39 protein-coding genes (2 of these 39 cut by a window edge) are annotated in these 57,671 nt (G+C 61.3%); 19 read left to right on the top strand and 20 right to left on the bottom strand.

The genetic code is table 11. The features are described from left to right. Positions 1-3,181, bottom strand: partial view of a SpvB/TcaC N-terminal domain-containing protein gene (locus ASC85_RS30560; protein WP_057452568.1) — the 5' portion only. It extends 1,247 nt beyond the left edge of the window; the window shows 3,181 of its 4,428 coding nt (coding positions 1-3,181); its start codon is at positions 3,179-3,181; its stop codon lies beyond the left edge, outside the window. 211 nt (positions 3,182-3,392) lie between these two features. Continuing rightward, entirely contained in the window at positions 3,393-4,916 is a 1,524-nt protein-coding gene (locus ASC85_RS30555; protein WP_039591419.1) for a fumarate hydratase, read from the bottom strand. A gap of 538 nt (positions 4,917-5,454) precedes the next feature. On the opposite strand from ASC85_RS30555, the gene ASC85_RS30550 reads away from it, so the two are divergent. The 3 genes from ASC85_RS30550 to ASC85_RS30540 are packed head-to-tail and all read left to right on the top strand — an operon-like array spanning position 5,455 to position 8,267. Beyond that, the gene (locus ASC85_RS30550) at positions 5,455-6,561 is read left to right on the top strand and encodes a GGDEF domain-containing protein (protein ID WP_057452587.1); all 1,107 of its coding nucleotides are present in this window, start codon (positions 5,455-5,457) and stop codon (positions 6,559-6,561) included. Further along, positions 6,554-7,489 carry an iron-sulfur-binding ferredoxin reductase gene (locus tag ASC85_RS30545; RefSeq protein ID WP_057452567.1) on the top strand — a complete coding sequence of 312 codons (936 nt, stop codon included), beginning with the start codon at positions 6,554-6,556 and terminating at the stop codon, positions 7,487-7,489. Before ASC85_RS30550 ends, ASC85_RS30545 begins: the two co-directional genes overlap by 8 nt. Positions 7,490-7,517: 28 nt before the next feature. Next, positions 7,518-8,267 (top strand): enoyl-CoA hydratase, encoded by a 750-nt coding sequence (locus ASC85_RS30540; RefSeq protein WP_057452566.1) that lies wholly within the window; start codon positions 7,518-7,520, stop codon positions 8,265-8,267. Between the two features lie 204 nt (positions 8,268-8,471). Here the strand turns inward: ASC85_RS30540 and pyk are convergent, their stop codons facing one another. Next, positions 8,472-9,923 carry a pyruvate kinase gene (gene pyk, locus ASC85_RS30535; protein ID WP_003205118.1) on the bottom strand — a complete coding sequence of 484 codons (1,452 nt, stop codon included), beginning with the start codon at positions 9,921-9,923 and terminating at the stop codon, positions 8,472-8,474. 324 nt (positions 9,924-10,247) lie between these two features. On the opposite strand from pyk, the gene ASC85_RS30530 reads away from it, so the two are divergent. Beyond that, positions 10,248-10,622: a tetratricopeptide repeat protein gene (locus tag ASC85_RS30530; protein WP_057452565.1), complete on the top strand. Its 375-nt coding sequence runs from the start codon at positions 10,248-10,250 to the stop codon at positions 10,620-10,622. Between the two features lie 289 nt (positions 10,623-10,911). After that, positions 10,912-11,271: a PilZ domain-containing protein gene (locus ASC85_RS30525; RefSeq protein WP_057452564.1), complete on the top strand. Its 360-nt coding sequence runs from the start codon at positions 10,912-10,914 to the stop codon at positions 11,269-11,271. A gap of 145 nt (positions 11,272-11,416) precedes the next feature. On the opposite strand, the gene ASC85_RS30520 is transcribed toward ASC85_RS30525, so the two are convergent. After that, positions 11,417-12,607, bottom strand: a complete 1,191-nt coding sequence (locus ASC85_RS30520) for a Fic family protein (protein ID WP_236712426.1) — start codon at positions 12,605-12,607, stop codon at positions 11,417-11,419. Positions 12,608-13,026: 419 nt separating this feature from the next. Further along, on the bottom strand, positions 13,027-13,383 hold the full coding sequence (locus ASC85_RS30515) for a DUF6124 family protein (protein WP_057452563.1): 357 nt from the start codon (positions 13,381-13,383) through the stop codon (positions 13,027-13,029). A 477-nt stretch (positions 13,384-13,860) separates the two neighbouring features. Here ASC85_RS30515 and ASC85_RS33420 point away from each other — a divergent pair, with 477 nt between their 5' ends. The 4 genes from ASC85_RS33420 to ASC85_RS30495 all read left to right on the top strand — a co-directional run bounded on the left by ASC85_RS33420 (position 13,861) and on the right by ASC85_RS30495 (position 29,364). Then, positions 13,861-17,076: a hypothetical protein gene (locus tag ASC85_RS33420; RefSeq protein WP_236712425.1), complete on the top strand. Its 3,216-nt coding sequence runs from the start codon at positions 13,861-13,863 to the stop codon at positions 17,074-17,076. A gap of 132 nt (positions 17,077-17,208) precedes the next feature. Then, positions 17,209-20,820: a Tc toxin subunit A gene (locus ASC85_RS30505; protein ID WP_057452561.1), complete on the top strand. Its 3,612-nt coding sequence runs from the start codon at positions 17,209-17,211 to the stop codon at positions 20,818-20,820. Further along, positions 20,817-24,905: a neuraminidase-like domain-containing protein gene (locus ASC85_RS30500; protein ID WP_057452560.1), complete on the top strand. Its 4,089-nt coding sequence runs from the start codon at positions 20,817-20,819 to the stop codon at positions 24,903-24,905. The genes ASC85_RS30505 and ASC85_RS30500 overlap by 4 nt, the downstream gene beginning before the upstream one ends. Next, positions 24,898-29,364, top strand: coding sequence for a hypothetical protein (locus tag ASC85_RS30495; RefSeq protein ID WP_057452559.1), 4,467 nt, complete (start codon positions 24,898-24,900; stop codon positions 29,362-29,364). The genes ASC85_RS30500 and ASC85_RS30495 overlap by 8 nt, the downstream gene beginning before the upstream one ends. Positions 29,365-29,373: 9 nt before the next feature. On the opposite strand, the gene ASC85_RS30490 is transcribed toward ASC85_RS30495, so the two are convergent. From ASC85_RS30490 to ASC85_RS30465, 6 genes are all read right to left on the bottom strand, one after another. Beyond that, on the bottom strand, positions 29,374-30,705 hold the full coding sequence (locus ASC85_RS30490; RefSeq protein ID WP_057452558.1) for a DUF58 domain-containing protein: 1,332 nt from the start codon (positions 30,703-30,705) through the stop codon (positions 29,374-29,376). A gap of 205 nt (positions 30,706-30,910) precedes the next feature. After that, the gene (locus ASC85_RS30485; protein ID WP_057452557.1) at positions 30,911-31,915 is read right to left on the bottom strand and encodes an AAA family ATPase; all 1,005 of its coding nucleotides are present in this window, start codon (positions 31,913-31,915) and stop codon (positions 30,911-30,913) included. Next, the gene (locus tag ASC85_RS30480) at positions 31,912-33,075 is read right to left on the bottom strand and encodes a DUF4350 domain-containing protein (protein ID WP_057452556.1); all 1,164 of its coding nucleotides are present in this window, start codon (positions 33,073-33,075) and stop codon (positions 31,912-31,914) included. Before ASC85_RS30480 ends, ASC85_RS30485 begins: the two co-directional genes overlap by 4 nt. Beyond that, positions 33,072-34,616, bottom strand: a complete 1,545-nt coding sequence (locus tag ASC85_RS30475; protein WP_057452555.1) for a DUF4129 domain-containing protein — start codon at positions 34,614-34,616, stop codon at positions 33,072-33,074. The genes ASC85_RS30480 and ASC85_RS30475 overlap by 4 nt, the downstream gene beginning before the upstream one ends. Beyond that, the gene (locus tag ASC85_RS30470) at positions 34,603-35,577 is read right to left on the bottom strand and encodes a stage II sporulation protein M (RefSeq protein ID WP_057452554.1); all 975 of its coding nucleotides are present in this window, start codon (positions 35,575-35,577) and stop codon (positions 34,603-34,605) included. The genes ASC85_RS30475 and ASC85_RS30470 overlap by 14 nt, the downstream gene beginning before the upstream one ends. Then, positions 35,574-36,299 carry an RDD family protein gene (locus ASC85_RS30465; protein WP_057452553.1) on the bottom strand — a complete coding sequence of 242 codons (726 nt, stop codon included), beginning with the start codon at positions 36,297-36,299 and terminating at the stop codon, positions 35,574-35,576. Before ASC85_RS30465 ends, ASC85_RS30470 begins: the two co-directional genes overlap by 4 nt. A 327-nt stretch (positions 36,300-36,626) precedes the next feature. Here ASC85_RS30465 and sbcB point away from each other — a divergent pair, with 327 nt between their 5' ends. Further along, positions 36,627-38,063, top strand: coding sequence for an exodeoxyribonuclease I (gene sbcB / locus ASC85_RS30460; RefSeq protein ID WP_057452552.1), 1,437 nt, complete (start codon positions 36,627-36,629; stop codon positions 38,061-38,063). 82 nt (positions 38,064-38,145) lie between these two features. Here the strand turns inward: sbcB and mvaT are convergent, their stop codons facing one another. Then, positions 38,146-38,523: a histone-like nucleoid-structuring protein MvaT gene (gene mvaT / locus ASC85_RS30455; RefSeq protein ID WP_003205091.1), complete on the bottom strand. Its 378-nt coding sequence runs from the start codon at positions 38,521-38,523 to the stop codon at positions 38,146-38,148. A gap of 305 nt (positions 38,524-38,828) precedes the next feature. Here mvaT and purU point away from each other — a divergent pair, with 305 nt between their 5' ends. Beyond that, complete coding sequence (gene purU / locus ASC85_RS30450; protein ID WP_003205089.1) at positions 38,829-39,677, top strand: formyltetrahydrofolate deformylase; 849 nt, start codon at positions 38,829-38,831, stop codon at positions 39,675-39,677. Between the two features lie 214 nt (positions 39,678-39,891). Then, positions 39,892-40,065 (top strand): hypothetical protein, encoded by a 174-nt coding sequence (locus tag ASC85_RS32700; RefSeq protein ID WP_164488503.1) that lies wholly within the window; start codon positions 39,892-39,894, stop codon positions 40,063-40,065. A 4-nt stretch (positions 40,066-40,069) separates the two neighbouring features. Here the strand turns inward: ASC85_RS32700 and ASC85_RS30445 are convergent, their stop codons facing one another. Genes ASC85_RS30445 through ASC85_RS30435 form a run of 3 tightly spaced genes read right to left on the bottom strand, consistent with a single transcriptional unit; the run spans position 40,070 to position 42,937 of the window. Next, a complete protein-coding gene (locus ASC85_RS30445; protein WP_057452551.1) occupies positions 40,070-41,065 on the bottom strand; it encodes a lysylphosphatidylglycerol synthase transmembrane domain-containing protein in 996 nt (331 codons plus the stop codon). Then, entirely contained in the window at positions 41,062-41,829 is a 768-nt protein-coding gene (locus ASC85_RS30440) for a DUF2334 domain-containing protein (RefSeq protein WP_057452550.1), read from the bottom strand. The genes ASC85_RS30445 and ASC85_RS30440 overlap by 4 nt, the downstream gene beginning before the upstream one ends. A 16-nt stretch (positions 41,830-41,845) precedes the next feature. After that, positions 41,846-42,937: a glycosyltransferase family 4 protein gene (locus tag ASC85_RS30435; protein WP_057452549.1), complete on the bottom strand. Its 1,092-nt coding sequence runs from the start codon at positions 42,935-42,937 to the stop codon at positions 41,846-41,848. A gap of 319 nt (positions 42,938-43,256) precedes the next feature. Here ASC85_RS30435 and ASC85_RS30430 point away from each other — a divergent pair, with 319 nt between their 5' ends. Continuing rightward, positions 43,257-44,744: a helicase HerA-like domain-containing protein gene (locus ASC85_RS30430; RefSeq protein ID WP_057452548.1), complete on the top strand. Its 1,488-nt coding sequence runs from the start codon at positions 43,257-43,259 to the stop codon at positions 44,742-44,744. A gap of 271 nt (positions 44,745-45,015) precedes the next feature. Here the strand turns inward: ASC85_RS30430 and ASC85_RS30425 are convergent, their stop codons facing one another. Then, positions 45,016-45,471, bottom strand: coding sequence for a DUF721 domain-containing protein (locus ASC85_RS30425; protein ID WP_057452547.1), 456 nt, complete (start codon positions 45,469-45,471; stop codon positions 45,016-45,018). Between the two features lie 307 nt (positions 45,472-45,778). On the opposite strand from ASC85_RS30425, the gene secA reads away from it, so the two are divergent. The 4 genes from secA to ASC85_RS30405 all read left to right on the top strand — a co-directional run bounded on the left by secA (position 45,779) and on the right by ASC85_RS30405 (position 51,592). Then, a complete protein-coding gene (gene secA, locus ASC85_RS30420) occupies positions 45,779-48,514 on the top strand; it encodes a preprotein translocase subunit SecA (RefSeq protein WP_057452546.1) in 2,736 nt (911 codons plus the stop codon). A 125-nt stretch (positions 48,515-48,639) separates the two neighbouring features. Further along, the gene (gene argJ, locus ASC85_RS30415; RefSeq protein WP_057452545.1) at positions 48,640-49,857 is read left to right on the top strand and encodes a bifunctional glutamate N-acetyltransferase/amino-acid acetyltransferase ArgJ; all 1,218 of its coding nucleotides are present in this window, start codon (positions 48,640-48,642) and stop codon (positions 49,855-49,857) included. A 161-nt stretch (positions 49,858-50,018) separates the two neighbouring features. Continuing rightward, positions 50,019-50,651, top strand: a complete 633-nt coding sequence (locus ASC85_RS30410; protein WP_057452544.1) for a glutathione S-transferase family protein — start codon at positions 50,019-50,021, stop codon at positions 50,649-50,651. Continuing rightward, positions 50,648-51,592, top strand: coding sequence for a Nudix family hydrolase (locus tag ASC85_RS30405; protein WP_057452543.1), 945 nt, complete (start codon positions 50,648-50,650; stop codon positions 51,590-51,592). Before ASC85_RS30410 ends, ASC85_RS30405 begins: the two co-directional genes overlap by 4 nt. Positions 51,593-51,727: 135 nt before the next feature. On the opposite strand, the gene ASC85_RS30400 is transcribed toward ASC85_RS30405, so the two are convergent. From ASC85_RS30400 to ASC85_RS30390, 3 genes are read right to left on the bottom strand one after another with little or no spacing between them, the layout of a single operon-like run. Continuing rightward, a complete protein-coding gene (locus ASC85_RS30400) occupies positions 51,728-52,309 on the bottom strand; it encodes a cob(I)yrinic acid a,c-diamide adenosyltransferase (RefSeq protein WP_039013808.1) in 582 nt (193 codons plus the stop codon). A gap of 2 nt (positions 52,310-52,311) precedes the next feature. Next, a complete protein-coding gene (locus ASC85_RS30395) occupies positions 52,312-54,348 on the bottom strand; it encodes a sensor histidine kinase (RefSeq protein WP_057452542.1) in 2,037 nt (678 codons plus the stop codon). Positions 54,349-54,394: 46 nt separating this feature from the next. After that, the gene (locus ASC85_RS30390; protein WP_057452541.1) at positions 54,395-55,312 is read right to left on the bottom strand and encodes a putative 2-dehydropantoate 2-reductase; all 918 of its coding nucleotides are present in this window, start codon (positions 55,310-55,312) and stop codon (positions 54,395-54,397) included. 142 nt (positions 55,313-55,454) lie between these two features. Here ASC85_RS30390 and ASC85_RS30385 point away from each other — a divergent pair, with 142 nt between their 5' ends. Both ASC85_RS30385 and ASC85_RS30380 read left to right on the top strand, forming a co-directional pair. Beyond that, positions 55,455-55,940, top strand: coding sequence for a YajQ family cyclic di-GMP-binding protein (locus ASC85_RS30385; protein ID WP_003205057.1), 486 nt, complete (start codon positions 55,455-55,457; stop codon positions 55,938-55,940). Between the two features lie 227 nt (positions 55,941-56,167). Then, entirely contained in the window at positions 56,168-57,010 is an 843-nt protein-coding gene (locus ASC85_RS30380; RefSeq protein ID WP_057452540.1) for a mechanosensitive ion channel family protein, read from the top strand. 163 nt (positions 57,011-57,173) lie between these two features. On the opposite strand, the gene ASC85_RS30375 is transcribed toward ASC85_RS30380, so the two are convergent. After that, on the bottom strand, positions 57,174-57,671 hold the 3' portion of the coding sequence (locus ASC85_RS30375) for an OprD family porin (protein ID WP_057452539.1). 756 nt of this gene lie beyond the right edge of the window; the window shows 498 of its 1,254 coding nt (coding positions 757-1,254); its start codon lies beyond the right edge, outside the window; the stop codon is at positions 57,174-57,176.

Raw genomic sequence — 57,671 nt, 5'->3', positions numbered from 1 at the left:
GGATAGTGTTCGATTCATCGCGCAGGTAGGTTTGTTCTTCAAGGGCGATCAACACCCGGGCAGTTGTCCACTCATCCGAATCCTGATGCTCCAGGAAGCATTCATAGCTGACCTGTTGCGGGTTCAATCCTTCGGGGAGGTTTCCCTTGGGGCGCTGCAACCCGTTGGTGCGAGCGCGCCAAGGGAGGCCGAGTTTTATGCGCAGTCCGGTCTCGTCGGACAGGTCCAGTGATTCGGCCCGGCTCTCGATGATATGGAAGACCTGTTGCTGATCGTCATGGGCATCGCGCCACCAGGTGTTCTCGTCTTCATCTTCGAAGGGGGGATTATCATTTGCGATCAGGCGTCGGGCGTAATGAACGACGAAACTGTGCACCGGCTGGCCGTAGCGATTCCAATTCAGGGTGATGCCGTGCTGGGCTTGTGGGTCGTTGATAAAGCCATCGTATTGAAGACTGACCGTTTCCAGAGCCCGTACCAATAAGCTTTTATGACCCGCATGAGGTTGACGCAGCAGGTAGCGTTGTTGCGTCACGGTGTAGGGTTGGCGCATGGCGATGGGGTCGGCGTGGTGGGTCTCGCTGCGCAATACATGGCCAGCCAAGGCGTAGGCCATTTCCCGGGCGGTCTCGGGGTCGGGCGTGATGATCTGGTTGGCTCCGTCTTGTTCGTGGAAACGAGTCAGCAATGTAGGGCCCAGCACTGGCGCGTCGTCGTCGGCTTCGAAACAATCCTTGAGGGGCTGGTCGACGGTACGACCGGTGTGGAACCAGGTCTTGACCAGTGCCGGCGCGGTAAAACCGCTGTCCAAGTCTGCGCCGGGGGTTTCGCTGTCGAGCTGATACAGCCGGGCGAAACCTCGGAATTCTCGCTGAAAGCTGTCGTAGTCGCCCTCGAAATACGTGAAGCGCTGGGTCAGGCAATTTCCAGTGATTTCGTCCAATTGTTGCTGGCTGGCCACCAGCGGCAAAGCCATGGGTAGATAGCAGATCGGTGGCTGGGAGCGTTTCAGGATCTGCTGTTTTTCGTCCAGCCAGAACTGCGCGCTGCTGCGGTAGGCCAGGCTACTGCTGCAGCCCATGTTGTTCGTGGCGCTGAGCAGGTAGGGCCGCGTCGCAACGAAATCGTAGCGCCAATGGCGCGGTTTCAGGTCCGGCGTGTGATGGGGAACACTCATGATCAAGCTGGCACAACCCAAGCCTTGCAGATCGGCCAGGGTGACTTGGCAGAGGCGGTCATAGCGCAGGCCGTCGGGCCACTGGACCCGCAGGGGTGTCTGCTCCAAGCCATTGCCGCCGCGGTTGAAGTAGATCTCGAAACAATCGCTTTGCAGATAAATCAACGCAGGTGCCCCGGAGCCATCCAGATCGGCGAGCCGCACCCGCTCGGCATCGAACTCGCTATAGGTGAAGGGTAGGGCACTCATGACGAAGCCCGCCCCGAAACGTCCATGGCCCAGGTTCGGCCAACACTTGATTTCATTGCAGCGAATACGGCACAGCTCGGTGCTGTCGCTGCCGAGCAGATTGCCAAACAGCACCAACTCGCTGCGCACGTCGCTGAACAGGGGCAGGTCGCTGTCCGGTTCATGGGGAACTTCCATGCCGGGGGCGAAACCCTTTTCCCGCAGATTGGCGTAGAGCCGCACGCTTTTCGGGCCGATCAGGGCCAATGAGCGCAAGCCGTCGCCGGACAAGTCGCCCAGTTGGGCGGCGGGATGCAGGAATTCGGTGGGGAAGCGCTTGAAGTCGGTAAAGGTCGACCAACTGCGGTCGGGGTTGAGGGTATAAAAGCCACTCATGCCGGGTTGGGCGATGACCCAATTGAGACGACCGCTGCCGGTGAGGTCCGTCAGTACTTGCATCACCGCCGAGTTATCGGCGGCGATCGGGATGCTGGGCAGCATTGACCAGGGACCATAGCTGATTTTGTCATGATCTTCGCTCACGCCGCGCTCAGGCTCGCGGTAGTACCAACTATCGGCATGGCGGCACAAGAAACCCGGAATGCCTTCACCGTAGAGGTCGACACACTGGTAGCGACGACCGTCTTCCAGGGCGGGCATGGTTTCCAAGGCAAAAAATGCCGCCGGCTCAAGGTTCGGCTCGAAGTCGGTGTATCGGAGTTCCACCGGAGGGCTGTATTCGACCCGGCCCTCGGCATCCCAGTCTTGATAATGGGCGGCGGTCAACAGGCTGTAGCCCAACTCGGTCGGGGTGTATTCCAACAGCAACCGACGCAGCAGCGCGGGTTCGTTGCCGGCGCCGGCAGGGAACTGGTGAAACATCAGCACCTGATGGCACAGGCGCCGGGTGCCCACCTCGAAGCCGTACCGGTAAGCGTGGATCGGATCGCTGCGCAGTTGCCAGGCGTTTTCGTCGAGGGCGGTCCAGGCGGGTTTTTCCTCGAGTTCGAGAGTGCGTTGGCCGTAATCGAATATCAGGTGAAAGTGCCAGGCCAGTTCGCTCGGGTCTTCAACTTCAAAGCAATACAAGGTTTCGCTGGCCGTGGCGTTGCCATAACACAACCGTTGCAGGTAACGCTGGGCGCTATAGTCGTGGGGACCGTCAGGGGAACAGGGGTCGGCCTTGTACTCGTAATAGATGTGCTCGCCCAGCGGGCTGACTTCTTCCAGCAACAGCCATTGGGCAATGCGCGACGGGACCTGCGGGTCGGCAATACGTGACGTCGTGCTTTTCCCATAGCAATACACGTGGCCGTTGCTGCCCTGTACTCGCCAGAACGGATGGCCATCGATGGAAGTCCAGAGTTCATAAATGTCGAAGGTGCTCTCGACCCTCGGGTAATAGCGCACCACCGCGAAAATACGCTCGCCCATCTTGCGGCTGGTCCGCCCCTCAAGATCTGGCCAGCGATCCACCCCATCGGGGCCGACCATGACGTCGTCTTCCCCGTAGTGCGGGACGCCTTTACTGGTCTTGCGGCTGATGCTGGGGACCGACAACTGCATGCCGATGCCGAACAGGCCATTGCCGTTTTGGCTGTTGTATTGCAGAGCCAGGCCCGGCGTCAGATGCCGGGCGCTCGACACGGGCAGCGGCAACTCGAACGAGGCGGCGCCCCTTGTGCCTACCGAGCCGAGGCTGTTGCCGAGGGTCACGATTGACGCGCCGCCGGCAATGGTGGGCGTGATGATCTGGAGGGGGGCTTGCTCTGCCATTGAAGGTTCATCCCTGTGATCCGCGCCAGGGTCGATTCCCGGCCAGGGTGAGGATGCCAAGAGAGCGTCGGGGTGTAACCTGTCAGATCTGACAGGTGGGCGGGTGCAGCCGATGAATGGCTGGGCTCGCTCCCTCAGGTTTTTGTTGAGACATGAAAAAGGCCGGTGGGCTTGTCGCTCACCGGCCTTCGTCACAACGCTTGCGTGCGGGTTACTGCACTTCCACCGCCAGGCTTTCGCTGATCTTCTGCTGCCAGATCGCTGGGCCTGTGATGTGCACCGACTCGCCCTTGCTGTCGACGGCGACGGTCACCGGCATGTCCTTGACCTCGAACTCGTAGATCGCTTCCATGCCCAGTTCGGCGAACGCCAGGACCTTGGATTTCTTGATCGCTTGGGCCACCAGGTAAGCGGCGCCGCCGACGGCCATGAGGTAGACAGCCTTGTTGTCCTTGATCGCTTCGATAGCGGTCGGGCCGCGCTCGGATTTGCCGATCATGCCCAACAGGCCGGTCTGCTCGAGGATCTGGCGGGTGAACTTGTCCATCCGCGTGGCCGTGGTCGGGCCGGCCGGGCCGACGACTTCGTCGCCTACCGGGTCGACCGGGCCAACGTAGTAGATGAAGCGGCCCTTGAGGTCCACCGGCAAGGTTTCACCCTTGTTCAGCATTTCGACCATGCGCTTGTGCGCCGCATCGCGACCGGTGAGCATCTTGCCGTTGAGCAGCACGGTCTCGCCCGGTTTCCAGCTCTGCACGTCTTCCGGGGTCAGGGTGTCGAGGTTGACGCGACGGGCCGACGGGCCGGCTTCCCAGACGATTTCCGGGTAGGCGTCCAACGGTGGCGCTTCCAGCGATGCCGGGCCAGTGCCGTCGAGCACGAAGTGGGCGTGACGGGTGGCGGCGCAGTTGGGGATCATGCACACCGGCAGGGAGGCGGCGTGGGTCGGGTAGTCCATGATCTTCACGTCGAGCACGGTGGTCAGGCCACCCAGGCCCTGGGCGCCGATGCCCAGTTGATTGACCTTCTCGAACAGCTCCAGGCGCATCTCTTCGATACGGTTCTGCGGGCCGCGAGCCTTGAGCTCGTGGATGTCGATGGATTCCATCAACACTTCCTTGGCCATGACCGCGGCTTTCTCGGCGGTGCCGCCGATGCCGATACCCAGCATGCCCGGTGGGCACCAGCCGGCACCCATGGTCGGCACGGTTTTCAGCACCCAGTCGACGATGGAGTCGGATGGGTTGAGCATGGCCATCTTCGACTTGTTCTCGGAGCCGCCGCCCTTGGCCGCCACGTCCACTTCCACGGTGTTGCCCGGGACGATGGAGTAGTGGATGACCGCCGGGGTGTTGTCCTTGGTGTTTTTACGTGCGCCTGCCGGGTCGGCGAGGATGGAGGCACGCAGGACGTTTTCCGGCAGGTTGTAGGCGCGACGCACGCCCTCGTTGATCATGTCGTCCAGGCTCATGGTCGCGCCATCCCAGCGCACGTCCATGCCCACGCGCACGAACACGGTCACGATGCCGGTGTCCTGGCAGATCGGCCGATGGCCGGTGGCGCACATGCGCGAGTTGATCAGGATCTGCGCCATGGAGTCACGGGCTGCCGGCGATTCTTCGCGCAGGTAGGCCTCGTGCATCGCCTGGATGAAATCCACGGGGTGGTAGTAGGAAATGAACTGCAGGGCGTCGGCAACGCTCTGTATCAGGTCATCTTGCTTGATCACGGTCATGAGTCGCGCTCCTCTCTAAAGACGGGAACATTTTATGAGGCAGCTTCAAGTGGCAAGCTTCAAGCGGCAAGCTGAAGCAGTACGCGCACTGCTCTGAACTTGCCGCTTGGAGCTTGGAGCTTGGAGCTGACCCCAGGTCAAGGCACGCCGGGCATGCTGGCGCGACGCTAAAAAGGCGCGGCAGTATATCGCAGGCCGGCCCCCTGTGGGAGCGACCTGTGAGAGCAAGGCTGTGGGAGCAAGACTGTGGGAGCAAAGCTTCTGTGGGAGCAAGGCTTGCCCGCGATGAAGACAACGCGGTCTCCCGGGGAATCGAGGCGCCTGCATCGCGAGCAAGCCTTGCTCCCACAGCCCAACAGGGCGATGTGCAGGCTATGTGTCAGGCCTCAAACCACTGCGTCAATCTAGGCCATTGCTTTGACGCCATTTTTCTGCTCCAGAATTGAATGGTCATTTGTCCTACACGCCACTAAAGTGGCGTCTGGCCTGTAGCGTAGGACGCCTCCTGTCAGTTTCCTTTCCCATGGTGAGTCAACGATTGACCCATAACGCCATTCAACGTCTTTTGCTGAAACGCTTCGCTTTGGCGGCCGCGACGTACGCGCTGGCACTGGTTTTGTTGTGGCTGGCATTTTTCAGTGGTCATTACCTCGATTCGTTGCGCGGTGTCATCATCGGCAGCGTGTTGGTCGTGCTGTGCCAGGCCGGGCTGTTCGCGCTGTTTATCACCGACCGTAACCTGCGCTTCGCCGACCCCAGCCTCACCGAAGCGCAGGTGTTGATCGGCCTGGGCTGGCAGACCTGGATGATGGCGCACCTGGACCAGGCCCGGGGCGTGTTTCTGGTGTTTTATGTATTGATCCTGCTGTTCGGGCTGTTCCACCTGTCGCGCCGGGCCTTTGTGCGCTGCGCGTCGCTGGTGTTCATCAGCTTCACCGCGATTACCCTATGGGACGGTTACTTCTTCAGGCTGCCCGATCCCACCCTGGCCGGGTTGCAGGTGGCCGTGCTGTTTCTCGTGCTGGTGTGGCTGGTGTTTTACGCCCGCTACGTCCAGATCTCACGCCAGCGCATGCGCCAGCGGCGGTTTGCCTTGCAGGCGCACCAGGACACCTTGCGCGGCATGATGCGCCAGCTCGAAGACCTGGTGGCCACCGATGAGCTGACCGGGCTGTTCAATCGCCGGCACTTCCTGCGCCTCGCTTCGCGCGAACTCAACACCCTCAGGCCCGGCATCGCCCATGGCCTGGCCCTGATCGATCTCGACCATTTCAAGCGCATCAACGACCTGCACGGCCACGCTGCTGGCGACCAGGTGCTGCAGGCCTTTGCCGCGGTCGCTACCGCGTGCCTGCGCGAGGGTGATGTATTGGCCCGTTATGGCGGCGAGGAATTTGTCATGCTGTTGCCCGCCTGCGACCCCCAGCGCCTGACGGCCTGCTGCGAGCGGCTGCGGCTGGCGTTCACTGAAGTCGAACTGATCGGTCTGCAGGTCGGCGCCCTCAGCTTGTCGGCGGGCATGACGATGCTGGACATGGGCGATGACCTGGACAATGCGTTGCAGCGTGCCGACCAGGCCCTGTACCGTGCCAAGCGAGACGGCCGCAATCGGTGCGCCGCCGCTTGGGAGAACGTCGATGCCTGAACTGACAGTCGCCGGTCGGCAATGGACGGTGGCGGCGGGCAGTAACCTGCTGGACGCGTTGAACGGCGCCGGCGTGGCGGTGCCCTACAGTTGTCGTGCCGGCAGTTGCCACGCCTGCCTGGTGCAGTGCGTGGGCGGCGATGTGCGCGACAGTCGTCCCGACGCCTTGAACCCGGTGCAACGCGACCAGGGCTGGCGGCTGGCCTGCCAATGCCAGGTGGTCGAGGATGTGCAGATCCACACCTTCGACCCGCAACGCGACGGTCAGGCCGCTCATGTAGCAGCGGTGGATTGGCTCGGTGGCGAGGTGCTGCGCCTGCGCGTCACCCCCGAGCGGTCGCTGCGTTATCAGGCCGGGCAGCACCTGGTGCTGTGGGCCGGTGACGTGGCCCGGCCGTATTCCCTGGCGAGTTTGCCCGAGGAAGACCGTTTCCTGGAGTTCCACCTCGATTGCCGCGAGCCCGGCCAATTCATCGAGGCGGCCCGGCAGATGAAGGCCGGCGACCCGATCCGCCTGGGCGAACTGCGCGGCGGTGCCTTGCATTACGACCCCGACTGGCACGACCGGCCGCTGTGGCTGCTCGCCGCTGGTACCGGTCTGGCGCCGTTGTTTGGCTTGCTGCGCGAAGCGTTGCGCCAGCATCACCAAGGCGCGATTCGCCTTATTCACGTGGCCCATGATGCGGCGGGGCATTACCTGGCCAAACCCCTGGCGGCGCTGGCGGCCAAGCATCAAAACCTCAGCGTGGAGCTGCTGACCGCGGCCGAGGCGCCGTCCGCCTTGGCGCAACTGCGGCTTGTTTCGCGGCAAACCCAGGCCTTACTCTGCGGCCATCCCGACCGGGTCGAGGCCTTTGCCAAGCGCTTGTACCTGGCCGGCTTGCCGCGCAATCAACTGCTGGCCGACGTCTTCCTGCCCCGTGGTTGAGCGCTGATCTTCAGACGCGAGACCGACCATGACCCCAACCCTGTTGCTCGACCGAGAACGCGGCCTGCTGACGGTGCGCTTGAACCGGGCGGAAAAGAAAAACGCCCTGACCCGGGCCATGTACAGTCAATTGGCCCAAGCCCTGGCGATGGCCGATACCGACCCGCAGATTCGCGCAGTGCTGCTCACCGGCTCCAGTGACTGCTTCACCGCCGGCAACGACATCATCGACTTCCTCGAACAACCACCGAACGACCTCGATAACCCGGTGTTCCAGTTCATGCTCAGCCTGCTCGATTGCCGCAAACCGGTGATCGCCGCCGTGGCCGGGCCGGCGGTGGGCATCGGCACCACGTTGCTGCTGCATTGCGATCTGGTCTACGTCAGCCGGGACGCGCGTCTGCGCATGCCGTTCGTCAACCTGGGGCTGTGCCCGGAATTCGGCTCCAGCCTGATCCTGCCGCGGCTGCTGGGCCAGGCCCGGGCCGCGCAATTGTTGCTGTTGGGCGAGGGTTTCAGTGGTGAACAGGCGGTCGCCTGGGGCATCGCCACCGAGGCGCTGGACAGTGGCGAGGCGGCCTTGGCCAAGGCTCGGGAAGTGGCGTTGCGCTTCGAATCGCTGCCGGCTGAAGCGGTGAGCATCAGCAAGCAACTGATGAAAGCGCCCGACCGGGAGCAGTTGCTCAGGGTGATCGAAGAAGAGGGCAAGCTGTTCACCCAACGCCTGCGCTCGCCCGAGGCGGTAGCGGCGTTGTCGGGGTTTATCAACAGGCATTGAGTCTTGCAGCGCCTGGCCTGGCCCCAATCGCGAGCAAGCTTTGCTCCCACAGGCATGGGGGGCACTCCATGCCTGTGGGAGCGTCCTGTGGGAGCAAAGCTTGCTCGCGATGGGGCCAGTCCCAGCGCCACATTTCTTGCAGGCAAAAACAAAAAAGCCCCGCCATTCACATGGCAGGGCTTTTGTTTTTCAGCGCTCGGGCACTCAGACCATCGGGTCGCCAACGTGCAGGATTTTCATCCCGTTGGTGCCGCCAATGGTGTGGTAGCTGTCGCCCTTGGTCAGGATGACCCAGTCACCAGTCTGCACCACGCCACGCTTGACCAGTTCATCCACCGCCGCCTGGCTGACTTCGCCTGGTTGCAGGGCGGCCGGGTCGAACGGCACGGTGTAGACGCCACGGAACATGGACGCGCGCGCCTGGGTTTCGCGGTGCGGGGAGAACGCGTAGATCGGCACCGAGGAGCGAATGCGCGACATGATCAGCGGTGTGTAGCCACTTTCGGTCAGGGCGATGATCGCTTTCACGCCCGGGAAGTGGTTGGCGGTGTACATCGTCGCCAGGGCGATGCTTTCGTCGCAGCGCTCGAAGGTTTTGCCGATGCGGTGGCTGGAAGTCTTGCTGGTCGGATGCTTTTCAGCGCCGATGCAGATACGCGCCATGGCCTGCACCGCTTCGAGCGGGTAGAGGCCGGCGGCGCTTTCGGCCGAGAGCATCACAGCGTCGGTGTAGTCGAGCACGGCGTTGGCTACGTCGGACACTTCGGCGCGGGTCGGCATCGGGTTCTGGATCATCGACTCCATCATCTGGGTCGCGACGATCACCGCTTTGTTATGGCGGCGTGCGTGCAGAATGATCTTCTTCTGGATGCCCACCAGCTCGGCGTCGCCGATTTCCACGCCCAGGTCGCCACGGGCCACCATCACGGCGTCGGACGCCTTGATCAGGCCATCGAGGGTTTCGTCGTCGGCCACGGCTTCGGCGCGTTCGATCTTGGCCACCAGCCAGGCAGTGCCGCCGGCTTCGTCGCGCAGTTGACGGGCGTATTCCATATCGGCGGCGTCACGCGGGAAGGACACGGCCAGGTAGTCGACTTCCATTTCCGCGGCCAGCTTGATGTCGGCCTTGTCTTTTTCGGTCAGGGCCGGTGCGGTCAGGCCACCACCGCGACGGTTGATGCCTTTGTGGTCCGACAGCGGGCCGCCGATGGTCACGATGCAGTTCAGTTCGGTGGCGGTGGCGGTTTCGACGCGCATCACCACGCGACCGTCGTCGAGCAGCAGCTCGTCGCCCACGCCGCAGTCCTTGACCAGGTCCGGGTAGTCGATGCCGACCACTTGCTGGTTGCCTTCGGTCAGCGGATGGCTGGTGGAGAAGGTGAAGGCGTCACCGATCTTCAGCTCGATGCGCTTGTTGGCGAATTTGGCGATACGGATCTTCGGGCCTTGCAGGTCACCCAGCAGGGCAACGAAGCGGCCGTGCTTGGCGGCGAGGTCGCGCACCAGCTTGGCACGAGCCTTGTGCTCGTCGGGGGTACCGTGGGAGAAATTCAGGCGGGCAACGTCCAGGCCAGCCAGAATCAGCTGTTCGAGAACTTCCGGCGAATTACTGGCCGGGCCAAGGGTAGCGACGATTTTGGTGCGACGGACGGACATGCAAGACTCCTCAAGTTCAAGCGCCAGCGAAGGCTACTATGCTCTTTGGGTGTAGTCATTGTTCATATGCACTACTTTTTCGTTTGTTTTTCGAAATGAACATTCCTGAAAATTTTTGCGCCTTAATAAAAAGATGAACCCCTTTGCAATGGGAACTCATCCTGTAGGAGCTGCCGAGTGCAACGAGGCTGCGATCTTTCCCCAGACAATTGAATCTCAAGCAAAAGATCAAAAGATCAAAAGATCAAAAGATCGCAGCCTTCGGCAGCTCCTACAGATTTTCCCACCCAGGTCGATACAGAGCTCAAGACAGGAGAACCTCCCATGCGATTCGTGCTTTTCGTTGCCCTGGCCCTGAGCGTCACGGGCTGCACCCGTTGGTCGATGAACCACCACATGAACCTGGCCTACAAGGCCTATGACCGCGGCAATTGCGAGCAGGTCATGCTTGAGCTGTCCCAGGTCGACCGCGCCAGCCGTGCCCGCCGCTACATGCAGCCGGAAGTCTCGATGCTGCGCGGCCAGTGCCTGGAACGGCAGAAGCTGTTTATCGATGCGGCGCAGACCTACCAGTTCATCATCACCCAATACCCTAACAGCGAATACGCTTTCCGCGCCCGCGCCCGGCTCGAGACCCTGCAGAGCCTAGGCCATTATCCGACCCGCAGCGCGTCGGCGATGCGCCCGACGGCGTCCTGACAGGCACATCAAGCCATGGCCGGGGCGATCCCTGGCCACAAGCGCCTGGCGTGTTTTTGTTTATGAAAGGTGTACGGACGACTGGCTGCCACACGACCATGAGCTATATTTGTACAAATCGTCATTAGAGCTAAATCTCTAACTTCAAGCGGCACCTGTGACCGGCAGCAGTAGGGCCTGGACGCTTGCGAGCGTCTGGCACCGGGATCGGGGAGAGCGAGCTGGCGTGTGCTCGTTCCGAAGTATTAGGTTGCCCCGATTCGGGGTCGTTCAAAAAGCGATACAGGATATGTACAAAAAACGGCGAATCGAACGGCAGCAGTTGCCGTGTTTCCTGAGAGTGTTTAATGGCGTAAACGGCAAGCCCATCGGTTTCTTGGGCAACGTTTCGGCAGATGGCCTGATGCTGATCAGCCATTTGCCGTTGATGGTCGGTGCGGACTTTGACCTGCACCTGAAAATCCCTTCCGATGAGGGACCGCAGCAGAACATTGTGCTCAGAGCCAATTGCCTGTGGTGCCGAGAAGACGTGACGCCGCAGCATTTCGACGCCGGTTTCAGCCTGAAATGGGCGCCGCCGGAGTACGGGCAACTGATCACCGCGTTGCAGCAATATTTCAGTTTTTATCCGTTGCCGGAGTCGGCCTGAAATCAGGCCATGGAATAACCAGCCTGGTTGATACCTCTGTGGGAGCAAGCTGTGCTCCCACAGGTTACTCAGAAACAGTCCAAAGCTTCAGCGCTGAACCTTCGCCTCGTTATCCAGCAACAACACACTGAGTCACCGTCACAACTTAACCCATTTGGAAATGCAGGTTCGCAAAGATCAATCCGGCGAAGCGTGCGGGCAAACCCGCTTCCACCGTGCGGGATCTGGGGGTATTACTGACCACTATCCCCGCTTCGATCAAGCGGCCCAGTTCTTCCGTTGCAAGCCGATCCTTCAAACCTGTGAACACCTTAAACTCCGCACGCGGCATCGCACCTTGGGTGAGAAGAGCCAACACAGCAGCTGCGCTGGTGGGTCTGATACCGGCACGGCGAAGGTCAGGATCCGTAGAGAACACCTGAACAACCTGTTCGCGCAACCTGGCTGGGTTTAGCGAGGTCGTCATGTAATCAATCTGGTCGTGGCAGACATCGAGCATGAACTCAATGAAGTTGAAGTAGTGACGCTGTGAGAGTTGGCCGCGCCCGTCATAGTCACCCTCACGAGGGCGATCAGCCAAAGCGAGCAAGCGATAGTACTCATCCTGCCTGCGAGCCAGACCACGAGACAGTGACCAGAGGGTAGGTTTCAGCCCGAGATGAACAAGTTGCAGGTGGGTGAGCATCCGAATCACTCGGCCATTACCATCAAGGAAGGGGTGGACAAGCGCCACTCGGTGATGACCCGCCAGGGCGGCGATCAATTGGCGCCGCGGATCCTTTATTCGTCCGTAATGCAACTGCAGATGCTCAAGCATGGGCAATACAGCTGCGGCAGCTGGAGCGACATGTGCGCCAACCTGGACCTGCTCATTCTCTTCGGCCCGCAGTCTGCCGGGTTCCATCATGCGACCATCGCCTAGGGTCAGGTCCTGCGTAGAAGCACCCATGAAAAGCCGACGATGGAGGGTAGCGATCAACTTGGGATCGAACATAGCGGAGAAGTTATCTATTGGGCGCATGCGAAGCACCCGCTCCATCACCTCCTGCTGCGTCATGTGTTGCACGGCAAGCTCTTTGAGCTCCTTTCTTTCCCGTTTCGGTATCGTGCGTGCAGCCTGGAGGTCAGCGATCTCAGTTCGATGCCCTTCGATCAGATTCGAGTAGTAGGTATTGGTGATGCGCAGGAGGCCCGCCAGTTGCTTCGATGTCTCATCGGCGAGCCGTCCGGCAAGAAATTCTGCCTTACGCGGCAACTGATCCGCGGCCTGAATGATCGAGTCGGGCAGATTTTCTGGCAGTACCGGGTCAAGGTACGTTTTCGAGGTAATCATCATTTTTGCTTCCAGAGAACAAAACGGCAATTTCTGCGGAAATTTATGCGGAAAATAAAACGGCCGATAACGCCCGTGGTTGCTTGGTTTAGTGATGCCGTACGATAGATTGTTTTCAGCGTTTTTGCGGATTTTTATGCGGAAAATTTAAAATTGATTAATCAGCACCTGCCCATGTGCGCAAGCCGGCGAAACGGCGGAGAACCTATAGGCCGGAACTGGCAGGCGAGATCACGATTCTGGCCTGGCATCGGCTTGATGCCCTATACGTTCCCCAAACGTGACACCTGTAGGAGCTGCCGAGTGCAACGAGGCTGCGATCTTTTTCCAGACAATTGAGTCCTGAGCGAAAGATCGTCGGATCAAGATCAAAAGACCATCCGAACGCGGCCCGAGCCTTCGGCAGCGCCTACAGGGCGCTTTCAGCGCTGAACCTTCGCCTCGTTATCCAGCATCTTCTCCAGCAACAACACCCCCATCTCGCCCATCTGGTGTATCGCCAGGGCCAGGTTGCGCGGGGCGCCTTCCAGGTCTTCCGATAAATCCAGGATCAGCGTGCTCACCGAGCAGAAGGTTTCATAGGTGTGGGCGAGCATGCCTTCGGGGTCGGCGTCGGGGGCGACGATGAAGTAATCGAGTTGTCGTTCGGGTTTGCCTGGGTCGGGCTTGAGGTAATGGTCCAGGGCTTTTTGCGCGGCTTTGTCGAGCTTTTTGGTGTTGAGGGTTTTGTGAGCGGATTGTGAATCGGTTCTCGGGGGATTGGGTGTTGGTTTGATCATGATCGGTCTCCGTAATGGGGCTACCACCCGGCTCGCGACTAAACGAATGAAGGGTGGCGGCTGGACGCAGGTTAGTCGACCGGCGGAGACACGAAATCCGGCGCGCCCGAGGGCGCCCTGCGCACAGCCACCATCAAGTATGGGATAGGGAAAACCCCACGGGATGACGCTTGTGCATATCGTGTCGAACCGCCGGGCGACTAAACCCGATCGCTGGTTATCAGCGACACGAATCAAGTTACGGGGCAAGGCCAAGGCGCACAAGCCGGCGGATTCTGGCGGATCTGTAGTCCGTTGCGCAAGACGCTGTAGTCATTCGGATGTTGCCTTGCGCTGGGTCCCGCCACTCGTCGGCACTGTCAGAACTAACAGGTGTTTGAGTAGACCGAGTGCCATTTACTGGTACCAGGAAACCTCCTGACGATACGGCTGACCGTAATGCCTTTTTGATTCCGATTAATAGTTAAGGAGTTAGTCATGGGCGCTGGTGACGATTCTGAAAAAAACGAACTCGAAGACGCATCAGGGGGCAATACGGAGGACGTCAATAAAACTGACGGTGCTCTTGAGTCGGAAGAGGATGTTGCTTTTCCTAATGCTTTAACCGGGGAAGTTTTTTTAGAAGCGGCGAATTCCAGTCATCCCCTTCTTTGGGCGAACTTTGCCGCCTGGTATACATGGTCCCCCAATGGCAGATCCTTGGAGCTGAGCAACTTTAAATACAGTGCGAGAGATAATGGTCGAAAGAAGGGTAATGTCAATATAAGACTTCAGTCGGCAGCTGATACCGGGTGGCGCGAGTTGACTACAAATGGAGATCAAAACGCGGAGTGGCATGGAATTTCTGGAACACTGACGGTGGCGGGGGATGTGAACTCTGTAGTGGTTCATTATGATTATACGTATGACTTGAGTAATGTAGGCGACCCACACCTGGGAGCTAATAGAACCTATAGGTTTATTCCCGCTGCTCCAGTCATTACAGGGCCACAAGGTTATATTAGTGACTTGCCAGTCACGGTTTCAGGTATTGGTGCTGCATTCGCCGATGGCACGGTTACCGTTCATAACGCTAATGGCGACGATGTGTTGGGGCCAGTGGCGAATCTTTCTGAAGACGGCATATGGGCAACAACGATCAACATGCCGAGCGGGTTGGAGACCCTAACGTTCTACGCCATACAAAAAATAGGAAATGCGATATCTGGAAAATCAAATCAGAAGACCATTGACTGGGCCCCGACGACACTGACAGAGCCCGCAGCGAACGCCATCGTGCGCGCCGACCAGCTTGTCTTCAAGGGTAGAGGATTTCCAGGCAACCGAATTTGGGCGGTTTTCCCCAATGTCGGTACCGAGCTGTCTGAAAGAGCTTCCGTAAACACCAATAAAACGTGGCAGGCCGAGGGTAAACTCCTGGCCAGTGGACGCTGGTCGGCACAGGCTGCGTATCAGTCGGGGAGCGAACCCATTAGATATACCGAGGAGCACCGTTCCTTCACTGTTTTAGGTAAACCGAGCATCACCCGGTCCACAGCCACTAAGGATATGAGTTTCACGGTATACGGAACAAATGGGATGGATGGCGCCAGCGTCGAAGTTAGGCTTGATGTGATTGGTACCCCGGTAGGCAAAGGCACAGCAGCGACGAACGGCTCCTGGAATGCCAGGGTACAAGTACCGCCAGGGATGATTTCTTTGGTGGCTGAACAAACCTATCAAATCGCGTCGGGACTGAGCACTGCCCAGGCGTTTAAAGTGCGCCCCCCCAAACTGACCGCCGTCACCGTCACCACCCCGACAGAAACCTCTGTGAAATTCGAAGGCGACGGCTATACCGGCGCAACCGTCCAGATCACCATCGTCAGCGGGCCCGGTGGAACGGCGCCGCGTGATGCTCCGGTGAGAGATGGCAAGTGGGAAACAACCGCGACAAACTGGCCATTTGGCTCGTACAGCCTGCGGGCGATCCAGCGGTTTCCCGACGGTGCCAGTGGCTGGATTGACTCGCAGCCGTACACCTTCTCCGTCAACCTGATACTTCCCGACCCGACCGATATCACCTACACACCGGTCTACCAGCCGGTATTCTCGGGTAAAGGTTTCAACGGTGCGACGGTGATGTTGTTCAATCCTGGTGGTGAGTCGAAGGCGGCGCCGGATGCTGGCGTGTCGTCCGGTCAGTGGCAGAGCAGGGCATCAGAGGTATGGGGGCCGACGTTCAAACGGAAAGTCCATATCAGGCAATACCTGAATGGAGCACCGTCGCCGACCTGGCAGGAAATCGAGGTCACCATCCCACCGCTGGCCCCGGTCATGAACGTGCCCGTGGAAAATGGCCTCTCGCCCGACCTCAGCGGCACCTGCTGGCCGGGCGCGGTGCTGACACTCACATTCAGTGACAGCGCCACCGAACACCCCGTCGTGAATAACAACGGCACCTGGAATTTCCGCCGCACCGAGCCGTTTGCCCCCGAGGTCATCCACACCGCGACGCTGATCCAGACCGCCGCCCAGCAACCCTCACCTGCAGCATCCAGAACCTTCACGGTCGTTCTGCCCATGCGCCAGCCCGTGATCACTGACCCCAGCCCCAATGCCGAGGTCGGTCGCGAGCTGATCGTCCGCGGGCGTGAGGGCATGGCCGAGGCGTCGATGCAAGTGCGCGACGCCCAATTTCAAACGGATCTGGGCGAGCCCAAAGTGCTGACCGCCGATGGCGAATGGTTCATCGCACTTCCCGTGCTGGCCTTTCGTCGCTACACCATCGACGCGCAACAGACCCTGCGCGGGGTGCCTTCCGAGCGCAGTGAGACGGTGACAGTCGAGGTGGTGGTGTTGCCTCCGGAGTTTGACGTGCCGCAGCCAGGCGGCGACCTGCCGCGCACCATGGTGTTGTCTGGCACAGGCATGCCGGGCGGGCGGGTCGATGTCTGGCTGCAGGGCGCCAGTGAGCCGTTGATCGAGGATATTTTTGTGGGCGCCGAGGGCTGGAAAGCTGAAGTGACCTTGCCGGTGGGCGAGACCACGATTCTGGCCCGGCAACGCTTCGAAGGACGGACCTCCAGGGATACTGCGCCGTTGACCTTCAACGTTGTCCCGGCTGCCCCGTTCATTGAAACCCCAGCCACCGACGAGCACATCGGCCGGCGGGCGGTGGTGTCGGGTTTCGGCGTACCGGGGGATACGGTAACGGTGAAGCTGGGCGATGCCACGCTGACGGTGTTGGGCAGTAGCCCGGTGCTGGAGGATCGTACCTGGTCGGTGACGGTGGCGTTCGATCAACCCGGCGGCCTCTACGACTTGATGGCCGTGGCGTCGAGCGAGGGTTTTGATTCTGCCGATTCACCGCCGCGGCCGGTGGTGCTGGGCACCTATCAACCTTCCATCGACGTGCCCATGGCCGGAGGCTGGGTCGACAACCCGGTCAACTTCGAAGGTCAGGGCCGGTCGGGCATCGGCCAGGTGGTGAGCTGGTTCAACCCTGATCAGGTGTGGGCGGCGGGTCTCCCTGTCGCCGCCAGTGGTTGGGAAGGCGGGGCGTCGCAGGCGCTCTCGGCTGGCGGTAACTGGTGCCGGTTCAGGCAGACCATCACCGACACGGTGGACGGCGCGACGGCTTCCGATTGGGTTGAGAGCGGGCGCTTCGAAGTCCTGCTACCTAGCCCGATCCAGGCATCGAACTCCCGATAGACGGTCATAAAACCTGTCGGTTCTGACAGTAGACGGCTTGGGGCCTTAAGCGCCAAATCACGTTTACCAGACGCTCGGCCTGACGGCTTCGTCGGACCGCTGCGGGCCGTTATCGAACTCGAGGTCTCGTCCATGGCTGACTCCCGCCCTGCTTTACAGCTGCTGACTCAGGTGTTCAGTGACCAACAACTCACAGCCTACGCGACGCTGCAAACGTACCTCGAAGAGGGCGGTTCGATCTTTGCGCTGGTGGAAAAGGGCGTGCAGGGATTGGTGAGAGACTTTGGCGTGAGCCCCGATGACGCCCGTCAGCTGTTACGGCGCTTCAACAGCATGGCCATTTACCTGCGGCGTCAGTTCATCGAACACAGCCTGTACGATTCTGCAAAAGTGCGGCGGCGAGCAAGAAGTGGCTTGCTGTCGATGGTTCAAGGCCCCAGTTTTGAGCTGCTGTTTAACCCCCGGTTCGACAGTTTGTGCCCACCCCAGGCCCTGGAGTCTGTCACGTCACCCGTGGCGTATTTGATTGAGTTGATGAGGTGGATCGAGCAACGCATCGAAGCGGCTTCCAGCGATATGCTCAAGCTGCCATTGCATGATCGGCGCAAAGACCTGAAGCCGCTGAGCGTTGATTTCAACGCGGTGCATCGATCCGTGTCATCGGTGGACATCATCGTCCCGGTGCTGGAAAGGTTTATCGATCTGGCCCCAGAGGCCCTTGAGCAAGCCATGATCGAGGCGCGCTATCCCAATGGGCTTCCTTACTTCCAGCATTGGGTCACGGTGGATTCGGTCGCCCGTCACCATGGCCTGTCGGTGGGCAGTTTTGCCCAAAGCGTGAGCCCGTCCTTTCCGTATTTTTTCCAGGCTCAGGCCTGGTACAACGATGCGGGACCGGCCCTGGCCCATGCGTCGAGATTGGGACCTTATCAGCGGCGGTTGCTCACGGAGGAGGCAGCCAAGCTCGCCGACCGCGACGTATTTTATGAGCACAACTTTGGCACCGATGACTTGACATGGCAGGACCTCAACGAGGTGCCATTCTTCGGCGAACGGACCAAACTCGACACCCAGGGGCTCGAGGCCTTGCTGTCGGTACGCGGCTTCGCGCCAGTGCGTTCGGCCAATGTGACCTACTCGTCGCAAACGGAGTCCGACGTGCCGGAAAGCGGGCGCTCGGGGTCGGTCTATCTCAACGCCAACAACCACCCGGGTGTCAGTATTGTGGGTGGCGCAGATGGCCCTGCGTTCCTCCACAGGCTGTCAGTAAGCCCTGGCGACGCCGCAGGACTTGCGCGTTACGACCGAATGAATCGCAAGGTGCGCCTGGATCAATGGCTGGCACTGCCGAGTGAACAGGTGGATGCGCTGCTGGTGGCGACCATCAAGGCTGAAGTGCGCGGTGGTGCGCCGGCCGATGACTGGTGGATCACCGAACAGGTCGTGCATGCGCTGGGGCTGTTTCAGTCGTTGCGCGAGCGCTATGAATGTCCGGTGAACGACTTTGCCGTGTTTATCGACGAGTTGTCGATTTACGGTCGCGGTGAAGCACTCTCCCAATTCGATCAGGTCTTCAATAACCAGAGCGATTATCGTGAGCCCTTGAAGCTCGACAACGGACCGTTTCCGATCGTGCCGGCACCGGAGGTGCCCGACCTGACCGTCAGCCAACTGTGCAGCGCGTTGGGCATCGACCTGCAGACCTATAACTACCTGGCCCTGGCGATTGCCAATGCCCATGAAATAACCGGCGACAGCCTGCCGCGTAACCTGGCGATCATGTCCAGTTTCTACCGCATGGTGAAGCTGCCCCGGCTGTTGGGCATCACCCCGGTCGAAGGCGTGTTGATGCTGACGGTGCTGGGTGGGGCGCTTTGGCTCGACGGCCTGGCGGGTGTGCCCCTGATCAATTGCGCTGCAAGCGATAGCCCGGATGTGCTGAACCTCATCCAGGCCATGCAATTGTGTGTGGACTGGTGTGCCGATCACGACATGCCGGTGCTCTGGATGGTGCAGCAGGTCTCGCAGCCCTCGGTGCTGGACGCCTCCCTGGACGCCGAGGGGCGGTTTTTTGAACAGGTGCTCAACCTGTTGCCCGGCGCACTGCTCACCCACTCGGCGATCCTGATGGCGGGTGTGCCGGCGATGGCGGGTGCCAGCTGGCTGGAGTTGCTGGGGATGCAAACGACATTGGTCGAGTTCGATGGGCTGGTGATGTCGCGCACGGGAACCGAAGCTGAATACTTGGCCTTTGCGCGAGAAGAGCTTGAGCACGCCGTGGAAGTCGGCCTCGGGGAGCAATATGAGCTGGAGCGTCCCGCCATTGTCGAGAGAATGCTCGCCGTGGTGTTGGAAGCCAGGGACGCCCAGGTGTCGGTAGTCAAGGAATGCCTGGCGGTTTACACGGGTATCGGTGCCGAGCAAGGGCTCGAGGTGCTGGCGTGGGCCAATTCAACGGTGAGCCAGCTGCTGCGCCAGGTGCTCGAACGCGACCTTTCGAGTCTTGAAGGCCTGGTGAAGGGCCGCAACGCATTGACTGACCCATTGCTTGCGCTGTTGGCCGATGTGCGTCGTCGCAGTGCGGTGGTGGCGAAACTGGAGCTGGGCGCCGATGTGTTACGCGACTATCTGGATTACGGCCATAAAGCCTGGCTGGACCAGGACGACAAGCACGCATTCACGGTGCGCACGCTTTACTACCTGAGCACCCTCAACCGTGCGTTCGAGCTGAGCGACCAGCCGGCGCAGACGTTGCTCGACTACCTGCGCGAGGTCAATGCGCTGCCTTCTCCGATAGGGCAGCACGCACTGCATTTGGCCGAACAAGCGGCGTCCATCCGGCTGGCCAACTTTTTTGACTGGAGCGTGCAAGAGGTGCGCGAGTGCGTCAGCCGCATCGAATCCGAGCACAAGATCCTGAAAAACCTGCCCCAACTGGATCTGTTGATGCGGGTTCGGGTGCTGGCGGCGCGCACCGGCATGGATGCCTTGACGATTTTCCTGCTGGGCGGGCTGCCGGAAGAGGTCGATAAGCCTGCCTACAAGGAAGCCGCCGAGCATGCCTTGCTGAGCCTGTCCGAATCCGATAGGCCGCCGGCGACCTTCACCGGGGATCTGAAACAGCTCGTTACCGTGACATGCGTCCCGGACAACACCGTGGTAGTGGCTGCGCCTGGGGAAAAAATCACCTTCACCGTCACCCTCATGAACAGCAATGGGGAACCGTTGAGCGGAGTCAACGTTTACTGGAGCGCCGAGCTGGGAACCATTGAAACCCAGGCGACGGATATCGACGGGGTGGTTGAGGCCGAGTACATACCGGGCAAGGTGTTGGGGCGGGACACGCCGCAATTCTGGCTCGATCTGTTTGAGCGCGAGTATGCCCCTACCGTCGAGGTCATTTTCGATAAGCTCAAGTTACACATCCCAATAGCGTACATGTCACCGGTACCTCTGGGGACGGTGCCCTTCGGTCAGGAAGTCGAACTCTACGCCACCATTATGGACCGTCATGGAAACCTTGCGACAAACCATCCGACGCGCTGGCTAACCACGGATATGGGCGGGGGGGAAGGCCGGGTGGTTTATCGACCGGACCAGTCCTACACCAACCAGGAGGGTCTGGCCCGGACATTTGCCTCCAGCCCTACCGGCGGAAGGTTCAGAATCACCATCACTCCCGACGGTGACGCGACCGCTGATTTCCCGCCCATCACCTTTGAAAGCGAGGAGCCAGCATCATGACAGGGAACACGATGGGTGACTTGCTCGAAAAACGCCGGACCGCCCTGATCGAATACAGTCTCGGGCACGTTGGTAAAAGTGGTGCGAATCCACCCTACAACTTCCTGCGTACCCCAGCGGACCTGTTTGAACTGCTGCGCCTGGATCCTCTGGACAGTTACCCGGTGCAGAGCTCCTGGGTCGCTGAAGCGATCAGCTGCGCCCAGCAGTTCATCCACGCCGCCTACCGCAAACTGGAACCCGGCTATGCCGACACCGAGTTCGACAAGCGGGACCTGGCCACCTGGGAACTCTACAACAACTACCCGGATTGGTCGGCGCTGCAAATGATCGCCCTTTACCCGGAAAACTTCATCAACCCCTTCGTGCGGCAGCGCAAGACCAGCCTGTTCAAGACCCTTGAAAACAACCTCAACCAGGCACACTTGAACAGCGATTCGGTTCAGGTTGCTTTGCAGGAGTACCTGCAAACGTTCGAGCAAACCTGCAACCTAGACGTGCTCAGCAGCTACATGGACAGCGTCTCGCCGGCCCGGGCCGACTACTACTTTGTCGGTCGCCAGCGGGTGCCGCCTTACCAGTACTTCTGGCGCAAGGCCGAGGTCGAGCTTTCCCCCAGTTGCACCGCCATTAACCCGGCGGCCTGGAGTGAATGGCTGCCGGTGGATACGCCCACGGGCGTGACGATACTGGATATCCGACCGGTGTTCTGGAGCGGACGGCTGTGCCTGGTGTGGGCCGAATGGCAGTACAAGGTAGAGGGCGAGGACAACCAGAGCCTGCCCCACCGGCTGGACATCAAAGTGGCGTTCATGGCCCAGAATGGCCGGTGGTCGGCGCCGCTGAGCCTGCACAGCAGCGTGCATGACAGCGACCTTTCCCAAGGCGCCCGGTTGATTGCGACCGTGTGGGCCGATCCTTACAACCCCAAGGGCAAACTGGGCGTTTTTTTGACCAGTGACAAGACTTCCCTCAAGGTGTCTGCGGTGCGCGATGTGCTGTTCCGCCCCGTGGCCTGGGACGATGGTGGCTGGTTGGAGCAGGCGGCGCTCAAGCGTTTTGTCACGGCTGAGACGGTTCAACACCCACTGATGAATCAGCCAGACATGGTCACTGCCGTGGACAGGCCGGGCACGATGACACCCTACCTGAGTCTGCAGGCTGCGGTGTTTCGCGTCGATGGCTACGATGAGCTGGTGGTCTGCGGCTACTGCCGGCCAACGGGTCTGACCGGAGGCAATGTCACCCTGGAGTTGAAGTTGGTCAATCGCACCAACCCAGACCCAGCGGATCTTACGGGGGATTTTTCCGTTGCCGGTGGCTGGAGTACCCAATGGCAGGTTTATCGACGGACCAGCGGTTCATGGCCGCAGCCGACCACCTTCACGTTGGGTACCTCCTCGGGTACGCAGGGCCAAAATAGGTTTGAACTAACCATTATCAATGTGACGGATTTCCCCCCCGTCTCACTGCTCAAGAACAGTCTCGATGCGGCGCAGTTCCTCTCCCTCAACCAGGCCGAACTCTCCCTTAAATATGCCCGGCTGAACTCTCTGTTCGGCCCAGAGTTGGTACAGCGTTCCAATATCTCCGTCGATGCGGTGCTGGATTGGGACACGCAGTTTCTGCCGGAGCCGCCCCCGGAATCGAAAACGATCAGTGAGCCCAACGGGGCCTTCGACGGTGCTAACGGTCTGTTTTTCTGGGAGCTGTTTTTCCACCTGCCGCACCTGGTGGCCACACGCTTGCGCACCGAGGACCGCTTCCTGGAAGCGCAGAACTGGTTGCATTACCTGTTCGACCCGCAAGCGCCGGCCGACCCCGACGACGACCCTCAGTACCCCAATCCAAAGCCGGCGTATTGGCGCTGCCGGCCCTTGAGTAGCGCCGGCAACCTGGGCTGTGAAACCCAGGCGCCCACCGACCCCGACGCCATCGGCTATTCGGCGCCCCGGCACTTCCAGATTCTGGTGTTCTCGGAGTACATCAAGAACCTGATGGCCTGGGGCGACTGGTATTACCGCCAACTCACCCGTGACAGTCTGGTAGCGGCCAAGTTGTGTTATGTGCAAGCCGAATTCCTGATGGGCAAGGCGCCGGTGGTGCGAACGGTCAACCGTTGGGAAACCGACACCGTGGACGGCTTGATGAACAAAAGCATGTCGCGACCGACCCTTGAACAATTTGAACAAAACCTCGCGTTCAGCCTGGCGGACTTTCCTGCTGCCGCCGAGGCGCCGCCGCTGCTGGGGCTGCTGGCCAACGAGCCCTTCAGGGCACCGATCAATGAACAGTTGCTCGCGCTGTACGATTTGCCTGGCCAGCGCCTGCATAACCTGCGCAACAACCTCACCCTGGACGGCAAGCCAATGGAGCTCGCGCTGTTCAGCCCGCCCACCGATCCCAATGCGTTGCTGCGCGACCTGGCGGCCGGTGGTGCCGGTGCGCCAAGACCCATGGGCGGGCGGTTGGTGGTGGGGGCTTTTCGCTGGCGCACGACGTTCGAGGTGGCATTGCGCGCCGTGCAGGCGCTCCAGGATCACGGCGCACAGGTGCTGCGATTGCTCGAACAACGGGAGCTGGTCGAACAGGAGGAACTGCAGCAGAACCATTTGGTGGAACTGGGCATCTACGCCCGGACGGTGCAGGAACAGAACATCACTCAGCTACAGGCGAGCAAGAGCGCGCTGGAGCAAAGCCGGGCGGTGGCAGAGGAGCGGGCGATCGCTTACGAGCGTCTCTATGACGAGAATGTGTCGAAGGTTGAGTACGAGGTCATGGAGAACTTGCAGATTTCCAAAATCCTGGCGTTGACCTCGGCAAGCATCAAACCTGCGGGCGCCGTGATTGCCTCGCTGCCCACTATTTTTGGTTTAGCCAACGGTGGGCATCGTCTCGACAAAGTGGTCGACGCGGCTTGTTTCGGCCTGGACATAGCGTCGTCGGCGATGCAGATAGACGCGGACAAACAGGCCACCACCGAAAGTTACCGTCGCCGCCGCGAAGAGTGGCAACTGCATCGTGATCAGGCACTGGCGGAGGTGCGTGCGCTCGATGCGCAAATCACCGCCCAGACCCATGCGGTGAGCGCCGCTCAAACCACGCTGGATCAAACCCTCCTGGCCAACAACCAAGCCTTGACGGTGTACAACTTCATCAAAAAGCGCGCAACCAACGCCGAGCTGTACGGCTGGCTGCTGGGCCAGTTCAAGGCGTTGCACTACCAGGCCTACGATGCCGTCGTCAGTCTGTGCCTCAGCGCCCAGGCCTCGCTGAGTGCCGAAACCGGTGACTATGATTCGCAAATCCCCTTGCCCCAGGTCTGGCTGGACAATCGCCACGGTCTGACGGCAGGTGAACACCTGCGCGGGCATTTGATGCGCATGGAGCGCGAGTACCTGCAACGCCATGAACGGCGGTTGGAGCTGGTCAAGACCCTTTCCTTGCGCCAATTGTTCGATGATGCGAGCGACCCGCAGACGGGCACCAACAGCAGTTGGGCCAACGCACTGGATCAGTTGCGTAGTAAAGGAACGCTGGAGTTCAAACTCTCTCAATTGCTGTTCGACCGCGACCATCCGGGGCATTACTGTCGGCAAATCAGCTCGGTCGAGGTCGACCTGCCTGTGCTGATCGGGCCTTATGAACATGTACGTGCCACCTTGCTGCAGATCAGCAGCATGACGGCTACCAAGGCTTCCATTCCGGCGGTGGAGTACTTGCATGATCCCGCGGGGCACGTGGCGCCTTCCGATGTGCAGATCAACCTGCGCAGCGGTCAGCAGATCGCCTTGTCGATGGGGCTTGGCGACCACGGCATGGTGGCGATGAAATTCGATGACAGCCTGCTCAATCCTTTCGAAAACACCGGGGTGGTTTCGCGCTGGCTGTTGAGCTTCCCAAGGCCGGAAAAGGAACCGCAGAAGAGCATGCTGCTGTCGTTGACGGACATCATCGTGCGTATCCGTTACATGGCCAGGGCCGGCGAGCCGCCGTTCGTGCGAGCCGTTGAAGATCAGATCGCCAAGACCGAAAGCAAACTGTTCCGCTCCTCAACCGCCGAAGGAGCAGGTCGTCATGAATAAACCGATTATCCTGGCCAATGAAAATCTGGTGCTCAATGGCGACTTCGAACAGTGGATCGATTACTGGATACAGGAACCGGCTTCGGGTTACTTGGGGACTGCGAGCGATTGGTATGAAGAGGAGGGCCAGCACGTTCGTTTTCTGACCGCCAGCAATGGGGCTTCGGTCAATCAGGCGCTGACGGCGCCCAAGGATCCGGGCGCTCAAGCTCGCTACGTCCTCACCTTCCTGTGCGAGACGAGGCACACCGAACCGGGCAGGCTGCTCATTAGCAGCGATAAACAGCCGCAGGAGCAGGAAATCCTGTTGCCGCCGGGGCCGGCCCGGGACGCGCAGGAGGATCAGGCACGACGCAGGGACGGTCAGCCGCGGGAGTACAGGCCCATTCCCTACAACGTCCCGTTGGACCTGCCGTTCAACGCTCAAGACATCCTCACGGTGAGTATTCATAGCCCGCGAAACGCTCCCGGTGACATTTTCTCGGATGTCCGCATCACGCGTATCAACCTCCAGTTGCACCTTGAGCCAGCGCTGATGCAAGCATTCAAGCTTGACGAGCAGACACGGCCGGCAACCGGGCGCTTGTACGTGTGCCTGGGGGCCTCGGGTGACTTGGCTCACCAGCTAGAGTTCGTTCCCGATCCGGGCAATGCCTGGGTCGGCACCCAAGCGGCGCTGACCAGCGACGACAATCCCCAGGAGGCGCTGATGGCGACCCCGGCCTGGGGCGTGGATCACCCATTGGATTCGGCCTGGACCCTGGACTGCCCGGCAATCGGTGAAGACGGGCCGTATTCGTTCTCCATCGACCTGGTCAACCAGTACGCCGCCGAGGTCTATCCGGTGCAGGTGTCCCTGGGTCATCATCGGTTGGCTTTTCGTGAAGTGCTCGAGGCGGCGTATTACCCGGTGCTGGAATACGACCAAAGTGTGCACTTGGGGGTGCAGGTCACTTCCTATTACACCGGGCAGCCCTTGAGCGACCGCACCGTGAACTGGACTTCCACGACCGGGCAGGTCACCGCCGTTGCCATTACCCGAACTGACGGCTGGGCCTACTTTGATTTTCAGCCGGCGCAGGCCGGTGATGTCGAGATCCAGGCGTCGGTCGAGAGCCTGTACTACGCCTCTGGCGTGTTGACTCAAACCCTGATGGTGCGGGTGCTGGCAACGGGTCCGTGGAAGGATGTGCGAACGGTGGTCGAGGGGGTTGAGTCGCCTTGGGAGGAAAAAACCGGTTACCCCAACCGCGGCTCGGATTATCCCCTCGACTTGAAACTGCCCGCCGCCAGTCCCTTGCAGGGGACGCAGCTGTCGTTGCACTGGAGCGGTGATTCCCACGAGCAACTGGGGGTTGTCGTCAATCCGGCCCTTGAAGCGGCGGTGCCGGTCACCGGTGCCGAGCTGGCCTGGACCCTGACCAGCGAAGATCGTTATGACGGTCGCTTCGAGCTGCAACTGGCCTGCTCGAAACTGTTGCTGCCTTCACCGAAAAAAACCATGTCGCTGGCGCGCAATCTGGTCCGGGTGGGCGAAGTCCGAGAGGCCAACAGATTTCCCGTGGTGGACGAAAACGAAAGCGTGCTGTTGCGGGTGCAGGTGGTGCACTTCGTGGCCAGCGGCGACGGCGATCCGGTCATCAATGCCCAGGTCGAATGGAAGGTTGGCGACGAGTCGATTTCCACTGTCACCACGGGCGCCGGCGGTTGGGCCAGTGTGTTGTACACGCCGCAGAGCGCGGGGGACAAGGTGGTCATCGCCAGCATCAAGGCCCACGAGCAAGCCGTTGCGGTGGAGCAGCCTTTCGATGTGACGGCGATTGCGACCAGCCCCTGGAAAAGCGAAGTCAGTATTCTGCTCGATGGCGAGGTGGTCCAGCGCAATACGCTCGGTGTGCTCTGTCGACGCGGGCAGACCCACACACTGAAAGTCGTGCCCAACGCCGGCAGCCTGTGGATCGATAAAAACATCAGCTTGCATTGGCGAGGGGCCGCGCCGGATATTGGGCTGGCGCCCAGTGACCTTGGAACGCCCAAGCGGTTGGAGGCGGCTGGCGCCCAATGGACGCTCGCCTCACAGGTCAATAGCAGTACCAGCAGCCTGTTTGAGCTGGAGTTGCGCCTTGAGAGCGTTTCAGTCGTTCGCGAGCTGACGGGGCGATTGGTGTCCGAGGACCTGGCGGAAGAAGTCAGCCTGAGACTCGACCAGATTGCCGCCGCACTGGACGCCCAGGCGCTTTATCCGTGCCTGGGGGCGCTTCATCGCTTTAGCGTTTTGCCCAATGCGCTGAGCCCGCTGGTGGGGTTGGAATCAACGCTGGCATGGTCCGGGACATCCGCCGAGGAGTTGGGGGCAACGGTTCGTCCGGTGTTGAATCTTGCGCAACCGATCAACGACGGCGGCGCGATCTGGATGCTGGATTTTACCGCCAGTGAGCAACCGGGCGAGTTTGCCCTGGCGTGGGCAGTGCCTGCGCTGGACTTCGTCGCCACCGCCAAGCCGATGACGCTGGCGCATAACAAAGTCAGGATCCAGGGCTGGCGCGAATCGCCGGTCGACCCGGTGGTCGGGCAGGATCCTGCGTGGCTGTGGGTCCAGGTGGTTTCTCATTTCACAGGGCTTGCCGTGAATCAGGTTCCGGTGACCTGGACAGCGGGCAGGTCAAGCGCGCAACCCACCGACGCCGAAGGCTGGTCCGGTTTTCCCGTGGCGCCGGCCGCCGCCGGAACCCAGGCAGTGAAGGCCTCCGTGAGCAGTCGTTACGACGGCTACGAAGAGGAGCGCCCTTTTGAAGTCACGGCGCTGGCCAGTGATCCCTGGGTCGGGCTGACGGTTAGCTTTGATGGCGCAGCGGCGCAGCCCTGGGGCGAAAAAACCTACTTCCCACGCCGCAAGGGCGAACATGTTTTTGAGCTGATGGCCCCCGAGAACAGTCCTCTGTTTGAGCGCGAGCTGACGCTTGGCATGACCGGAACCGGGCCGAGCGAACTGGGCATCAGCTTTTTGCCTGACCCCCTGGGAATGCCTCGCGAGTTTCCCCGCGAGGGCCTGCGGTTCACGCTCAAGGCCGGCGATCTGAAAGACGGGGGCTTTGCTTTGCGCCTGGCGTCCCAGCGTCTGGCCAGCCTCTCCCCGGCGAACGCGATGTCGTTGGGCGAGGGCGAGCAAGTGCTGGAGATCCGCTGGGACAGCGGTGTTCACCAGACACTGGACTGGGAGCAGGAACTGGTCGAACAGGTCACCGTGGTCTCCTCCATCAGCGGCAAGCCGATTGCCGGGGTGACCGTGACCTGGCGTGGTGATGACCTGGGGGAAGTGACCACCGTGACCGATTATTACGGGGTGGCGCGCGTGCGCTATGTTCCCACCACGCCCGGCGCCGCGCAGTTGACTGCGACGGTGGGGCAAGGGCAGTACGCGTCATCGGTGTCGCTGTCGTACTTTTTGCACGAGCCCCGGGAGTTCCAGTCGCTCACCAGCGACAAACCCAACGGTCACCTAGGGGAGCTGGTTTCAGCGGTCGTGACCGTGGTGTCGGCCATGACTGGCGAGCCTCTGGAGGACGTCGAGGTGCGATGGGAATATCCCCACATCACGATTGCGGCGACCAGAACAAATGTCGATGGGCAAGCCGCGGTGCAATTCAGGCTGCCCGGAGTCAGGAAGGGGGTTCTATACGCCATTGTCACGGGGGGGTATGCGGGATGGGAGATGGCAGCTCTCAGCTTTGAACTGCTGCCCAATGACATGACATGGTTGCAGGACTTCAGACCTTTCGTTGATGGCAGGCCCTTAGAGTGGTCTGAAATCAAGTTGAATGTATTCGCTGGACAGGTTTGCACGCTGAAGTTGGATTATGGGCGCAGTTGGCTGATTGGCGAGCCGGATGCCCAGATTTGTCTGCAATTCAAGCCGGGCGAAGAGGTGCAGGGTCTGGTGTTCGATCCGCCGTTGGGGCAATTGGTTGCAATGGAGCAAGGCAGTACTTCCTTGAGTTGGACTATTTTTACCGACCAGGCGCAAAACAGGCCTTTTGTTCTGGAATTCGATATTCCCTTGATAACCGAAATGCCACCGTCGCCTCCTTTGCCAGGGATTACTCGCGATGAAGATAGCTGGCTTGAGGAGTTCACCTTCTACCTGAACAGCCAGGAATTCGATCTGGCCCATAGAAAGCTCAGCCTGAAAGATGGAACCAATAACACCTGGGAGTTGCGAGCCAAGGAAGATAGCGCCCTGATAAACGCCACGAGTGTCGCTTTGTGGATGTCGGGAGGAGAAGCGCTTCAGTTGGTTTTCGATCCGCCGTTGTTCCAACCACAGCCCGTAACCACAGCCCCCTTGAGTTGGTCGATCCTGACCAAAGCATCACATTGGGGTTCTTTCACGTTGGAGTTAAGAAGTCCGGACCTGCCCACGCGGTCAATCGACGCCGAGGTGAATGTTCATGGGACCTGACAACATCACCTACAAATCCCCCGCTTTCTTCCACCCCAAATACAACGTCACCAGCTCGGCCCCCAACTCCCCGGGCCGGGCTTGCAGCACCGCCATCCCATGGGCGCTCAGCCGTTCATGCAGCGTCGCCCGGGCATTCAGATACTCCACCGTCCCGCAATACGCCAGCGCCTCGGGCAAGGTTTGCACCGGCGTCTGGCGCAGCCGGTCCAGCGCCTCTTCCCGCAGGCTCGCCACCAAAACCCGATGCCGTTGGCCCAGCCGTTTGACGGCGGTCAGCAGTTCTTCATCGTCTTCGTCCCGCAGGTTGGTCACCAACACCACCAGGGCCCGGCGTTTCTGCCGGGCCAGCAGTTGGGTGACGGCGGCCTGGTAGTCGGCGGGGTGCTGGCTGCTGTCGAGGTCGTAGACGGTGTTGAGCAACACATTGAGCTGCCCCGTGCCTTTGACCGGCGCGAGGTAGCGCGACTGTTCGCTGGCGAAGGTACTCAGGCCCACGGCATCGCCCTGGCGCAGCGCGGTGTAACTGAGCAGCAGGCAGGCGTTGAGGGCGTGGTCGAAGTGCGACAGCTCGCCGTCCTGGCTGCGCATGCGCCGGCCGCAGTCGAGCATGAAGATGATCTGCTGGTCGCGCTCGTCTTCGTATTCCCGGGCAATCGGCGTGCGATGGCGGGCCGTGGCCTTCCAGTCGATCTGGCGCAGGCTGTCGCCCTCGCGAAATTCGCGCAGTTGATGGAATTCCTGGCCCTGGCCGCGTCGTTGCCGCTGGCGGATGCCGAGCTGGCTGAGCCAGTTGTCCACCGCCAGCAGTTGACCGTCGTAGAGCCTGGCGAAATCCGGGTAGACCCGAGTCTCATCGAGCGCATCCAGCAGACGCTTGTCGGTCCACAGGCCCAACGGGCTCGGCAGGTTGATTTCGCAATGTTCGAAGGTGAAGTGCCCGCGCTTGAGCGGGCGCAGGCGGTAGCCGACCTGGCTGCGTTGGTCGGGTTGCAGTTCGACCGACAGCGGCAGGTTTTCGAAGTCCAGGCCGTCGGGTACGTGATCGAAGATTTGCACGTGCAGCGCTTGGGTAAAGTCATGGCTGATCTCCAGGCGGACTTCACCCCAGCGACCGAGGGCCAGGCTTCCAGGCATTTGTCGTTGCACCCGGGGCGAAGGCAGGCGCCTGACGCGCACCGCGTCGAGCAGCGCCAGGGCCAGCAAGGCCAACAGCAGCCCCCAGTTGATCGACAGCAGTGTCGATGGCAGCGCAACGCCCAGCGCCCGCAAGGCGCCGAGCACGATACTCACGGCCAGCAGCACGGCGAGCCAGGTCAGCAGCAGGCGCGAGGGTTTCATCGACACATTCCCTTTGGGAGAAATGCAGAGTGGGCTTTTGTGGCAAGGGGACTTTTGTGGGAGCAAAGCTTGCTGTGGGAGCAAGGCTTGCCCGCGATTGAAGCAATGCGGTCTCCCAGAAATCGAGGTGCCTGTTTCGCGAGCAAGCTTTGCTCCCACAGCAAGCCTTGCTCCCACATAAATCCCCTCGCCATGCTGGTGGTACTCACAACCGCGGCGCCGGCACTTGATCGAGCAGTTGCCCCAGCACCTGGTCCACCGACAGCCCTTCGATGTCCAGTTCCGGCGCCAGGCGTACGCGATGGCGCAGCACGGCCAGGGCGCAGCCCTTGATGTCATCCGGCACGACGAACTCGCCGCCACGCAACAACGCCCGGGCCCGGGCGCAACGTACCAGCGCAATCGAGGCGCGCGGCCCGGCGCCGAGGGTCAAGCCCGGCCAGCTGCGTGTGGTGCGGGCCAGGCGCACGGCGTAGTCGAGTACCTGGTCGTCCATCGGCAGGTCGCTGGCAATGCGTTGCAGCGCTTGCACGTCCTTGGCCTGCAACACCGTGCGCAGCGGCTGTACGTCGAGCATGTCGGCGCGGGTCGAGCGGCTGACCTGGCGCACCATGTCCAGCTCCTGGTCGGCGTCCGGGTAGTCCATGCGCACCTTGAGCATGAAGCGGTCGAGCTCGGCTTCCGGCAGCGGGTAGGTGCCTTCCTGTTCAATGGGGTTCTGGGTGGCGAGGACCATGAACGGCTGGCTGATGGGCAGGGCACGGCCTTCGAGGGTGACCTGGCGTTCCTGCATGGCTTCAAGCAGCGCAGCCTGGGTCTTGGCTGGCGCGCGGTTGATCTCGTCGGCCAGCAGCAGGTTGGTGAACACCGGGCCCTTGCGCAGCTTGAACTGCTCGGTCTGCAAGTCGTACACCGCGTGCCCGGTGACGTCGCTGGGCATCAGGTCGGGGGTGAACTGGATACGCGCGAACTCGCCGTTGAAACACCGGGCCAGGGCCCGCACCAGCAAAGTCTTGCCCAGCCCGGGAACACCTTCGAGCAGCACGTGCCCGCCGGCGATCAGTGCCGTGAGCACATCGTCGATCACGCTGTCCTGGCCGACTACCGCCTTGCGCAGCTCGGTGCGGATGGCCTGGGCCAACTGACTGGCGCGCTGGCGCTGTTGGGCGGCGTGGGCCTGGCCGTCGACAGGTTCGTTCTGTTCAGTCATAAGGCATTCCTGAGGGTTTGCAAATGGGCGACCTGGCGGCAGAAGTCAGCGCGAGACAGGCGCTGTTTCGGCCGGGGGCTCAAGGCCTGGCTGATGGCTCGCGTCGGTTGCCGGGTCAGGCGGGCGAGTACCTGCCATTGTTCGGCGACGGCCAGTTGTTCGAAGCCTGGGTGAAGATGACGGGCCCGGCGCAGCACGTCTTGTTGCAAGGCGTGCAACAGGTACTCCTGGCCGTTGTGCCGCAGGTGGAAACCGGCGCTGGCCTGCACATGCTCTTCCAACTGACGCCGTGCCTTGGAGGCCGGTTGTTGCAGTGGGCCATGGCGCACCGCTGAACGCCAGAGCCACAGGGCAATCAAGGCCAGCAGTGCCACCAGTGCCTGAGGGAAATACCGCAGCAACAGGGTCAGCAAGTTGTCGTGGTCGCTGTTGAACAGCAGCGTGACGTCCGTGTCGGCGCTCAAGTACCAGAGCAGCCAGGCGTTGTCGTACTGGTCGATGGAGTCGTTCTTCCACAGCTCGGCATCGGTGATCACAGTGATCGAGCCGAGGCCGAGGTTCAATTGCATCATGTGGGTCGACAGCGCGCTGTTGGCCCAGGCTTGGGCCAGGTTATGCGGGTCTTCGAGGTGGAAGTCGGTGTCGAAACCGATATACGCCGGCGCCTCTTCGTCTTCCAGGTAGAGCTTGGTCAGTTCCGGGTAACGGTCCTTGATCAATTTAGGGGCCGGCTCCTTGAGGTCCTTGCTCAAAAGTTGCCGCAGGCGCACGCGGTCGAGCAGCAGATCGCCGCTGCTGCCGGTGTTGTTGTCCCACAAGGCTTCGGCGACGAAGAGCAAGCGCCCGCCAGCCCGAGTCCAGTTCATCAGTTGTTCGACTTCCCGTGGCGTCATGTGGGTTCGCTCGCCCAGCAACAGCAGGCTGTGCTGGCGAGGTTCCAGGGTGGGCAGCACGTCCAGGCTGTTGGCGTGCTCGACGTTGATACCCCGCTGGCGCAGGAAAAGTTCGGCGGCCAGGTAAGGATTTGCCTGGGCTTCAGGGGAGGGGCCGTGCTCGACGACCTCTTCATAGGGCTCGGCCTTGGTGTAGAGGTAGAAGCCGAATGTGCACACCAGCGCGGCCAGCACGGCGCCGATCAGCCACCCTGCGTGCCGGCTCATCGAGACGCTCCCGGACCGAACAGCTCGCGCCAGCCGTCACACAGTTCCTGTTGCAGGTGTGTCGGCGGTGGACGATGCCCATAGGCAATGTTCTGCCAATGCAGGGTCAGGTTTTTGCTGAATCCCAGCAGGTTGTCCTGCTTGAGCTGTTCGACGCGTTGCAGCACCTGGCCTTCGGTGTCGGCCGGTTTCAAGGGGATCTTGAAGTCATGATGCAACCGACTGAGCAGCGCCCGGTACAGCAGACCCAGGGCTTCACGGGGTTGCGTGGCCCACAGTTGTTCGACGCTGGCGGCCACGTCGGCGGGCAGGCTTTCTTCGCGAATATCCAGGCCGAACATGCGCGCAGGTACGGCGCGTTCCACCGGCAGGCGCTGCGTCGGTCGGCGATTGGCCAGGGCCTTGAGTCGTTCACGGTAGCGCCAGGCCAGCCAGACGAGCGCCGCCACCAGGCAGGCCCATAGCACGACCTGGATCAACGCGGCGGCGATGTCGAAGCGTTGGCTGCCGAGCCATTTGAACAATGCCTTGAGCCAGCTCGGTTTGGCCTCGGTCTCGGTCTTCGGGGATTCGGCAGCTTCTTTGCCGAAACGATAACGAATGACGGTCTCGGGGTTCTTGAACGGCGGGGCGTCGAGGATTGCCTTGATGCCGTCCCGGGAGGCTTCGCTGGTGAGGGGCTGGTTGAGCAGTCGCGGGCTGTCGGGGCCGCTGCTGTCTTCGGCGGCAAACGCCGGAGGCGCCAGCGGCAGCAGCATGAACGCCAGCAGCATCAACACCGGGGCCACGCCGCTCAGGCGCTGGCGCAGGCGCCGGAATACCAGTTCGATGTCCCACGCCTCGAGGATCGTGCGCCGGTTCAGGTAGAGGCTGAAGCCGCAGGCGACATACACCGGCTCCCACAAGATCAGCAGCAGTGGATAGAGGAAGTTGACCAGGTGTTCGAACCACAACCAGTCGTGCTCGGCCGCTGACACCAGCGTCTCCCAATCCCATTGCAGTTCGACTTGTTGCGGCACGAACAGATAGAACAGGGCCGTCAGGCCGAACCACAGGGCGGTTTCCAGGTGCATGCCGATGATGGTCAGCCATTGCGCCGCGCCGCGGTTGCGTTGTTGCAATATCCGCAAGCGCTGCGCCCGGGCCTCACCGGCGAGGCCCTCGAGTTGCACCACCGGCATCACGAAGCTGCGGCTCAGGCTCAGCCGGCGCCAGGTCAGGCTGGCCAGCAACTGCGGCTTGAGCAGCGCGGGCCACTGGCGCAACGCCTGCCGCAAGGTGGGGGTTTCGCCAAACAGGGCCTTGGACAGAATGTACAGCGGCAGCCGGTCGAAGGCCGGCTTCAACCACCAGAACAGCATCACCACCAGCGACGGTGAGTCCCACAGCAGCAGGGTCAGCAACAGGTACACCGGCAGCGTGATGATCGCCCAACTGGTCATCAGCAGGCGTCGATGCTGCTGGCTCATCAACACCCCAAGGTCCATGGCTTCCCAGGTGGTGCGTGGGCGGATGACGACGGTGGCGTCACTCAGGCGCATGGCGGACCCGTCCGGCAAGCGACAGATAGCTGATCACCAACAGCCACAACAAGGCGCCCACCGTGTATTTGGTGGCCGGTGTCACGGCGCTGGAAGACCAGTAGGCCTCGATGAACGCGGCCATGAGCAAAAACAGCATCACGCCGCCGATCATCAGCACGCTTTTGCCCGCCGCGAGCCGCAAGGCCTCGCCCCGGGTCAGGCGCCCCGGCGCGATCAACGCCCAGCCCAGTTGCAGGCCTGCGGCCCCGGCCAGGGCGATGGCGGTGAGTTCGAAGGCGCCGTGGCCGATCACGAACGACCAGAACGTTCCCCCGGAGCCGATCTGGGTCAGGTGCCCGGCCACCGCGCCAATGGTCAGGCCATTGAAAAACAGGAAAAACGCGCTCCCCAGGCCAAACATCAAGCCACTGGCAAAGGTCTGAAAGGCAATGCCGATGTTGTGCATGATGTAGTAACCGAACATGACCCAGTCCTCGCTGGCGGCCCGCTCGACCGAGCGCCCCAGGTGCCCGGACGCCGGGTCATACATGCTGCGGATCTGGCTGATTTCGTCGGCGCCGAGCACGCTGTAGACCAGTTCCGGGAACAGATAGACCAGCAGCCCGATGCCCACCAGGCTGCCCAGGAACATCAGGCTGGCAGCCAGTACGAATCGCCATTGTTCACGCACCAGTCGGGGGAAACCGACCAGGATAAACGCCGAGAGGCTGGCCGAGGGTCGGCTGCGGTCCCGGTAGAGTTGCTGGTGACCGCGCAGCGCCAGTTGTTGCAGCGTGTCGACCAGCAAGCTGCTGTAGCCCCGCGCCTGGGCCAGTGCCAGGTGATGGCAAAGCCGTCGGTAGGTGGCGGGGAAGTCGCTGCTCTGGGGCACGCTGCGGCTGCGCTCCAGTTGGTCGAGTTGCCGGGTCAGGTGCTCCCATTCCCCCTGGTGACGGCTTTCGAACAGGCTTTGCTTCATGTTGGCCCCAGCAGGCCGCGGGCGACGCCATTGAGTTCGGCTACGGCGTTTGGCACCTGGACGTTCAGTGGCGCGGCCAGGATGGCCGCCAGTTCGTTGACCCGCGCCTGGGACAGTTCTGCCTGGCGTTCGGCGAAGCCCAGCACGGCGCGTTGCTCATTCAAGCTCAGGGTGAAAGGCGTGCGTATCGGCGGGGCCATCGGCAAGGCGGGGCGTTTGACCGGTTGTTCGCGATACACCACCAGCGTGCCGGCCGCGAGATCGCCCAAGCGCTTGAACGCCGGATGTTGCAGGCAACTGATGGCCCCGAAGGTGTAGCCGAAGGGCAGCATGTCGACGAAACGCAGCAGGTTGCGGATCAACGACGCCGACCAGCCGATGGGCCGGCCGTCGTCCTGCACCACGCGCAGCCCCATGATCTGCTTGCCGGGAGAGCGCCCCTGGTTGAGCACCTCGAACAGCACCATGTACCACCAACTGACGACAAACAGCAGGATGGAGCCAAGGCCCATCCCCAGTTCGCCGAAAAACGCCAGGACCAGGAAGAAAAGCCCCAGGACCAACCCGCGTATGCCCAGGTCGATGGCGAAGGCGATGGCTCGCGGCATCAATCCCGCCGGGCGCAGCGGCAGGTCGATGCCTTCGGGCGTTTCAACCTGATAGCGCGTGTCCAGGGGCGCGGGCAGCGTCGCGTTCCTTTGCAGTGCTGGTGTCTCGAGCATGGGCAACCTGTGATGGGCCAGACCGAATGTTCAATCTCGGCCCAGATGCTAGCAGTCTTCGTGCGGGCAAACGATAGAGCTGTGCAGGTCATTTCATGGTTTGCAACAAGATTCGTGGGTACCGCAGTTCAACTGTGGGAGAGCTTGCTCGCGATGACGGCAGTCCATTCACCATGGATGCAAGCTGAGGCACCGCTATCGCGAGCGAGCTCGCTCCCACATGGGGGGGGGTGGAGCGGCGCATTAGTCTTCAAAAGTTACAGGACTGCTGGTCGCAGGCGGGTTCGAGCGCCTAGACTTCGCCAGTCTTCAGTTCAGGAACAGCCCGTGACTTCCATTTTCTGGTACGACTACGAAACCACCGGTATCAACCCGCGTTGCGACCGACCCTTGCAGGTGGCGGGTATCCGTACCGATTTCGAACTCAATGAAATCGACGAACCGGTGAACCTGTATTGCCGACCCAGCGATGACATCCTGCCGCATCCGGCGGCCTGTGCGATTACCGGTATTACCCCGACATGCCTGGCCGAAAAAGGCTTGAGCGAAGCCGATTTCATGACCCGCGTCCACGGGCAACTGGCCGCGCCCGGCACCTGTGGCGCCGGCTACAACACCCTGCGCTTCGACGATGAAATGACCCGCTACAGCCTCTATCGAAATTTCTTCGACCCGTACGCGCGGGAATGGCAGGGCGGCAATAGTCGCTGGGATTTGATCGACCTGGTGCGCGCGGCCTATGCGCTGCGCCCGCAAGGCATCACCTGGCCGCAAGAGGACGGTCGCGTGACTCTCAAGCTCGAGCGCCTGACCGCCGCCAATGGCATCGACCATGGCCAGGCCCACGATGCGTTGTCGGACGTGCGCGCGACCATTGCCCTGGCTCGGCTGATCCGTCAGCAGCAGCCCCGGCTCTACGACTGGCTGTTCCAGTTGCGCAGCAAACAGAAGGTGATGGACCAGATCCGCCTGTTGCAGCCCATGGTGCATATTTCCGGTCGCTTCTCGGCGGCGCGCAACTACATCGGCGTGGTCTTGCCGCTGGCCTGGCACCCGAAAAACCGCAACGCCCTGATCGTCTGCGACCTGCACCTGGACCCCCAGGGCCTGCTGGACGACGATGCCGAAAGCCTGCGCCAGCGTTTGTATACCCGCCGTGAAGAACTGCTCGAAGGTGAGTTACCGGTGCCGCTCAAGCTTATCCATATCAACAAATGCCCGGTGATCGCGCCGTTGTCGGTGCTGCGTGCCGAGGACCAGCAGCGACTGGAACTGGACATGGAGGGCTATCAGCAACGGGCATTGCGGCTAACTGACGCACAGAAAGTTTGGCAGGATAAACTTCAGGCTATTTATGGTCGGGAGGATTTCACCGCCAGCGAGGATCCCGAGCAACAGTTATACGCGGGCTTCCTGGGGGATCGCGATCGACGTTTATGTGAACAAGTCCGTATGGCGGATCCGCTGCAATTGACCCAAGAACGCTGGCCTTTTGATGATGAGCGTTTGCCGGAACTATTGTTCCGATATCGCGCGCGCAACTTTCCAGACACGTTGAATCCCGAAGAGCACGGGCGTTGGAGACTTTTCTGTCAACAACGGCTGTCATCCCCGGAGTGGGGAGCGCCTAATACCTTGGAAAGTTTTGATGCGGCGATGAGGGAGTGGATGGCCCTGTCTACACCAGTGCAGCAAGAAGTACTCAGGGAGTGGCAGGGTTACAGCCAGCAATTGCGCAAACGTTTAAGCCTTGAGCCGCGATGAAGTGAAAAGATGACAGGCAAAAAAAACGCCAGCAATCGCTGGCGTTTTTTTGTTCGCTAAGAACGGTGCGAACCGGTGAGGCTTAGCCCAGCAGGGTTGCCCAGCCTTCAACCACGTCACCGCCCCACTTGGCTTTCCACTCTTTCAGAGTCTTGTGGTTGCCACCTTTGGTTTCGATGACTTCGCCATTGTGCGGGTTCTTGTATTGCTTAACTTTGCGAGCGCGTTTGGTGCCGGTAGTTTTGACGGCGCCACGTGGGGCTTTGCTCGATTTGGCTTCTGGATCCAGCAGGGCAATGATGTCGCGCAGCGACTTGGAGTATTCGCCCATCAGCGTGCGCAGTTTGCCTTCGAATTCAAGCTCGGTTTGCAGTTTGTCGTCTTGGGACAGGTTTTTCAGGCGAGCTTGCAGTTCTTTGATGGCTTCTTCTGTGGCACGGTATTCATTGATCAAGGACATGTGGACTACCTTATGTAGGACGCGGGTGACAAGGAGACAGTGTGGCAATAGTAATCAGACAGTTTCATCAAGTAAACATTTAACCAGTGTTTTATTTAATTAATTAGTGCTGTGCCACAAAAACGCCTGTTGCAGTTAAATACCCCGGCAGTGTCTTCACATCTGTTCACACATATAATCCGCCTTCCCGACCCTCGCAGGCCGTGACCAGGGCTGTCGCCCATGATTCGGCGTGTCATCGATACTGCAGTTTTGCCGCGCAATGGCTAGAATGGCCGCCTTTGCGAAGTTCTGGAGTTTCCCTAATGCGCACTTTTCGTCTGGTGATTGCTTGTCCGGACCGCGTCGGCATCGTTGCTAAAGTCAGTAACTTTCTGGCGTCCCATAACGGCTGGATCACCGAAGCGAGCCATCACTCGGACAATCAAAGCGGTTGGTTTTTCATGCGTCACGAGATTCGTGCCGACTCGCTGCCCTTCGGTATCGAAGCCTTTCGTGAAGCATTCGCCCCCATTGCCGAAGAGTTCTCGATGGACTGGCGTATCACCGACACCGCGCAGAAAAAACGCGTGGTGCTGATGGCCAGCCGCGAGTCTCATTGCCTGGCTGACCTGCTGCACCGCTGGCACAGCGATGAGCTCGATTGCGACATCGCCTGTGTGATTTCCAACCATGACGACTTGCGCAGCATGGTGGAATGGCACGGCATCCCTTACTACCACGTGCCGGTCAACCCGCAGGACAAGCAGCCGGCGTTCGCCGAAGTCTCGCGGCTGGTCAAGCAGCACGATGCCGAGGTGGTGGTGCTGGCCCGCTACATGCAGATCCTGCCGCCGGCGTTGTGCCGCGAATACGCCCACAAGGTCATCAACATCCACCACAGTTTCCTGCCGTCGTTCGTCGGTGCCAAGCCGTACCACCAGGCGTCGATGCGCGGTGTGAAGCTGATTGGCGCCACCTGTCACTACGTGACCGAAGAGCTGGATGCCGGCCCGATCATCGAGCAGGACGTGGTGCGCGTCAGCCACAGCGACAGCATCGAAGACATGGTGCGTTTCGGCCGTGACGTAGAAAAGATGGTGTTGGCCAGGGGCCTGCGTTATCACCTGGAAGACCGCGTGCTGGTGCACGGCAACAAGACCGTGGTGTTCTGACTGGGTTTTGGGCACTTGTAGGAGCTGCCGAAGGCTGCGATCTTTTGATTTTGATCTTTCGCTTGAGACTCAAGTGGACGGGGAAAGATCGCAGCCTCGTTGCACTCGACAGCTCCTACACAGCTCCTACACAGCTCCTACAGGCGCAGCCGAGCGGGAACAATCTCTGGCCACAATGATTCAGGCAACCTTCTTACGGGAGCAGCATTGCGCCATGGCCGATCCATTGGACAAAGCCACCTCCAAGGCGCCGGCGACCCTGGGCGAGGGCTGCCTCAGCCGCTATGACCCAGATGCGTTGGGCCCGGAGGACGGCACTGAGTTTCCCGATGCCGCGCAATTGTGGGAGCAACTGCATCCCCAGGACGAGCCCGAACAGAAGCCGTGATGCGTCAGACCTGTCTGAGCCTGACCAGTTTCTTGAGCAACGGTCGCCCGACCATCAGGAAGAACACCGGCCCGCCGGCCACCAGATAAAAGTAATAGGTCACCGCCCGCCAGATCAGAATCGCCGCCGCCGCGGTGGATTTGCCCACCATGGGGGCCAGCAGCGCCGCGGAAGTCAATTCGGCCGCCCCGGCACCGCCCGGCAGCAGGCTGAACTGTCCCGCACTCAAGGACAGCATCTGGATCAGGAAACTCCAGGCCCACTGCAGATCCGCTCCCAGCCCCTTCAACGCCAGGTACAACACGCTGTAGCGCAGTACCCAATGCAGGCAGGTCAGGCCGAAGACCTGGAACAGTGTCTGTTTTGGCAGTTTCAAGGTGTCGGTGAACGCCGCCAGGAAGCTCAGGACCTTGCGCGCCCAGCGTCGACGGGTGACGGTTTTCACACGCAGGTGGCGCAGCAATCGAGCGCCCAGCAGAATCAATCTGCGGTGATAGCGGGCCACCAGCACGCAGCCAAACAGCCCGCCAAACAATGAAATCGCGCTTAACGCCAGCATCCATTCCATGCGCTGGCTGAGGTTCTGGAACAGCGCGTAAAACAGAATGCCGACCAAGGCGCAGAGGAAGAACAGCAAGTCGCTCAACTGATCCATGGCAAACACCGCGCTGCCATGGGCCGGGCGCACGCCGTTGCGCGCCAGCAGGGCCATCAGCGTCAGTGGGCCGCCACTGCCACCGGGCGTCGCGCACATGGCGAACTCGGTGGACATCACCACGCCGATGCTTTTCAGCCCGCCGATGCGCCCACGGTTTTCCCCCAACAGCAGGCGCAAGCGTACGGAGTTCAGGCACCAGCACAGTACGATCATGCCGAGCATGGCCAGCAGTAGCGACAAGGGAAAGCGCTGCACCCGTGACCACATTTCCCCGCCGCCAACCAGCAGCGGCACCAGTAGCGCCGTGAGCAGGGCGGCACCCAGCCAGATCAGCCGTTTCATGCGGCGCTGCTGACCCGCAGTCCCTGGGTCGCCAGCCAGCCGACTTTGGTCATTGGCACGCGACCGTCGTTGAGCAGGCGTTCGAGGGTACGCAGCCAATAGTCCCGGGAAAAGGTATGGCGCATGTCCACCGGGTGCAGGCCCAGGCGAATCACCGGGGCCTGGCGCCAGCGCTGTTCGCGTTGGTCGCTGATGACTTTCGACAGGCCACGGCGCCAGGCGCTGCGGGCACTCCAGACCAGCCCCGGTGCGTCGATGGCGGTGAAGTCGGGCAGGCGATAAAGGTGTTGGGTGTCACTGGTGTAGCTCAGCGGCAACTGGCGCAAGGCCTGGCGCGTGCCTTCGCTCATCAGCCACGCCGGGGCGACGAAACCCTCCAGCGGCCAGTGGTAGCGTTCAAAGGTTTCGATACCGGCGCGCAGGCGGGCGAGGGCGGCGGCCTCGGACAGGTTGTAGAACTCACCCTCATGGGTATAGACCCGGCGCATGAACCAGTCCTTGGGGTGACGGGCGACGGGGCCGTCGTCGCAATGGTAGTAGCCATGCAACACCAGCTCGTCGCCGCGCTCGACCCGGCTGTCGAGCAGGCGCCGAAAGCCGGGATGAGCCTCCAGGGCATTGTTGCGATGAAAGTCCGGCACCACCAACCAGGTCATCGGCACCTGGCCGAGGGCGTCAACGGCTTCGACGAAGGGCTGGTAGTCGGGCCAGGTTTGCGGGGCCAAGTCGTGCAACACCAAGAGCACGCTGGGCGAATGATTCATCGACACGGACCTCGCCTCAACCATTGGCCAGCAGCGGCATTTGTTCGCCGAGCACGGCGTAGTAATGCCCCAGCAAGCTGTTGACCACGGTATCCCAGGCGTAATGCCGCTCCACATGCCGGCGCGCCAGCACGCCACGGCGCTGGCAGCCTTCGGCAAACAGTTGTCGCACGGCATTGGCCATGGCCTGTGGATTGTTGGGTGTGCACAGCAGGCCGCAGTCTTCATCGACGATTTCAGTGAACGCCCCGGCCGCCACCGCTACGACCGGAATACCGCAGGCCATGGCTTCGAGAATCACCAGGCCGAAGGTCTCCTGGTCACCGGCGTGCAGCAGGGCATCGGCGCTGGCCATGAGCCGGGCGACTTGTGGCGCCGGGCAGAATTCATCTACCACCGTGACGTTGTCCGGCACCAAGGCGGGCATCGACGAGCCCACCAACAGCAGGTGGTAGCGCTCGCCCAGGCGTTTCATGCACTTGAGCAGCACCGGCAGGTTTTTTTCCTTGGAGCCGCGCCCGGCGAAAATCAGCAGGCGCGCGTCTTCGGCGATGCCCAGCTCGGCGCGCAACTCCGGGTCACGGGCGGCCGGGTTGAAGGTTTGCAGGTCGACGCCCAACGGTTGCACGTAGACGTTCTTGACCCCCAACCCGGTCAGTTTGTCGGCCATGACCTGGCTCGGCGCCAGGACCCGGTCGAAATTGCCGTACAACTTGCTGACATAAGCTTCGATGTTGGGGGTGAACCAGTTGCCCATCCGGTTGCTGACCAGCAGTGGCAGGTCGGAGTGATAGAAACCGATGACGGGCACGTCGAGCTGGCGACGGGCATCCAGCGCGGCCCAGGCCGTGAGGTAGGGATCGCCGACTTCAATCAGATCGGGCTGTAGATCGCGCAGGACATTGCGCCAGGGGGCCAGGCGAAGGGGAAAGCGATAGCCCTTGCCGAACGGCAGTGCAGGGGCCGGAACCTTGTAGATCCCGTCGTGCTCGCTCAAATGCGCGCCGGGGATCAACAGACTGTGGCGAATACCGGGCCGATCGCCCAGGCGCCGGTGCTTGGCATCCAGATAAGTGCGCACGCCTCCGCTGGCGGGGGCGTAGAACATGGTTATGTCCGCTATATGCACGATGAACGTCCCTCCGGTCAGTGTTCTCCTGTGTTGACCTTTAGTAAGAATAGATGTTCGGTTGAGGTTGTGGGGTTGGGGTGTCAGTGGAGTATTGCCGGGTTTGACAGGGCCTCATCGCGAGCAAGCTCGCTCCCACAGGAGAGGCACAGATCCCATGTGGGAGCGAGCTTGCTCGCGATAGGGCCAGTCCGGGTTCGCAGGCTATTATTCCTGACGCCAGGGGCTTAATGCGCCAGGCATGCTTTTATATAAGCGTGCAAAATGGCGTCATATCGCAAACACCACGGGTGACCACATGCCTGACTCATCGCAACTCGTTATCGGGGCCGACCTTAGCGGCCAGCCCATCGCCCAGGCCATGCGCCTGGCGAACCGTCATGGTCTGGTGGCGGGCGCCACCGGTACCGGCAAGACCGTCACCTTGCAGCGCCTGGCCGAAATGTTCAGCGACGCCGGCGTGGCGGTGTTCGCGGCGGACATCAAGGGTGACCTGTGCGGCCTCGGCGCGGCGGGCAACCCCCAGGGCAAGATCGCCGAGCGCATCGCCGGCATGCCTTGGCTCAATCACAAGCCCCAGGCTTATCCGGTGACCTTGTGGGATATCCACGGCCAGTCCGGTCATCCACTGCGCACCACCTTGAGTGAAATGGGTCCGTTGTTGATCGGCAGCCTGCTGGAACTGACGGACAGCCAGCAGTCGGCGCTCTACGCCGCGTTCAAGGTGGCCGACCGCGAAGGTCTGTTGCTGCTGGACCTCAAGGACCTGAAGGCGCTGCTCAATCACCTCAAGGACAACCCTGAGTTGCTGGGGGACGACGCGGCCTTGATGACCACCGGTTCCAGCCAGGCGTTGTTGCGCCGCTTGTCCACCTTGGAACAGCAGGGTGCGGACGCGTTGTTCGGCGAGCCGGCCTTGCAGCTCGAAGACATCCTGCAACCGGCCAGTGATGGCCGTGGTCGCATTCACTTGCTCGACGCCAGCCGTCTGGTCCATGAAGCACCGAAGGTCTACGCGACGTTCCTGTTGTGGCTGCTGGCCGAGCTGTTCGAGCAGTTGCCCGAGCGCGGCGATGCAGACAAACCGCTGCTGGCGCTGTTCTTCGACGAGGCGCATTTGCTTTTTGCCGGTACGCCCAAGGCCTTGCAGGAGCGCCTGGAGCAAGTGGTACGGCTGATCCGTTCCAAGGGCGTGGGGGTGTATTTCGTGACCCAGTCGCCGGGCGACTTGCCGGACGACGTGCTGGCGCAGTTGGGCTTGCGCATCCAGCACGGGCTGCGGGCCTTCACTGCCAAGGAGCAGAAATCCCTGCGGGCGGTGGCCGACGGTTTCCGGCCCAACCCGCAGTTCGATGCCCTGGCGGTGCTGACCGAACTGGGCATCGGTGAAGCCCTGGTGGGCACCTTGCAGGAAAAAGGCACGCCGGAAGTGGTCCAGCGCGTGTTGGTGGCGCCACCGCAATCACGCATCGGGCCGCTGAGCGAGGCCGAGCGCACCGGGTTGATCGCCAGTTCAGCGTTGCAGGGGCGTTACGACAAACCCATTGATCGCGAATCGGCCTATGAAGTGCTGATGGGCCGTAAAGGGCTGGAACCACAGGCCGAAGAGGCGCCGGGCAAGCCGACGGCGGAAGAACCGAGCTTCACCGAAAAAGCCGGGGAGTTCCTCGGCACCGCGGCCGGCCAGGCATTGAAATCGGCCATGCGCCAGGCGGCCAATCAGTTGGGTCGGCAATTGGTGCGCGGGTTGATGGGGTCGTTGCTCGGTGGCAGCAAGCGCCGGTAGATAGGACCGAGTCGCCGCCTTCGCGAGCAGGCTCGCTCCCACAAGGGACCGGCGTCGTACACGAAATAGGTGTTCGCTGAAGATCCCCTGTGGGAGCGAGCCTGCTCGCGAAAGCGGTCTAGCAGGCGAAAAATAGGCTGGCTGACCTGCCGCCATCGCGAGCAAGCTCGCTCCCACAGTGGGTTTCTGCCAGACACAAAATTTGTGTTCGCCTAGATCCCCTGTGGGAGCGAGCCTGCTCGCGAAAGCGGTTCAACAGGCGCCGAAAATCTCAGCCCTTGGGCCTGGCATGCGCCGCCAACCGCTCCAGCGCCGCCCGCAGGTTGGGGTCGGTGATGCCATCCGCCGTGGCCTGAATGGTCGCGGCGGCGTCGGTGGACAAATCCAGCGTGTGCCCCTTGGCGCCGACCTGGACGGTGGGCGGTTGCACCTTGAACAGGATTCGCGTCAGGTTGGCGAATTCTTCGAACGCCTGGAGTTGGCGCAGCAGGCGTTTTTGCTGGTAGCGCAGGCGTGTGGCCCAGTGGCCGTCGGTGACGATCAGCAGCAAGCTGCCTTCGCGCCAGGAGGCCACGTGGCAATGCTCGCGCGCGGCCGGTTGCAACTGGCTGTCGAGCAGGCGTTGCAAGTGGCCCAGGCGTTTGGCGTGGCCAAAGATGGCTTTCAGCGGCTTGGCTTCGCGCAGCAGAACGGCGGGTGCCTTGGCTGGAAGAGGGCGAAAGGCCATGAATGAATACCGCAAGTGACAGAGGCGCCATGGTAGCAGAAAGCGCCGGATGCGCCTCGACCCTCTCGCCCAGCGGCTTTTGGCTGCACAATCAATGATTAACTTCTGCGCTGGGTGGGTTGAAGTTCGCGCAAAAGCCCTTATTTTATGCAAGCCCCGTCACAGCGCTGTGCCAGCATCGTGGAATAACGCCACTTTCCTCTCCATCGTTTCCGGGTAGAATGCTCGTTCGCATGCGGCCATGAGGGCTGCACGGGCGACTCACGGGGCCGCCCTCCATCCCTTTAGTGTGGAAGATCCTGCCGATATGTTTGCGCCTTTGTTAAAGAAACTTTTTGGAAGCAAGAACGAGCGTGAAGTCAAGCGCATGCTCAAGACGGTACAGACTGTCAATGCCTTCGAAGAGCAAATGGTGGCCCTTTCGGACGATCAGTTACGCGCCAAGACTGCCGAATTCAAGGACCGTATCGCCAAGGGGGAAACCCTTGACCAGCTCCTGCCTGAAGCCTTTGCGGTCGCCCGTGAAGCCGGCAAGCGGATCATGGGCATGCGCCACTTCGACGTTCAGTTGATCGGCGGCATGACCTTGCACGAAGGCAAGATCGCCGAAATGCGTACCGGTGAGGGCAAGACCCTCGTGGCGACCTTGGGCGTGTACCTCAACGCACTGTCCGGCAAGGGCGTGCACGTCGTGACGGTCAACGACTACCTGGCCCGCCGCGACGCCAACTGGATGCGCCCGCTCTACGAATTCCTCGGCCTGACTGTCGGCGTCGTCACGCCGTTCCAGCCGCCGGAAGAGAAGCGCGCCGCCTACGCCGCCGACATCACCTACGGCACCAACAACGAATTCGGGTTCGACTACCTGCGCGACAACATGGCGTTCAGCATGGAAGAAAAATTCCAGCGTGAACTCAACTTTGCCGTGATCGACGAAGTCGACTCCATCCTCATCGACGAAGCCCGTACCCCGCTGATCATTTCCGGTCAGGCCGAGGACAGCTCCAAGCTGTACATCGAGATCAACAAGCTGATCCCGCAGCTCAAGTTGCACGTCGAGGAAGTCGAAGGCGAAGTGACCCAGGCCGGGCACTACACCGTTGACGAGAAGACCCGTCAGGTCGAGCTCAACGAAGCGGGTCACCAGTTCGTCGAGGAAATGCTCACCCGTATTGGCTTGCTGGCCGAAGGCGAGAGCCTGTACTCGGCCCACAACCTGGGCCTGCTGACCCACGTTTATGCTGGCCTGCGTGCGCACAAGCTGTTCCATCGCAACGTCGAATACATCGTGCAGGACGGCCAGGTCGTCCTGGTGGACGAACACACCGGCCGTACCATGCCGGGTCGTCGCCTGTCCGAAGGCCTGCACCAGGCCATCGAAGCGAAGGAAGGCCTGAACATCCAGGCCGAGAGCCAGACCCTGGCCTCGACCACCTTCCAGAACTACTTCCGCCTGTACAACAAGCTGTCCGGCATGACCGGTACCGCTGACACCGAAGCGTTCGAGTTCCACCAGATCTATGGCCTGCAAGTGGTGGTGATTCCGCCGAACAAGCCGCTGGCCCGTAAAGACTACAACGACCTGGTGTTCCTGACCGCCGAAGAGAAGTACGCGGCGATCATCAACGACATCAAGGAAGGCATGGCCCAGGGCCGGCCGATCCTGGTGGGTACCGCCACCATCGAGACCTCCGAGCACATGTCCACCTTGCTCAACAAGGAAGGCATCGAGCACAAGGTCCTCAACGCCAAGTTCCACGAGAAGGAAGCCGAGATCATCGCCCAGGCCGGGCGCCCGGGTGCGCTGACCATCGCCACCAACATGGCCGGTCGTGGTACCGACATCCTGCTGGGCGGCAACTGGGAAGTGGAAGTCGCCAGCCTGGAAAGCCCGACGCCTGAGCAGATCGCGCAGATCAAGGCCGACTGGCAGAAACGTCACCAGCAAGTGCTGGAGTCCGGCGGTTTGCAGGTGATCGCTTCCGAGCGTCATGAATCGCGCCGTATCGACAACCAACTGCGTGGCCGTGCCGGTCGCCAGGGCGACGCCGGTTCCAGCCGTTTCTACCTGTCCCTGGAAGACAGCCTGATGCGCATCTTCGCCTCTGACCGGGTGAAGAACTTCATGAAGGCCCTGGGCATGCAGCCAGGCGAGGCGATCGAGCACCGCATGGTGACCAACGCCATCGAGAAGGCCCAGCGCAAGGTCGAAGGCCGCAACTTCGATATCCGTAAGCAATTGCTCGAGTTCGACGACGTCAACAACGAACAGCGTAAAGTGATCTATCACATGCGTAACAGTTTGTTGGGCGCCGACAACATTGGCGAAACCATCGCCGATTTCCGCCAGGACGTGCTCAACGCCACCGTCAGCGCCCACATCCCGCCGCAGTCGCTGCCGGAGCAGTGGGACGTCGCCGGCCTGGAAGCCGCCCTGCAGAGCGACTTCGGCGTGGCATTGCCGATCCAGCAATGGCTCGACGAAGACGATCACCTGTATGAAGAAACCCTGCGCGAGAAACTGCTGGCCGAACTGATCGCCGCCTACAACGAGAAGGAAGACCAGGCAGGCGCCGAGGCGCTGCGTTCCTTCGAGAAGCAGATTGTGCTGCGGGTACTGGACGACTTGTGGAAAGACCACCTGTCGACCATGGACCACCTGCGTCACGGTATCCATTTGCGCGGTTACGCCCAGAAGAACCCGAAGCAGGAGTACAAGCGCGAGTCCTACACGCTGTTCTCCGAGTTGCTCGACTCGATCAAGCGCGACTCGATCCGTGTGCTGTCTCACGTTCAGGTTCGCCGCGAAGACCCGGCCGAAGAAGAAGCCCGCCTGCGCCAGGAAGCCGAAGCCCTGGCTGCGCGCATGCAGTTCGAACATGCCGAAGCCCCGGGCCTGGAAGTGGTCGCCGAAGAGGGCGTCGATGTGGATGTCGCCTTGGCGACCGCACCGGTGCGCAACGAGCAGAAGCTGGGCCGTAACGAACTGTGCTATTGCGGTTCGGGCAAGAAATACAAGCATTGCCACGGGCAGATCCAGTAACTCCCCGTTTCAACGCTGAATCACCCGCGCCGCGACCGGATTTTATTCGTCGCGGCGTTTTGCCATTTTCAATCGCCGTCTCGATGAGGACGGCGTCGATCTACATCTAATTTAGGAGCGCATTCATGGCTGTTGGTCTTGGTCCGTTGCCAACGTTGCACCCGGTTGCCGGTTTTGAACTCGGTATTGCCTCGGCGGGCATCAAGCGCCCCGGGCGCAAGGACGTCGTGGTCATGCGTTGCGCCGAAGGCTCGACGGTCGCTGGCGTGTTCACCCTCAATGCCTTTTGCGCCGCGCCGGTCATCCTGGCCAAGCAGCGCGTGCAGGGGCCGGTGCGTTATCTGCTGACCAACACCGGTAACGCCAACGCCGGTACCGGCGCGCCAGGCCTGGCCGCTGCCGAACGCACCTGCGCCAAGCTGGCGGAACTGACCGGTGTCGATGCCAGCCAGGTGCTGCCGTATTCCACCGGCGTGATCGGCGAGCCGCTGCCGGTCGAGAAGATCGAAGGGGCGTTGCAAGCCGCTCTCGATGATCTGTCGGAAAACAACTGGGCCGCAGCCGCCACCGGCATCATGACCACCGACACCTTGCCCAAGGGCGCGAGCCGCCAGTTCGAGCACGATGGCGTGACCATCACCGTTACCGGTATCAGCAAAGGCGCCGGCATGATCCGCCCGAACATGGCGACCATGCTCGGCTACATCGCCACCGACGCCAAAGTTTCGCGCCAGGTGCTGCAAGACCTGATGCTTGACGGTGCCAACAAGTCGTTCAACCGCATCACCATCGACGGCGACACCTCCACCAACGACTGCTGCATGCTGATCGCCACCGGCAAGGCCAGCCTGCCGGAAATCACCGAAGCCAGCGGCCCGCTGTTCGCCGCCCTGAAGCAGGCGGTGTTCGAAGTGTGCATGGAAGTGGCCCAGGCCATCGTCCGTGACGGCGAAGGCGCGACCAAGTTCGTGACCGTGCAGGTCAACGGCGGTGGCAATCACCAGGAATGCCTGGATGTCGGCTACACCGTGGCCCACTCGCCGCTGATCAAGACCGCGCTGTTCGCCTCCGATCCTAACTGGGGCCGGATCCTCGCCGCCGTTGGCCGTGCCGGCGTGCCTGAGCTGGACGTGAGCAAGATCGACGTGTTCCTCGGCGAAGTCTGCATCGCCAGCCAAGGCGCTCGCGCTGCGACCTACACCGAAGCCCAGGGCGCGGCTGTGATGCAGCAGGAAGAGATCACCATCCGTATCGAGCTGGGACGTGGGGATTGCAGCGAAACGATCTGGACCACCGATCTGTCCCACGAGTACGTCAAGATCAACGCTGAGTACCGGACTTAATCCGCTCGGGACCGAGTCGCTCCTATCGCGAGCAGGCTCGCTCCCACAGTGGATCGGTGGTGTGAACGCTTTTTAGGTCACTCAACAATTCCCCTGTGGGAGCGAGCTTGCTCGCGATGGCGCCAGAACAGACACCTCAGAACCACAAGAAAGGAATCCACATGAGCCTGCACCTGATCATCGGCGACAAAGATCTATCCTCCTGGTCCCTGCGCGGCGCGCTGGCCCTGGCGCTGACCGGCGCGAAGTACACCGAAGAGCTGGTCAGGCTCGACCAACCCGACACCCGCGAGAAGCTGCTCAAGTATTCGGCCACGGCCAAGGTCCCGTTGCTCAAGACCGAGTTCGGCGTGATCGCCGATTCCCTGGCGATTGCCGAATACCTGGCTGAACAGTTCCCGGATGCCGGCCTCTGGCCCAAGGATATGGCCGCCCGGGCCCAGGCGCGGTCGGCCTGCGCACAAATGCACAGCGGCTTCTTCGCCATTCGCGGCAACATGCCCTTTGACCTGCTGCACGATGCACCGCTGTCGCCCATGCCGGCTGACGTCCAGGTGGAAATCGAGCGGATGCTGGCGCTGTGGGCCGAATGCCGTGCCGCGGCGACCGAAACAGGTCCCTACCTGTTTGGCCGCGTGAGCCTGGTCGATGCGTTTTTTGCCCCTGTTGCCGTGCGCCTGCGCACTTATCAGGTGAAACTGTCGGAGGTCGATGAGGCCTACGTCGAAACCCTTTACCAATGGCCGGCGTTCAAGGCGTGGCAACAAGCTGGCCTGGAGGACACTGCGCGGTGAAACGAGTCCATGTGGCGGCAGCGGTCATTCGCGATGCCGCCGGTAAAATCCTGATCGCCCGACGGGCCGACACCCAGCACCAGGGCGGCCTGTGGGAGTTCCCCGGTGGCAAGGTCGAGGCCGATGAATCCGTCGAAACCGCCCTGGCCCGCGAACTTCATGAAGAGCTGGGCATCGTTGTCGATGCCGCCCGACCGTTGATCAAGGTGCGTCACGACTACCCGGACAAACAGGTATTGCTGGATGTCTGGGAAGTCTCGGCGTTCACTGGCGAGCCCCACGGCGCCGAAGGGCAGCCGTTGGCCTGGGTGACGGCCCGCGACCTGACGAACCATGAGTTTCCGGCGGCAAATCAGCCGATCATTGCGGCGGCCCGTTTGCCGGGTGAGTACCTGATTACCCCGGAAGGCCTTGAGACGCCGGCCTTGCTGCGCGGCATGCAGAAGGCGATTGCCGGCGGGATCAAGTTGGTCCAACTGCGTGCCCCCGGTGGCTACGACCCGAAATACCGCGATCTGGCGGTGGATGCGGCGGGGCTGTGTGCCGGCAAGGCCCAACTGATGCTCAAGGGGCCGTTCGAATGGCTGGGGGATTTTCCCTCTGCCGGTTGGCACATCACCGCCGCGCAGTTGCGCAAGCATGCCGCGGCCGGTCGACCGTTCGGCAAGGACCGCTGGCTGGCGGCCTCCTGCCATAGCGCCGAGGAACTGTCCCTGGCGCAGCAGATGGACGTGGACTTCGTCACGCTTTCGCCGGTGCAACCGACCCAGACCCATCCTGACGCACAGCCGTTGGGGTGGGCAGAGGCGGCGCGGTTGATCGAGGGCTTCAACAGGCCGGTCTATCTGTTGGGTGGGGTCGGGCCTGGCGAGCGACAAAAAGCCTGGGAGGCCGGGGCGCAGGGTGTGGCGGGGATTCGGGCGTTTTGGCCTGAAGCTTGAAGCTGCAGTGAACTGATCGTTCCCACGCTCCGCGTGGGAATGCCTCAACGGACGCTCCGCGTTCGGCTCTGGAGGGACGCGGAGCGTCCCGGGCTGCGTTCCCACGCAGAGCGTGGGGAACGATCATGCAGGTGATCAGCCCTCAGGCTTGGCCGCCGCCACCCAAAGCACCTCTGCCACCCCTTGCCGCCGGGCAATGACCCGCGCGGCCACGAACAGCAGGTCCGATAATCGATTGATATAGGCCAGCCCTGGCCCGGCCAGTGGCTCCATGGCGTTCAATTGCTGGCAACGTCGCTCGGCGCTGCGGGCCAGGCTGCGGCAGACGTGGGCCTGGGCCACCAGCGCCGAGCCACCGGGCAGGATGAAGTTTTCCAGGGGGCCCAATTCCTCGTTCCACCCATCGATCGCCGCTTCCAGTCGCTCGATTTCCGCCACGTTCAAGGCCTGATATGCCGGCATCGCCAGTTCTCCGCCGAGATCGAACAGACGGTGCTGACAAGGCGCCAGCACGTCACTGACCTCTTTCAGCCCCGGATGTCGGGTGGTTTCAGTGGCGAGCCCGGCCAGCAATAAACCCAGCTGGCTATTCAGTGTATCCACTTCGCCGATGGCCTCGACCCGTGGGTGGTCCTTTGCCACGCGGCGACCATCGCCCAACCCGGTTTCACCTTTGTCGCCGGTGCGGGTGTAAATCTTCGACAGGCGAAAACCCATGCTCAGCGCTCCAGTTGCTTGTTTTCCTGCGGCACCATCGAAGTGCCGGCCAGGGGCAGGCGCAAGGTGAAGCAAGTGCCTTGACCCGGCGCCGACTGCACTTCCATCTGGCCCTTGTGATTGTTGGTGATGATGAAATACGAGACCGACAGCCCGAGGCCCGTGCCCTGGCCGATCTCCTTGGTGGTGAAGAAGGGCTCGAAGGTGCGTTTGCGCACGTTCTCGCTCATGCCGATGCCGTTGTCCTCGACCTGGATTTCCGCCCACGGTGGATTCAACCGCGTGCGCAGGATGATGCGTCCCGGTTCGCTGTCGTCCTGGCGTTGATGGATCGCCTGGGCGGCGTTTTTCAGCAGGTTGAGCAGCACCTGTTCCAGCTCGTTGGCCGTGCCGGGCACCGGGCCCAGGTTCGGGTCGAACTGACGGGTGATCGCCTGGCCCTTGAAGTCGAAGCCGATGGCCAGGTCGAAGTCGTTGCCGGCGATTTCCACTGCCTGGTCGATCAGCGCGGGCAGGTCGCAAGGTGCCATTTGCCGCGTGCTGCGCCGGCTGAAGCTGAGCATGTGGGTGACGATTTTTGCTGCCCGGGCGCCGGCTTGCTGGATGCCGTCGAGCAACTGCGGGATCTCCCGACCCTGGAGGTAACGATTGACCTCCTCTAACGGGATACCCAGCAGCTCGGCCTGTTCGAGGTTCTTGGGCAGTTCCGGCGACAGGCGTCGGCGGATATTCTGCACGTTGTGCAGGATCGCCCCCAGCGGGTTGTTGATTTCATGGGCCATGCCCGCCGCAAGGCCGCCGACCGAGAGCATTTTCTCCGATTGCACCATCATTTCTTCCAGCGACAGGCGCTGGGTGATGTCATCGATCCGGATGACCACGCCACGTCCGGCACCGCCCATCAATGGGTAGAAGGTGAGGGCGTAGTGGCGGGCTTCGTCGTCCTTGGTCCAGGTGACGCGTTCGATCTTGGCCACCGTGTGCTGCTCGACGGTCTGCTTGAGCTGGGGCAGGTAGGGCTTGAGCGGTTCGAAGGCGAGGAAGATCGGCTGGTTCAGCGCCTCGTCCAGCCGTGTGCCGGAGAGGGCGCTGGCTTCCTGGTTCCATTGGGTGACGTAGAGCTGCTCGTCGAGGGCGATCAGCGCCGACGGCATTGAGTCGATGATGCTGTTGAGGTAATTCTGGAAACCGGTGAGCTTTTTCTCGATCTTGCTGCGCACCTGGACTTCCAGCTCCAGCTTGCGATTGGTATGACGGGTTTCTTCCGCCAGGCCCTGGGCCTGGTCGTAGGCGGCCTGGGAGTCGTCCCGCGCGCGCTTGAGTTGCTGCTCCCGGGCTTCGATCCGCGACAACATGGTGTTGAATGCCTCGGCCAGGCTGCCGATCTCATCGTGGTTGCCGCGTGCGGCACGCAGGGCATAGTTCTCTTCGCGGGTGACCTGGCGTGACAGTTCTTCAAGTTGATGAATCGGCTGGGTGATCAGGCGCTTGATCTGCTGGGCAATGATCAGCCACAGCAACACGCTGAAAATCAGGATGCCGAGGCTGGCGGTCAGGGTGCCGGTGTAGAACGCAGTCGGCAATTCGCTACTGGCCACCAGTAACAGATGACCGGGCAGCGTGCCGGGACGGGGCAGGGTAATGACCTGGTTACTGCGAAATTCGCCCGCCTGCCAGGCTTGTATGTTGCGGTACTGGTCCGGCAGCTTGAGCTTTTCGCCCTGTTGCAGTTGTGCCAGGCGTTCGCCCTGGCCGTCGTACAGCGCCGCCGCCCGTAGCGGTGCGTAGCTGTTGAGCTCGTCGAGCAAGCGTTGGGCGCTTTGTGGCGATTGCAGGGCGTCGGAGATCAGGCTCGGATTGGCCACCAGCCGGCCAATGGTCTGCAGGGCCTGGGGTGCCATGCTTTCCTGGGAAATGTAGTAGGCGGCGCTGATAAAGGTCAGGTTGGCCACCAGCAGGACAGTGGTCAACAACACCAACAGGGCGGCTAGCAGTTTCTGGCCGACCGGGAGGTTTTCAAGGCGCTGGCGCAATGGCATCAGACTCGTCGCTAAAAAGGAACACGAGGGCCAGCGTAGCCGCTGCTCAGTCGCTGGGCAATGCGAGGTTGTGCAAGTGGACAATCAGTCGCTGTCGCAGTTGTTCCAGGTGCGGCACGGTCAGCTCGTGGCGTTGGGCGACCTTGCAGGCGTAACCGAGCAAGTAGCTGATTTCGGTGCGGCGCCGATTGGCGACATCCTGATACATCGAGGAGTAATTGGCGGCCGTGGCCTGGATCACCCGTTCGACTTCCGGCTGCAAGTCTTCGGCAGCCGCAGGCTGGCCGCAACGCTCGAGCAGGTCGGTGAGTTCCGCGCACAGGGTCGCCACTTCGCAACGGTGTTCCTGCAAGCCGCCGTTCCTGCAGTGGTGCAGCACGGTCAGCGGGTTGATTGCGCAGTTGAGCGCCAGCTTGCGCCAGAGCCGGGTGAGGATGTCGGCGCTCCATTCGTGGGGAATGCCGGCGGCGGCCAGGTCGTCGAGCCAGAACGGCGCCACTGGGTGAGCAGGATCGCCCAGCCAGGTGTAGCCGTGGCCGGCGAACACCACGCGCCAGTCACCGTCGCGGAACGCGCCTTCGGTGCTGGAGGCGCTGATGCAACGGGCCTGGGGCACGCAATTGGCCACCGCGTCCTGGCTGCCGAGGCCGTTCTGCAACAGGATCAGTTCCGATTCGGCGTCCAGGCGATGGGCCACCGAAGCCACGGCCGCTTCCGCGTCGTAGGCTTTGCAGGCCAATAGCAGGCGCCTGATCGGTTCCGGGCTGTCCGCCGTTTCGCCAGGTATCGGGTAACACTGCGCCTGGCCCTGTTCCACCAGCGTCAGGCCGCCGGCGCTGCGGTAGGCCTGCAAGCGGGCTTCGTTGCGCAGCACCAGCCGCACCGGCAACCCGGCCCGGGCCAGGCGCGTGGCCCACAACGTGCCGAGACTGCCGGCCCCGAGGACATGCCAGGTAGTGGACATCAGTTTTTTACTCGGATTGGCGCAGGCATCTGAGGGCTCGCAGTGTCGGCAGGAAAAGAGCCGTTATAATGAGCCCGATTTTAACCACAAGCCAAGCGCGCGCCGTTGATACTGGCGCGCCTTTTTATTTGGAGAACACTACATGCCGTCATTCGACGTGGTATCCGAACTGGACAAGCACGAAGTCACCAACGCGGTTGAAAACGCCGTCAAGGAACTCGACCGTCGTTATGACCTCAAGGGCAAGGGCAGTTTCGAGTTCAAGGAAAAAGACCTGACCGTGAACCTGACCGCCGAGGCCGATTTCCAGCTCGAGGCGATGATCGAGATCCTCAAGCTGGCGCTGGTCAAGCGCAAGATCGATGTGCAGTGCCTTGAGGTCAAGGACGCCTATGCCTCGGGCAAGCTGATGAAGCAGGAAGCCGTGCTCAAGGAAGGCATCGACAAGGAACTGGCCAAGAAGATCGTCGCTCATATCAAGGACGCCAAGCTCAAGGTGCAAGCCGCCATCCAGGGCGAGCAAGTGCGGGTCACCGGCAAGAAGCGTGACGACTTGCAGGAAGCCATTGCGGCACTGCGCGGCAAGGAATTCGGCATGCCGCTGCAATTCAACAACTTCCGCGACTGATCCTTTCGGTCATAGGGACACACTGTGGCGAGGGAGCTTGCTCCCGCTTGGGTGTAGGAGCTGTCGAAGGCTGCGATCTTTTGATCTTTTCATCTTTCGCTTGGGACTCAAGTGTCTGGGGAAAGATCGCAGCCTCGTTGCACTCGACAGCTCCTACATGGCTCCTACATGGCTCCCAGGCTTGAGCGCCACAAAATGCCGCGTGCAACAGAAATAAGGAGAGTTAGATGGATTTGAATGCTGAAGTGGACAACCTGGTCAAGGCTTCCCAGACCTGGATCCCCATGATCATGGAATACGGCAGCCGCGTGCTGCTGGCGGTCATCACCCTGGCCATCGGCTGGTGGTTGATCAACAAAGTGACACAGAAACTGGGTGCGTTGCTGGCCTTGCGTAACGCCGACCTGGCCCTGCAAGGGTTTATCAGTACCCTGGCCAACATCATCCTGAAGATTTTGCTGATCGTCAGCGTCGCTTCGATGATCGGTGTGGAAACGACTTCGTTCGTCGCCGCCATCGGTGCCGCCGGCCTGGCGATTGGCCTGGCCTTGCAAGGCAGCCTGGCGAACTTCGCCGGTGGCGTGCTGATCCTGCTGTTCCGCCCATTCCGCATTGGTGACTGGATCGAAGCCCAGGGTGTGGCCGGTACGGTCGACAGCATCCAGATCTTCCACACCGTGATTCGCACCGGTGACAACAAAACCGTGATCGTGCCCAACGGCAACCTGTCGAACGGCATCATCACCAACACCAACCGCCAGCCGACCCGCAAAGTGGTGTTCGATGTCGGCGTGGATTACCAGGCTGACCTGCAAAAAGCCCGGGAAGTGTTGTTGGAGCTGGCCAAGGATGAACGCGTGCTGGCGGATCCGGCGCCTGAAGCGGTGATTTCTACCTTGGGCGACAGTTCCATCACGGTGTCGCTGCGTGTCTGGGTCAAGACAGCGGATTATTGGAACGTGATGTTCATGCTTAATGAGCAGGCGCGAGATCGCTTGAAGGACGCGGGCATTGATATCCCGTTTCCACAGCGAGTGATTCGAGTCGTTCAGGAAGGACCAGCGCGATAACGATTCGACTATAACTTGGCGCTGGGGTCAGGTTATGTTTAGTTAGCTTGCTATTTAATAAGTTGTGGTAAAGCTGGCATTGCAATGGACATAAAAAAACCGCTCACCTGATTCAGGTGAGCGGTTTTTTTGTTGCGGGTGTCGCTATCGAATTAGCACTGAATTACAAGATGCTCAGTGGGTATTCGACGATTACGCGGAAGTCATTGTTGTCGTTGCCGTTGATGCCGTTGTAAGAGGTATTGGCACGGTAGAACGCGCTACGAACACGGAACGACAGATCTTTGGCTGGGCCGCTCTGCATAACGTACTTGGTTTCGAAGTCCCACTCGTGCTCTTTACCTTCCTCGCCGCCAGTCTCGATGTTGTCACCGGTAACGTAACGAGTCATGAAGCTCAGGCCTGGAACGCCATAAGTCTTCATGTTCAGGTCGTAGCGAGCCTGCCAGGAGCGCTCGTCCTGACCGTTGAAGTCGGAGTACTGGATGGAGTTGGCGAGGAAGATAGTACCGTTGCCGTCAGCGCCATACACGTAACCAGTATCACCGGTGGAGCGCTGGTGAGCCAGGGTGAACTTGTGAGCACCGATGGCATAGGCCGCTGCGAGGGACCAGATGCGGTTGTCAACGTCGCCGCTGAGCTTCTGGCCCTGATCCTTGCT

This window comes from Pseudomonas sp. Root401, from assembly GCF_001425105.1.
Classification (GTDB): Bacteria; Pseudomonadota; Gammaproteobacteria; order Pseudomonadales; family Pseudomonadaceae; genus Aquipseudomonas; species Aquipseudomonas brassicacearum.
Note: the sequence above shows the minus strand (reverse complement) of the source record. Positions and strands in the feature narration are given on the sequence as shown.

Coding starts and splice junctions, on each gene's coding strand:
- ASC85_RS30555 (WP_039591419.1), bottom strand. CDS start 4,916: ATGACCGTGATCAAGCAAGATGACCTGATACAGAGCGTTGCCGACGCC.
- ASC85_RS30545 (WP_057452567.1), top strand. CDS start 6,554: ATGCCTGAACTGACAGTCGCCGGTCGGCAATGGACGGTGGCGGCGGGC.
- ASC85_RS30540 (WP_057452566.1), top strand. CDS start 7,518: ATGACCCCAACCCTGTTGCTCGACCGAGAACGCGGCCTGCTGACGGTG.
- pyk (WP_003205118.1), bottom strand. CDS start 9,923: ATGTCCGTCCGTCGCACCAAAATCGTCGCTACCCTTGGCCCGGCCAGT.
- ASC85_RS30530 (WP_057452565.1), top strand. CDS start 10,248: ATGCGATTCGTGCTTTTCGTTGCCCTGGCCCTGAGCGTCACGGGCTGC.
- ASC85_RS30525 (WP_057452564.1), top strand. CDS start 10,912: ATGTACAAAAAACGGCGAATCGAACGGCAGCAGTTGCCGTGTTTCCTG.
- ASC85_RS30520 (WP_236712426.1), bottom strand. CDS start 12,607: ATGATGATTACCTCGAAAACGTACCTTGACCCGGTACTGCCAGAAAAT.
- ASC85_RS30515 (WP_057452563.1), bottom strand. CDS start 13,383: ATGATCAAACCAACACCCAATCCCCCGAGAACCGATTCACAATCCGCT.
- ASC85_RS33420 (WP_236712425.1), top strand. CDS start 13,861: ATGGGCGCTGGTGACGATTCTGAAAAAAACGAACTCGAAGACGCATCA.
- ASC85_RS30505 (WP_057452561.1), top strand. CDS start 17,209: ATGGCTGACTCCCGCCCTGCTTTACAGCTGCTGACTCAGGTGTTCAGT.
- ASC85_RS30500 (WP_057452560.1), top strand. CDS start 20,817: ATGACAGGGAACACGATGGGTGACTTGCTCGAAAAACGCCGGACCGCC.
- ASC85_RS30495 (WP_057452559.1), top strand. CDS start 24,898: ATGAATAAACCGATTATCCTGGCCAATGAAAATCTGGTGCTCAATGGC.
- ASC85_RS30490 (WP_057452558.1), bottom strand. CDS start 30,705: ATGAAACCCTCGCGCCTGCTGCTGACCTGGCTCGCCGTGCTGCTGGCC.
- ASC85_RS30485 (WP_057452557.1), bottom strand. CDS start 31,915: ATGACTGAACAGAACGAACCTGTCGACGGCCAGGCCCACGCCGCCCAA.
- ASC85_RS30480 (WP_057452556.1), bottom strand. CDS start 33,075: ATGAGCCGGCACGCAGGGTGGCTGATCGGCGCCGTGCTGGCCGCGCTG.
- ASC85_RS30475 (WP_057452555.1), bottom strand. CDS start 34,616: ATGCGCCTGAGTGACGCCACCGTCGTCATCCGCCCACGCACCACCTGG.
- ASC85_RS30470 (WP_057452554.1), bottom strand. CDS start 35,577: ATGAAGCAAAGCCTGTTCGAAAGCCGTCACCAGGGGGAATGGGAGCAC.
- ASC85_RS30465 (WP_057452553.1), bottom strand. CDS start 36,299: ATGCTCGAGACACCAGCACTGCAAAGGAACGCGACGCTGCCCGCGCCC.
- mvaT (WP_003205091.1), bottom strand. CDS start 38,523: ATGTCCTTGATCAATGAATACCGTGCCACAGAAGAAGCCATCAAAGAA.
- purU (WP_003205089.1), top strand. CDS start 38,829: ATGCGCACTTTTCGTCTGGTGATTGCTTGTCCGGACCGCGTCGGCATC.
- ASC85_RS32700 (WP_164488503.1), top strand. CDS start 39,892: ATGGCCGATCCATTGGACAAAGCCACCTCCAAGGCGCCGGCGACCCTG.
- ASC85_RS30445 (WP_057452551.1), bottom strand. CDS start 41,065: ATGAAACGGCTGATCTGGCTGGGTGCCGCCCTGCTCACGGCGCTACTG.
- ASC85_RS30440 (WP_057452550.1), bottom strand. CDS start 41,829: ATGAATCATTCGCCCAGCGTGCTCTTGGTGTTGCACGACTTGGCCCCG.
- ASC85_RS30435 (WP_057452549.1), bottom strand. CDS start 42,937: ATGTTCTACGCCCCCGCCAGCGGAGGCGTGCGCACTTATCTGGATGCC.
- ASC85_RS30430 (WP_057452548.1), top strand. CDS start 43,257: ATGCCTGACTCATCGCAACTCGTTATCGGGGCCGACCTTAGCGGCCAG.
- ASC85_RS30425 (WP_057452547.1), bottom strand. CDS start 45,471: ATGGCCTTTCGCCCTCTTCCAGCCAAGGCACCCGCCGTTCTGCTGCGC.
- secA (WP_057452546.1), top strand. CDS start 45,779: ATGTTTGCGCCTTTGTTAAAGAAACTTTTTGGAAGCAAGAACGAGCGT.
- argJ (WP_057452545.1), top strand. CDS start 48,640: ATGGCTGTTGGTCTTGGTCCGTTGCCAACGTTGCACCCGGTTGCCGGT.
- ASC85_RS30410 (WP_057452544.1), top strand. CDS start 50,019: ATGAGCCTGCACCTGATCATCGGCGACAAAGATCTATCCTCCTGGTCC.
- ASC85_RS30400 (WP_039013808.1), bottom strand. CDS start 52,309: ATGGGTTTTCGCCTGTCGAAGATTTACACCCGCACCGGCGACAAAGGT.
- ASC85_RS30395 (WP_057452542.1), bottom strand. CDS start 54,348: ATGCCATTGCGCCAGCGCCTTGAAAACCTCCCGGTCGGCCAGAAACTG.
- ASC85_RS30390 (WP_057452541.1), bottom strand. CDS start 55,312: ATGTCCACTACCTGGCATGTCCTCGGGGCCGGCAGTCTCGGCACGTTG.
- ASC85_RS30385 (WP_003205057.1), top strand. CDS start 55,455: ATGCCGTCATTCGACGTGGTATCCGAACTGGACAAGCACGAAGTCACC.
- ASC85_RS30380 (WP_057452540.1), top strand. CDS start 56,168: ATGGATTTGAATGCTGAAGTGGACAACCTGGTCAAGGCTTCCCAGACC.